This window comes from Qipengyuania gelatinilytica, from assembly GCF_019711315.1.
In the GTDB taxonomy this organism is placed as follows: Bacteria; Pseudomonadota; Alphaproteobacteria; order Sphingomonadales; family Sphingomonadaceae; genus Qipengyuania; species Qipengyuania gelatinilytica.
In genome coordinates this window covers 281942-339612 of sequence record NZ_CP081294.1, presented here as the reverse complement: position 1 = coordinate 339612, position 57671 = coordinate 281942, and the positions used below count along the sequence as shown (strand labels likewise).

At 62.3% G+C, this 57671-nt stretch carries 54 protein-coding genes and 1 tRNA gene (2 of these 55 running past the window's edge); 36 read left to right on the top strand and 19 right to left on the bottom strand.

What is annotated here, in order from left to right; all coding sequences use genetic code 11:
- Nucleotides 1–475, bottom strand: the 5' portion of a protein-coding gene (locus K3136_RS01680) for an AAA family ATPase (protein WP_221431204.1). The gene continues 392 nt to the left of window position 1, outside the view; 475 of the gene's 867 nt are visible here — the first part of the coding sequence; its start codon is at nt 473–475; the stop codon falls past the left edge of the window.
- Nucleotides 476–574: 99 nt separating this feature from the next.
- Between K3136_RS01680 and K3136_RS01675 the strand changes: the two genes are divergently transcribed.
- Nucleotides 575–1804, top strand: coding sequence for a bifunctional alpha/beta hydrolase/OsmC family protein (locus K3136_RS01675; RefSeq protein WP_221431203.1), 1230 nt, complete (start codon nt 575–577; stop codon nt 1802–1804).
- Here K3136_RS01675 and K3136_RS01670 read toward each other — a convergent pair.
- The 3 genes from K3136_RS01670 to K3136_RS01660 form a co-directional block, all read right to left on the bottom strand.
- Nucleotides 1801–2193 (bottom strand): hypothetical protein, encoded by a 393-nt coding sequence (locus tag K3136_RS01670; RefSeq protein ID WP_221431202.1) that lies wholly within the window; start codon nt 2191–2193, stop codon nt 1801–1803. The genes K3136_RS01675 and K3136_RS01670 overlap by 4 nt on opposite strands.
- Nucleotides 2186–4177: a DNA topoisomerase IV subunit B gene (parE, locus tag K3136_RS01665; RefSeq protein WP_221431201.1), complete on the bottom strand. Its 1992-nt coding sequence runs from the start codon at nt 4175–4177 to the stop codon at nt 2186–2188. Before parE ends, K3136_RS01670 begins: the two co-directional genes overlap by 8 nt.
- A gap of 61 nt (nt 4178–4238) precedes the next feature.
- A complete protein-coding gene (locus tag K3136_RS01660; RefSeq protein WP_221431200.1) occupies nt 4239–5384 on the bottom strand; it encodes a penicillin-binding protein activator in 1146 nt (381 codons plus the stop codon).
- Nucleotides 5385–5421: 37 nt separating this feature from the next.
- Between K3136_RS01660 and rsmI the strand changes: the two genes are divergently transcribed.
- From rsmI to gshB, 3 genes are read left to right on the top strand one after another with little or no spacing between them, the layout of a single operon-like run.
- Nucleotides 5422–6276, top strand: a complete 855-nt coding sequence (gene rsmI, locus K3136_RS01655; RefSeq protein WP_247711397.1) for a 16S rRNA (cytidine(1402)-2'-O)-methyltransferase — start codon at nt 5422–5424, stop codon at nt 6274–6276.
- A complete protein-coding gene (locus K3136_RS01650; RefSeq protein ID WP_221431198.1) occupies nt 6273–6623 on the top strand; it encodes a YraN family protein in 351 nt (116 codons plus the stop codon). Before rsmI ends, K3136_RS01650 begins: the two co-directional genes overlap by 4 nt.
- A 9-nt stretch (nt 6624–6632) precedes the next feature.
- The gene (gshB, locus tag K3136_RS01645; protein ID WP_221431197.1) at nt 6633–7601 is read left to right on the top strand and encodes a glutathione synthase; all 969 of its coding nucleotides are present in this window, start codon (nt 6633–6635) and stop codon (nt 7599–7601) included.
- On the opposite strand, the gene K3136_RS01640 is transcribed toward gshB, so the two are convergent.
- The 4 genes from K3136_RS01640 to rph form a co-directional block, all read right to left on the bottom strand.
- Nucleotides 7602–8501, bottom strand: coding sequence for a tyrosine recombinase XerC (locus tag K3136_RS01640; RefSeq protein WP_221431196.1), 900 nt, complete (start codon nt 8499–8501; stop codon nt 7602–7604).
- Nucleotides 8498–9652 carry a radical SAM family heme chaperone HemW gene (hemW, locus tag K3136_RS01635; RefSeq protein ID WP_221431195.1) on the bottom strand — a complete coding sequence of 385 codons (1155 nt, stop codon included), beginning with the start codon at nt 9650–9652 and terminating at the stop codon, nt 8498–8500. The genes K3136_RS01640 and hemW overlap by 4 nt, the downstream gene beginning before the upstream one ends.
- Nucleotides 9653–9716: 64 nt before the next feature.
- Complete coding sequence (gene rdgB / locus K3136_RS01630) at nt 9717–10346, bottom strand: RdgB/HAM1 family non-canonical purine NTP pyrophosphatase (RefSeq protein ID WP_221431194.1); 630 nt, start codon at nt 10344–10346, stop codon at nt 9717–9719.
- On the bottom strand, nt 10343–11059 hold the full coding sequence (rph, locus tag K3136_RS01625) for a ribonuclease PH (protein ID WP_221431193.1): 717 nt from the start codon (nt 11057–11059) through the stop codon (nt 10343–10345). The genes rdgB and rph overlap by 4 nt, the downstream gene beginning before the upstream one ends.
- Nucleotides 11060–11144: 85 nt before the next feature.
- Between rph and hrcA the strand changes: the two genes are divergently transcribed.
- Genes hrcA through K3136_RS01610 form a run of 3 tightly spaced genes read left to right on the top strand, consistent with a single transcriptional unit; the run spans nt 11145 to nt 14577 of the window.
- The gene (gene hrcA, locus K3136_RS01620) at nt 11145–12188 is read left to right on the top strand and encodes a heat-inducible transcriptional repressor HrcA (RefSeq protein WP_221431192.1); all 1044 of its coding nucleotides are present in this window, start codon (nt 11145–11147) and stop codon (nt 12186–12188) included.
- 12 nt (nt 12189–12200) lie between these two features.
- A complete protein-coding gene (gene grpE, locus K3136_RS01615; RefSeq protein WP_221431191.1) occupies nt 12201–12803 on the top strand; it encodes a nucleotide exchange factor GrpE in 603 nt (200 codons plus the stop codon).
- A gap of 22 nt (nt 12804–12825) precedes the next feature.
- Nucleotides 12826–14577 (top strand): DUF885 domain-containing protein, encoded by a 1752-nt coding sequence (locus tag K3136_RS01610; protein ID WP_221431190.1) that lies wholly within the window; start codon nt 12826–12828, stop codon nt 14575–14577.
- On the opposite strand, the gene K3136_RS01605 is transcribed toward K3136_RS01610, so the two are convergent.
- Together K3136_RS01605 and K3136_RS01600 are read right to left on the bottom strand one after the other, a co-directional pair.
- Nucleotides 14574–15050 (bottom strand): vgr related protein, encoded by a 477-nt coding sequence (locus tag K3136_RS01605; RefSeq protein WP_221431189.1) that lies wholly within the window; start codon nt 15048–15050, stop codon nt 14574–14576. The genes K3136_RS01610 and K3136_RS01605 overlap by 4 nt on opposite strands.
- 62 nt (nt 15051–15112) lie before the next feature.
- Nucleotides 15113–15598, bottom strand: a complete 486-nt coding sequence (locus K3136_RS01600; protein ID WP_221431188.1) for a copper chaperone PCu(A)C — start codon at nt 15596–15598, stop codon at nt 15113–15115.
- Between the two features lie 181 nt (nt 15599–15779).
- On the opposite strand from K3136_RS01600, the gene dnaK reads away from it, so the two are divergent.
- Together dnaK and dnaJ are read left to right on the top strand one after the other, a co-directional pair.
- Nucleotides 15780–17711: a molecular chaperone DnaK gene (dnaK, locus tag K3136_RS01595; RefSeq protein WP_221431187.1), complete on the top strand. Its 1932-nt coding sequence runs from the start codon at nt 15780–15782 to the stop codon at nt 17709–17711.
- Between the two features lie 75 nt (nt 17712–17786).
- The gene (gene dnaJ / locus K3136_RS01590) at nt 17787–18902 is read left to right on the top strand and encodes a molecular chaperone DnaJ (RefSeq protein ID WP_221431186.1); all 1116 of its coding nucleotides are present in this window, start codon (nt 17787–17789) and stop codon (nt 18900–18902) included.
- A 3-nt stretch (nt 18903–18905) separates the two neighbouring features.
- Here the strand turns inward: dnaJ and K3136_RS01585 are convergent, their stop codons facing one another.
- Nucleotides 18906–21221, bottom strand: coding sequence for a patatin-like protein (locus tag K3136_RS01585; protein WP_221431185.1), 2316 nt, complete (start codon nt 21219–21221; stop codon nt 18906–18908).
- Nucleotides 21222–21291: 70 nt separating this feature from the next.
- On the opposite strand from K3136_RS01585, the gene radA reads away from it, so the two are divergent.
- The 10 genes from radA (at nt 21292) to K3136_RS01535 (ending at nt 32897) form a co-directional block, all read left to right on the top strand.
- Nucleotides 21292–22656: a DNA repair protein RadA gene (gene radA, locus K3136_RS01580; protein ID WP_221431184.1), complete on the top strand. Its 1365-nt coding sequence runs from the start codon at nt 21292–21294 to the stop codon at nt 22654–22656.
- 34 nt (nt 22657–22690) lie between these two features.
- Nucleotides 22691–23224 (top strand): CvpA family protein, encoded by a 534-nt coding sequence (locus K3136_RS01575; protein WP_221431183.1) that lies wholly within the window; start codon nt 22691–22693, stop codon nt 23222–23224.
- Nucleotides 23221–23649, top strand: coding sequence for an iron-sulfur cluster assembly scaffold protein (locus tag K3136_RS01570; protein WP_221431182.1), 429 nt, complete (start codon nt 23221–23223; stop codon nt 23647–23649). The genes K3136_RS01575 and K3136_RS01570 overlap by 4 nt, the downstream gene beginning before the upstream one ends.
- Before the next feature lie 35 nt (nt 23650–23684).
- The gene (locus tag K3136_RS01565; protein WP_221431181.1) at nt 23685–25349 is read left to right on the top strand and encodes an MFS transporter; all 1665 of its coding nucleotides are present in this window, start codon (nt 23685–23687) and stop codon (nt 25347–25349) included.
- Nucleotides 25346–26383: an alanine racemase gene (alr, locus tag K3136_RS01560; protein WP_247711396.1), complete on the top strand. Its 1038-nt coding sequence runs from the start codon at nt 25346–25348 to the stop codon at nt 26381–26383. Before K3136_RS01565 ends, alr begins: the two co-directional genes overlap by 4 nt.
- A gap of 86 nt (nt 26384–26469) precedes the next feature.
- The gene (phaR, locus tag K3136_RS01555) at nt 26470–27021 is read left to right on the top strand and encodes a polyhydroxyalkanoate synthesis repressor PhaR (protein WP_221431179.1); all 552 of its coding nucleotides are present in this window, start codon (nt 26470–26472) and stop codon (nt 27019–27021) included.
- A 65-nt stretch (nt 27022–27086) separates the two neighbouring features.
- Nucleotides 27087–28628, top strand: coding sequence for a proline--tRNA ligase (proS, locus tag K3136_RS01550; protein ID WP_221431178.1), 1542 nt, complete (start codon nt 27087–27089; stop codon nt 28626–28628).
- 37 nt (nt 28629–28665) lie between these two features.
- Nucleotides 28666–29997, top strand: coding sequence for a M20/M25/M40 family metallo-hydrolase (locus K3136_RS01545; RefSeq protein WP_221431177.1), 1332 nt, complete (start codon nt 28666–28668; stop codon nt 29995–29997).
- A 27-nt stretch (nt 29998–30024) separates the two neighbouring features.
- Nucleotides 30025–32328: a ribonuclease R gene (gene rnr / locus K3136_RS01540; protein ID WP_221431176.1), complete on the top strand. Its 2304-nt coding sequence runs from the start codon at nt 30025–30027 to the stop codon at nt 32326–32328.
- A 53-nt stretch (nt 32329–32381) separates the two neighbouring features.
- Nucleotides 32382–32897, top strand: coding sequence for a peroxiredoxin-like family protein (locus K3136_RS01535; RefSeq protein WP_221431175.1), 516 nt, complete (start codon nt 32382–32384; stop codon nt 32895–32897).
- Between the two features lie 4 nt (nt 32898–32901).
- On the opposite strand, the gene K3136_RS01530 is transcribed toward K3136_RS01535, so the two are convergent.
- The gene (locus K3136_RS01530; protein ID WP_221431174.1) at nt 32902–33351 is read right to left on the bottom strand and encodes a universal stress protein; all 450 of its coding nucleotides are present in this window, start codon (nt 33349–33351) and stop codon (nt 32902–32904) included.
- 129 nt (nt 33352–33480) lie between these two features.
- On the opposite strand from K3136_RS01530, the gene K3136_RS01525 reads away from it, so the two are divergent.
- The 8 genes from K3136_RS01525 (at nt 33481) to K3136_RS01490 (ending at nt 41450) form a co-directional block, all read left to right on the top strand.
- Nucleotides 33481–34779, top strand: coding sequence for a pyruvate dehydrogenase complex dihydrolipoamide acetyltransferase (locus K3136_RS01525; RefSeq protein WP_221431173.1), 1299 nt, complete (start codon nt 33481–33483; stop codon nt 34777–34779).
- A gap of 449 nt (nt 34780–35228) precedes the next feature.
- Nucleotides 35229–35618 carry an acyl-CoA thioesterase gene (locus tag K3136_RS01520; RefSeq protein ID WP_221431172.1) on the top strand — a complete coding sequence of 130 codons (390 nt, stop codon included), beginning with the start codon at nt 35229–35231 and terminating at the stop codon, nt 35616–35618.
- An 8-nt stretch (nt 35619–35626) separates the two neighbouring features.
- The gene (gene lpdA / locus K3136_RS01515) at nt 35627–37042 is read left to right on the top strand and encodes a dihydrolipoyl dehydrogenase (protein WP_221431171.1); all 1416 of its coding nucleotides are present in this window, start codon (nt 35627–35629) and stop codon (nt 37040–37042) included.
- Between the two features lie 26 nt (nt 37043–37068).
- Nucleotides 37069–37674, top strand: coding sequence for a hypothetical protein (locus tag K3136_RS01510; protein WP_221431170.1), 606 nt, complete (start codon nt 37069–37071; stop codon nt 37672–37674).
- Nucleotides 37675–37677: 3 nt separating this feature from the next.
- Complete coding sequence (locus K3136_RS01505) at nt 37678–39537, top strand: cation:proton antiporter domain-containing protein (RefSeq protein WP_221431169.1); 1860 nt, start codon at nt 37678–37680, stop codon at nt 39535–39537.
- Nucleotides 39534–40460 (top strand): aminotransferase class IV, encoded by a 927-nt coding sequence (locus K3136_RS01500; protein WP_221431168.1) that lies wholly within the window; start codon nt 39534–39536, stop codon nt 40458–40460. Before K3136_RS01505 ends, K3136_RS01500 begins: the two co-directional genes overlap by 4 nt.
- The gene (locus tag K3136_RS01495; protein ID WP_247711395.1) at nt 40457–41185 is read left to right on the top strand and encodes a sulfotransferase; all 729 of its coding nucleotides are present in this window, start codon (nt 40457–40459) and stop codon (nt 41183–41185) included. The genes K3136_RS01500 and K3136_RS01495 overlap by 4 nt, the downstream gene beginning before the upstream one ends.
- An 85-nt stretch (nt 41186–41270) precedes the next feature.
- The gene (locus tag K3136_RS01490; protein ID WP_221431167.1) at nt 41271–41450 is read left to right on the top strand and encodes a hypothetical protein; all 180 of its coding nucleotides are present in this window, start codon (nt 41271–41273) and stop codon (nt 41448–41450) included.
- A gap of 16 nt (nt 41451–41466) precedes the next feature.
- Here the strand turns inward: K3136_RS01490 and K3136_RS01485 are convergent.
- Nucleotides 41467–41556: transfer RNA gene (locus K3136_RS01485), tRNA-Ser, on the bottom strand.
- Between the two features lie 142 nt (nt 41557–41698).
- Between K3136_RS01485 and K3136_RS01480 the strand changes: the two genes are divergently transcribed.
- The 9 genes from K3136_RS01480 to mazG all read left to right on the top strand — a co-directional run bounded on the left by K3136_RS01480 (nt 41699) and on the right by mazG (nt 49732).
- On the top strand, nt 41699–42718 hold the full coding sequence (locus K3136_RS01480; RefSeq protein WP_221431166.1) for a lytic murein transglycosylase: 1020 nt from the start codon (nt 41699–41701) through the stop codon (nt 42716–42718).
- A 165-nt stretch (nt 42719–42883) separates the two neighbouring features.
- Complete coding sequence (locus K3136_RS01475; protein ID WP_221432173.1) at nt 42884–43999, top strand: D-alanyl-D-alanine carboxypeptidase family protein; 1116 nt, start codon at nt 42884–42886, stop codon at nt 43997–43999.
- Nucleotides 43996–44637, top strand: coding sequence for a dTMP kinase (gene tmk, locus K3136_RS01470; RefSeq protein ID WP_221431165.1), 642 nt, complete (start codon nt 43996–43998; stop codon nt 44635–44637). Before K3136_RS01475 ends, tmk begins: the two co-directional genes overlap by 4 nt.
- The gene (locus K3136_RS01465; RefSeq protein WP_221431164.1) at nt 44634–45584 is read left to right on the top strand and encodes an AAA family ATPase; all 951 of its coding nucleotides are present in this window, start codon (nt 44634–44636) and stop codon (nt 45582–45584) included. Before tmk ends, K3136_RS01465 begins: the two co-directional genes overlap by 4 nt.
- Complete coding sequence (gene metG, locus K3136_RS01460; RefSeq protein WP_221431163.1) at nt 45577–47136, top strand: methionine--tRNA ligase; 1560 nt, start codon at nt 45577–45579, stop codon at nt 47134–47136. The genes K3136_RS01465 and metG overlap by 8 nt, the downstream gene beginning before the upstream one ends.
- The gene (locus K3136_RS01455; RefSeq protein WP_221431162.1) at nt 47136–47912 is read left to right on the top strand and encodes a TatD family hydrolase; all 777 of its coding nucleotides are present in this window, start codon (nt 47136–47138) and stop codon (nt 47910–47912) included. The genes metG and K3136_RS01455 overlap by 1 nt, the downstream gene beginning before the upstream one ends.
- The gene (locus K3136_RS01450; protein ID WP_221431161.1) at nt 47909–48676 is read left to right on the top strand and encodes an MBL fold metallo-hydrolase; all 768 of its coding nucleotides are present in this window, start codon (nt 47909–47911) and stop codon (nt 48674–48676) included. The genes K3136_RS01455 and K3136_RS01450 overlap by 4 nt, the downstream gene beginning before the upstream one ends.
- The gene (locus K3136_RS01445) at nt 48673–48858 is read left to right on the top strand and encodes a hypothetical protein (protein ID WP_221431160.1); all 186 of its coding nucleotides are present in this window, start codon (nt 48673–48675) and stop codon (nt 48856–48858) included. Before K3136_RS01450 ends, K3136_RS01445 begins: the two co-directional genes overlap by 4 nt.
- A gap of 106 nt (nt 48859–48964) precedes the next feature.
- A complete protein-coding gene (gene mazG, locus K3136_RS01440) occupies nt 48965–49732 on the top strand; it encodes a nucleoside triphosphate pyrophosphohydrolase (RefSeq protein WP_221431159.1) in 768 nt (255 codons plus the stop codon).
- Here mazG and hflX read toward each other — a convergent pair.
- From hflX to K3136_RS01410, 6 genes are all read right to left on the bottom strand, one after another.
- Nucleotides 49727–51028 carry a GTPase HflX gene (gene hflX, locus K3136_RS01435; RefSeq protein WP_221432172.1) on the bottom strand — a complete coding sequence of 434 codons (1302 nt, stop codon included), beginning with the start codon at nt 51026–51028 and terminating at the stop codon, nt 49727–49729. The genes mazG and hflX overlap by 6 nt on opposite strands.
- Before the next feature lie 17 nt (nt 51029–51045).
- Nucleotides 51046–51582, bottom strand: coding sequence for an RNA chaperone Hfq (gene hfq, locus K3136_RS01430; protein WP_221431158.1), 537 nt, complete (start codon nt 51580–51582; stop codon nt 51046–51048).
- 166 nt (nt 51583–51748) lie between these two features.
- Nucleotides 51749–53131, bottom strand: coding sequence for a nitrogen assimilation response regulator NtrX (ntrX, locus tag K3136_RS01425; protein WP_221431157.1), 1383 nt, complete (start codon nt 53129–53131; stop codon nt 51749–51751).
- Between the two features lie 2 nt (nt 53132–53133).
- Nucleotides 53134–55374 carry a sensor histidine kinase gene (locus K3136_RS01420; protein WP_221431156.1) on the bottom strand — a complete coding sequence of 747 codons (2241 nt, stop codon included), beginning with the start codon at nt 55372–55374 and terminating at the stop codon, nt 53134–53136.
- Between the two features lie 61 nt (nt 55375–55435).
- The gene (gene ntrC, locus K3136_RS01415; protein WP_221431155.1) at nt 55436–56854 is read right to left on the bottom strand and encodes a nitrogen regulation protein NR(I); all 1419 of its coding nucleotides are present in this window, start codon (nt 56852–56854) and stop codon (nt 55436–55438) included.
- A gap of 3 nt (nt 56855–56857) precedes the next feature.
- On the bottom strand, nt 56858–57671 hold the 3' portion of the coding sequence (locus tag K3136_RS01410) for a two-component system sensor histidine kinase NtrB (protein WP_221431154.1). 257 nt of this gene lie beyond the right edge of the window; the window shows 814 of its 1071 coding nt (coding positions 258–1071); its start codon lies off the right edge, out of view; it ends in the stop codon at nt 56858–56860.

The window sequence follows — 57671 nt, the reverse complement described above, 5'->3', positions numbered from 1 at the left end:
GCTCTTTCGCCTCGATGCGGGTGTGCGTCTCGTAGACGTCGAAGCTCATGCGATCGAGTTCCTGCAGGAGGTCGTTCGGAAACTCGATATCGGCCTTGTCGATCTCGTCGATCAGCAGGACCGGGAGCTGTTCGGAAGTGAAGGCTTCCCACAGCTTGCCCTTCTTGATGTAGTTCGAGATGTCATGGACGCGCTCGTCGCCGAGCTGGCCGTCGCGCAGGCGGGCCACCGCATCATATTCGTAGAGGCCCTGCTGCGCCTTGGTCGTCGACTTGACATTCCATTCGATCAGCGGGGCATCGAGTGCCTTGGAGATCTCATGCGCCAGCACGGTCTTGCCGGTGCCGGGCTCGCCCTTCACCAGCAGCGGGCGGCGCAAGAGCACTGCAGCGTTCACCGCGACCTTCAGGTCTTCGGTGGCGATATAGGATTGGGTGCCTTCGAAACGGGTCTGTTCGGCAGTAGTGTCGGACATCGGTTTTCCCTTGCAACTTGACGCAAGCGTTAGGGTGCGGGCACGCGAAGGGCAAGGGGGCGTTGTAACTCTGACAGCCGCCTTACCGAACGAGGGACCATGCCGACCGAAAACATCACCATCAGCACCGGCGCCGGACACGAACTGACCGGCTCGCTCGAACTTCCGACAGGTCTCGTGCGCGGCGCTGCGCTGTTCGCGCATTGCTTCACCTGTACGAAGAACAGCAAGGCGGCGGTTGCCGTGTCGCGGGCACTTGCGGCCGAAGGCATTGCGACCATGCGGTTCGACTTTACCGGCCTTGGTGGAAGCGGCGGAGATTTCGGGCGAGCCGGCTTTGCCGCCGATGTCTCGGACCTCGCTGCTGCCGCTGAGGACCTGATCCACCGCTTCGCGCAGCCGATCCTGCTGATCGGGCATAGCTTGGGCGGTGCTGCCGTCCTTGCCGCCGCGGATGACCTGGGATTCGACAGGATCGCAGCGATTGCGACCATCGGTACGCCCTCCGATGTGCCGCACGTGCTCGACAACATTGACGGCGATATCGAAACCATCCGCCAGCAGGGGGAGGGCGAGGTGCGCATCGGCGGCCGCCAATTCACGATTGGCCGCGAATTCATCGAAAAGGTCGAGAACACCGACCTGCTCGCCGAAGTAGGCCGTATCCGCAAGCCGCTCATGTTCCTTCACTCGCCGATCGACCAGATCGTCGGAATCGAGCACGCCAGCGCGCTGTTCCAGGCAGCGAAACACCCGAAAAGCTTCGTCAGCCTCGAAGGCGCCGATCACCTGCTGCTACGCGAGGAAGACGCACGGTTCGTCGCCAGCGTAATTGCAGGCTGGGCACACCGATACCTGCCGCTACGCGATGACTGGCCGATGCCCGAAGATGGCATTGTCGCCTGCACCGGGAACGGCAAGTTCGGAACCGAGGTCCATACCAAGAGCCACCGCTTCGTGGCCGACGAGCCCAAGAGCTATGGCGGAGATGACACGGGTCCGACGCCCTACGATCTGCTCAATGCAGCGCTAGGCACCTGCACGGCGATGACCATGAAGATGTATGCCGACCGCAAGAAATGGCCCCTCGAGGGTGTAAGCGTCGAGGTCACGCACGAGCGCGACCACAAGGACGAATGCGACCATGTGGAAGCGATGCAGCAAGGCAACCAGATGCAGGCGCTCAAGCGGGTGATCACGATCCGCGGCGACGATCTCGACGAGGATCAGCGCGCCCGGCTTATTGAAATCGCAGACAAATGCCCGGTGCACCGCACTCTGGAGGGTGAACTCCATGTGCACACCGCCCTCGGCGATGGCAGCGGCTAGTTCAGCAGGCTCATTGCGATAATCGCGAAGAAGAACGCCAGCATGAGGCCGGTCGCCCAGCGCCAAGGCGCTGACGCTTCGGACATTCCGCGCTCGTAGGTGAAGTGCCAGATCAGCCCGCTCGCGGCGAGGCAGATCGCAACCACGACCAGCGGCGGCAGGCCCAGAAAGCCATAGCCTATACCGAACAGCACCGGCTGCGCGATAACCTGCATGAGCAGGGCGCCGGCGAACCAGACGATCGGGATCGGGCGGTAATGCGTGTCCGAAACATACCAGTCGGGCAGGGCGGTGTCGGTGCGCGCGATCCTTCGGTCGCCTGCCATGACTTCGCCGTTGTCCTCGGGCGCACCTTCGGCATCGTCGGGCAAATCGCGCTCGTCAGGCATCGATCATGTCGCGGTCCATGTCGCCCGCATTGTTCTGGATGAAGTTGAAACGGTGTTCCGGATTGCGGCCCATCAGCTGGTCGACCAGTTCCTTCACCACCGCACGCTGCTCGAATTCCTGCGGCAGCGTGATGCGAACGAGGCTGCGGGTTTCCGGGTCCATCGTCGTCTCGCGGAGCTGCGCCGGGTTCATTTCGCCAAGGCCCTTGAAGCGACCCACGTCGACCTTCTTGCCTTTGAAGACAGTCTCTTCCAGTTCCTTGCGATGCTCGTCATCGCGGGCGTAGCGGCTCTCCTTGCCCGCGGTCAGGCGGTAGAGCGGGGGCTGGGCGAGGTAGAGATGCCCGCCGCGCACGATTTCTGGCATTTCCTGGAAGAAGAACGTCATCAGCAGCGTGGCGATATGCGCGCCGTCGACGTCTGCGTCGGTCATGATGATGATGCGGTCGTAACGAAGGTTTTCCGGATCGCATTCCTTGCGCGTTCCGCAGCCCATGGCGAGCGACAGATCGGCGATTTCGCTGTTGGCGCGGATCTTGTCGGCGGTGGCGGACGCGACGTTGAGGATCTTGCCGCGGATCGGCAGGATCGCCTGCGTCTTGCGGTTGCGCGCCTGCTTGGCGCTGCCGCCTGCCGAATCGCCTTCTACGATGAAGAGCTCGGTCTCGCCCTCGCCATCGCCCGAACAGTCGGTCAGCTTGCCGGGCAGGCGCAGCTTCTTGGCATTGGTCGCCGTCTTGCGCTTGATCTCGCGTTCCTGCTTGCGGCGCAGGCGCTCGTCCATCCGCTCCAAGACCTGGCCCAGCAGCGCCTTGCCGCGGTCCATGTTGTCGGAAAGGAAGTGGTCGAAGTGATCGCGCACCGCGTTCTCGACGAGGCGCGCGGCCTCGGGTGAGGTCAGGCGGTCCTTGGTCTGGCTCTGGAACTGCGGATCGCGGATGAAGACGCTGAGCATGACGTCGCCGCCGACCATAATGTCGTCGGCGGTCAGATCCTTGGCCTTCTTCGCACCTGTCAGTTCGCCGAAGGCACGCAGGCCTTTCGTGAGTGCGGCGCGCAGGCCCTGTTCGTGGGTGCCGCCATCGGGGGTAGGCACGGTGTTACAATACCAGCTGGTCGAACCGTCCGAATAGAGCGGCCAGGCGATCGCCCATTCGACGCTGCCCATTTCCTGCCCGGCGTCGTTGGCGGGAAATTCCTGCTTGCCGGCAAAGGGCTGCGCAGTGACGCATTCGCGGCCGTTCAACTGCTCGGCGAGGTGATCGGCAAGGCCGCCGGGGAATTTGAAGACAGCTTCTGCGGGCACGTCTTCCGACGCGAGACTTTCGGCGCATTTCCAGCGGATTTCCACGCCCGCGAACAGGTACGCCTTGGATCGAGCGAGTTTGAAGAGGCGCTTTGGATTAAACTTGCGATCGCCGAAAATCTCGGTGTCGGGCACGAAGGTGACGGTCGTGCCGCGCCGGTTGGGCGCTGCGCCGATTTCCTCGATCTTGCCGGTCGGCGCACCCTTGGAAAATTCCTGCGCATAGAGCGTCTTGTCGCGGGCTACCTCGACCCGCGTATAGTCCGACAGCGCGTTGACCACGCTGACGCCAACACCGTGAAGGCCACCGCTGGTGGCATAGGCCTTGCCCGAGAACTTGCCGCCCGAGTGCAGCGTGGTGAGGATTACCTCGAGCGTCGACTTGCCCGGATATTTCGGATGCTCAGCCACCGGCATCCCGCGACCGTTGTCGGCGATGGTGATCCGGTTGCCTTCTTCCAGCTTCACCTCGATCCGGCTCGCATGGCCGGCAACAGCCTCGTCCATCGAGTTGTCGAGGACTTCTGCGACGAGATGGTGCAGCGCGCGGTCATCGGTGCCGCCGATATACATGCCCGGGCGACGGCGCACGGGCTCGAGCCCCTCGAGGACCTCGATGGAAGAAGCGTCATAGTCGCCGGAAGAAGTCGGCGTGTTTTCGAACAGATCGTCGGACATGGGTTCAGGCTATATCGCCCACCCTGAAGGCTGCAAGAAGGCAGCCAAGGTTATCCGCCTGTCAAAAGCCGGTAGGAGCCGGGGAAACGATGGTCACATCGCCATTGCCGACCTTGCGGACTTCCATTGCCCGTTCCACCACGCCGTTGCGCTGGAAGCGGAAAGGACCGTCCATCCCGTCGAAGCCGCCTGCCTGGTAGAGCACGTTCACCGGGAATTCCCGGCCGACCCGCCAGTCGCGCGCCGCCCGCAGGGTCAGCAGGACGGCATCGTAGCCGAGCGTCGCGACACGGTAGGGCTGCGAACCGAACCGTTCTTCGTAGCTGGTGACGAAACCGCCATAGCGGCTGTCGATCACGGACGAAAAAATCGCACCGCGCAGGGCCGGGGAACGCAGCACATCGCTGTCTCCGCTCCAGCGCTCGGTACCGATGATTTGCAGGCCATCGGTCTTCACCGCAGCGGCGCCGCGGATCGAGTTGCTACCGCCATCGGCGATCAGGATGGAATCGAACCCGCCGCGCTGCTTCAGGCGTCCAGCCGCGCTCACGACCGAGGTGTTGGTGCGGGCATAGCGTTCACCCGTCACGTAGCGCCCGCCATATTCGGTCAACGCAGTCCGCAGTGCCGCCTCTGCCCGGTTGCCATAGTCACCGTCGGGAGCGAGGATGGCGAAGTCGCGCGCGCCCTTGGAACGGGCGTATTCGACGCTGCGCGCGATCGACTGTTCGGGGATGTGACCCATGACGAACACCCCGGGTCCGGCAATGCTCGTATCGTTCGAAAAACTGATGATGGGCACTGCCGAGCCTTCTGTCTCGGCACGGACCGAGGCGACATTGGTGCCGAGGAGGGGGCCGAGGATCAGGCGATTCCCATCCGCAAGAGCTTCACGCACCGCCGCCCGTGCGCCACCCGAGGTGTCGTAGGTGGTGATGCGGAGATTGTCGGCATTGGTGTCGAGGATCGCCATGGTTGTCGCATTGGCGATCGACTGGCCGACCTCGCCGTTCGAACCGGAAAGCGGGACGAGCAATGCGATGCGATGACGCTGTTCGTCGTCGGGGAGGGTGGTAGCGCTCGGTTCGGGCGTCGGTGTGCCGGTACCCGGCGTCTCGGCGGTCTTCGGAATGATCGAACAGCCCGACAGGAGAACGGCCCCTGCCGCCACCATCAGATTACGCCGGTTTACAAATGCGCGCTTCATCTTGCCGCGTCCCTCATTGGTAGTTCATGGAGGAAAGGTGAGCGACAACACACCTTCCGTTTCCGAGCGCCTTACACCCGGTCTTTATCTGGTTGCCACCCCTATCGGCAATCTGGGAGATATAACGCTTCGAGCTGTCGATATCCTGAAGCGCTGCGATGGTGTCGCTTGCGAGGATACGCGGGTGACGGGCAAGCTGATGAAACATCTCGGCATCTCCAAGCCCCTGTGGCGCTACGACGACCATAGCGAGCACCGGGACCGCGAAAGGCTCGTCGAGTCGATGCGCGAGCGGGCGGTTGCGCTTGTCACCGATGCCGGGACTCCGATGATTTCCGACCCGGGATACCGGCTTGTGAATGACTGCCGCCGCGAGGGAATTCCCGTGACCAGCCTTCCGGGAGCGTGCGCCGCAGTCGTTGGGCTGACGCTTTCGGGCCTGCCGAACGACCGCTTCCTTTTTGCCGGTTTCCTTCCAAGCAAGGAAAAGGCGCGAAAGGATACGCTCCAGGAGCTGGCCGCTATCGATGCGACGCTGGTGTTCTACGAAACCGGTCCGCGCCTGCTCAAATCGCTGGCTGCCCTGAAGGAGGTAATGCCCGAGCGGGAAATTGCCGTGGCGCGCGAGTTGACCAAGCTGCACGAGGAATGCCGCCGCGGGCTCGCTGACGGGCTGATGGCCTATTACGACGCCAATCCGCCGAAGGGCGAGATCGTGCTCCTCGTCGGGCCACCGGACGAAGAAGTGCCAAGCGATGCGGATGCCGACGCGATGCTTCGTGAAGCGCTCGAGACGATGAAGGCAAGCCAGGCGGCGGGGCATGTCGCCAAGGCAACCGGTCTCGACCGCAAGACGCTGTATGCGCGCGCAATGGAAATCCGGGCTGAATGAAGCGGCAGATCGCCGAACAGAGCGGCCGTGACGGCGAACGGCGCGCCGCCTTGTGGCTGCGTGCCAAGGGCTGGCAGATCCTCGACCATCGCGTGAAGACGCCCGCTGGAGAGATCGATCTTGTGGCCAAGCGCGGATCGCTGGTCGCCTTCGTCGAGGTGAAATGGCGCAAGCGCAAGGAAGAGCTCGATCACGCGATCGACCAGCACCGGCTTTCGCGGGTTGCGGCGGCAGCCGAAGCAGTGGCACATCGCTATGCTGCACAAGGCGAGGATTTCCGGATCGACGTGATCCTTCTTGCGCCCGGCGCGTTCCCTCGCCACATCGCCAACGCCTGGCAGCCATAAGGAATTCGCATGTCGCTCCGCGTCGCCGTACAGATGGACCCGCTCGAAAGCATCAATATCGCGGGCGACAGCAGCTTCGCGCTGATGCTGTCCGCACAGGAACGGGGCCACGAAGTCTGGCACTATGACGTCGAAAGCCTCGCCTGGGAGAGTGACGGATCTCCGATGGGCAAGATCACTGCCCATGCCGCACCCGTGACAGTGCAGCGCGTGGCAGGTGACCACTTCACCGCAGGCGAGCGACGCCGGATCGACCTTGCGCAGGATATCGACGTGGTCCTCATGCGGCAGGACCCACCCTTCCACCTCGGCTATATCAGTTCGGCGCTGCTGCTCGACCGGTTGAAGGGCACCACGCTGGTCATCAACGACCCGCGCGAGGTGGTGAACGCGCCGGAAAAGATGTTCGTGCTCGATTTTGCGCGTTTCATGCCGGCGACCATGATCGCGCGGCACCTAGACGACCTAAAGGCCTTCCAGCAGAAGCACGGCTCGGTGGTCATTAAGCCTCTCCACGGCAATGGCGGCAAGGCGATCTTCAGGCTGGACGAGAGCGGCACGAACCTGTCGGCGCTGAGCGAGGTTTTCGACCTGACCTGGCCCGAACCGCACATGATCCAGCCCTTCCTTCCCGAAGTGTCCGAAGGCGACAAGCGCATCGTCCTCGTCGATGGCGAATTCGCAGGCGCAATCAACCGCTTCCCGGGCGAAGGTGAGTTTCGTTCGAATCTTGCCCAGGGCGGCCATGCCGAAGCTACGGGCCTTACCGAGCGCGAGCAGGAGATCTGCGATGCGATGGGGCCGGAGCTCAAGCGGCGAGGCCTCGTTTTCGTCGGCATCGATGTCATCGGCGGCAAGTGGCTGACCGAAATCAACGTGACGTCGCCGACCGGGATCGTCGCGATCGACAAGTTCAACGGCACCGACACCCCGGGGCTGATCTGGGACGCGATCAAGCGCCGTCACGCGGCGATGTAATCAGTCGTCCCGTTCACGGGGATGCGCGCTGCGATAGGTGTCGAGCAGCGTCGCGGCGTCGACCTTCGTATATATCTGGGTAGAACCGAGGCTCGCATGGCCGAGCAATTCCTGCAGGCTGCGCAAGTCCACACCGGCACCAAGCAGGTGGGTGGCAAAGCTATGCCGCAAGGCGTGTGGCGTCGCAGTGTCGGGCAGGCCGAGCGCACGGCGTGCACGGGCGACGGCCTTTTGCACCACGCCTTGCGACAGGACGCCGCCTTTGACCCCGCGAAACAGCGGGTCGCCCTTGCCGAATGGCCATGGTGACTTGCGCACGTAATCGTCGATTGCTTCCCGGATGAGCGGGACGATCGGGACCACCCTTTGCTTGTTGCCTTTGCCGGTGACGGTGATCGTATCGCCCATCGGCAGGACCTCGCCAGTCAGCGACAGTGCTTCGGAAATGCGCATTCCCGCGCCATAGAGCAGGAGGAGAACCGCTCGGTCGCGCGCACCCGTCCAGTCCTCGGCAGACAGGGCCTCGACCGTCTCGGCCAGCCCCATGGCGTCATCGGGAGAGACAGGGCGTGGCAAGCCCTTCTTGAGCCTCGGCCCTCGCAGTCGCGGGGCATCGGTCACATCCATCCCGGCCTGCGCTCGGCAGTAGGACACGAAGCTCTTGAGCGCCGAAAGCTCGCGCGCGGCAGAGGCATTGGACAGTCCATCCGCGCGGCGCGCGGCCAGGTGAGTGCGCAACTTGCCTGCCGTCAGACCGGCGACCTGCTCGAAGCTTGAAAAATCGGTGCGCGTGAGAAGCCGTTCCGCCGCCTTGTGATAGGCGCGCACGGTATGCGGGGAACGGCGCAGTCCCAGCGCAAGATGGTCATGCCACGCCTTGAGGACATCCTGCCGGCTCAACTGCTCACCAGTTCTGCCGGGACCAGCTCGCCCAGAAGCGCATCGAGCAGCGGCATCCCTGCATCCGTGACGGCAAGATGGTCGCCTTTCCGAACGACGAGGCCAAGCCCGGAATAGAGATCGAGCTTGCCCTGATCGACCAATGCCGTTTCCGGAACCCCGAAGCGGTCGGACAGCGCGGCAAGGTCGACACCTTCGGAAAGGCGGAGGCCCATCAGCATGGCTTCGGAGGCCTGTTCACGCTGACCGAGCGAGCGCGCCTCTGCGATGCCGTGCTGCTCCCGCTCGACGGCCGCGAGGAAGTTTTCGGGCTTCTTGTGCCGCGTCGTTGCGACGCCGCCGCGCCGGCCATGCGCTCCCGGGCCGATGCCGTGATAATCCTGGTAACGCCAGTATGTGAGGTTGTGGCGGCTTTCCTCTCCCGGACGTGCGTGATTGCTGATCTCGTAAGCGGGCAGTCCGGCTGCTGCCGTCATGTCCCGTGTCAGCGCGAACAGGTCGGCCGCCGGATCGTCATCGAGCGGCGAGAACACTCCGCGCCTCACATCGGTGGCAAAGCGCGTCGTTGGCTCGATGGTCAGCTGGTACAGCGACAGGTGCGATGTGCCGAGCTTCAGCGCCTGCGACAGCTCTGCCTCCCACTCTTCGGGTTTCTGTCCGGGGCGGGCGTAGATCAGGTCTATGGATACGCGCCCGAAATGCTTCTGCGCGATCTGCAGTGCGTCGAGTGCTTCCTGCGCTCCATGCAGCCTGCCGAGGAATTTCAGGACGTCGTCGTGCACGCTCTGCACGCCAAGCGAGACACGGTTCACGCCGGCGCTGGCAAGGTCGGCAAAATTGGCGGCCTCGATCGAGGATGGATTGCCCTCCAGCGTGATCTCGATGGTATCGTCGAAACCCCAGAGCCTTTCTGCCTCGTCCAGCAGTGACGCCACGAGGGCAGGGGGCATGAGGGAGGGAGTTCCTCCACCAAAAAAGATACTTACGAGCGGCTCTTCACTTGTCTTCCGGGAATGCTCGTGACGCATATCTGCCAGCAGAGCCGCTTGCCACGCCGCCATATCGGTGCGTTCGCGGACATGGCTGTTGAAGTCGCAATAGGGGCACTTTGCGAGACAGAACGGCCAGTGGATGTAGAGCGAGCGCGCCAAGAATTGCCTTCAGGTCAGCGGTGAGGACAGGGCCTCTATAGCGGGGAGCCGGTGCGCGCCGCAATCAGGACGCGAATTGCTCCGCCACCAACTTTGCAAACGCATCGGCACGGTGGCTGATCGCGTGCTTTTCCTCCGGCGCGATTTCGGCAAAGGTCTGCTCGCGGCCTAGCGGGACGAAAACCGGATCGTAGCCGAAGCCCATCTCGCCGCGTGGCGGCCAGGTCAGCGTGCCGGGCGCAGTTCCTTCGTAAACGGCCTGCTCGCCATCCGGCCACGCGATCGCAAGCACGCAGTGGAAGGCGCAGGAACGATCGACGTCAGGGCCCTTCTCCTGAAGCATCCCCTCGACTTTACCCATAGCCATGTACCAGTCACGCCCCGGCTCGCCCTCGAAATGCTGACGCTCGGCCCAGTCGGCCGTGTAGACGCCGGGACGTCCATCGAGAGCATCGACCGAAAGGCCACTGTCGTCTGCCAGAGCGGGAAGCCCCGAGGCTTCCGCCGCAGCTCGCGCCTTGAGCAGAGCGTTCTGGACGAAGGTCGTCCCAGTTTCCGCCGGTTCGGGCAGGCCTAGCGAACCTGCGGAGATGCACTTCACCCCATGCGGAGCGAGGAGCGCGGAGATTTCCTTGAGCTTGCCCGCATTATGCGTGGCAATCACGAGGCTGCCCGAACCGATGCGACGTGTCATTTTGCCGTGGCCTCGCCCTGTGCCTTGAAGATGTCGGCACAGCCCATCTGGGCAAGGCGAAGGAGGCGGAGGAACGCTTCTTCGTCATAGGGCGCACCTTCGGCAGTTGCCTGCGCCTCGGCGATCTTGCCACCTTCGATCAGGACGAAATTGGCATCGGCATCGGCATTGCTGTCCTCGGGATAGTCGAGATCGAGCACCGGCGTGCCGTTGTAGATACCGCAAGAAATCGCGGCGACCTTTGCGGTGATCGGATCTTCGACGATGTCGCCCGACTTCATCAGCTCGTTCACGGCCAGTCGCAGGGCTACCCAAGCGCCGGAAATCGAGGCCGTGCGGGTGCCGCCATCTGCCTGGATGACGTCGCAATCGAGCGTGATCTGGCGCTCGCCCAGCTTCTTCATGTCCACCACGGCGCGCAAGCTACGGCCAATAAGGCGCTGGATTTCCTGCGTCCGTCCGCTCTGCTTGCCCTTGGCGGCTTCACGCTGGCCGCGGGTGTGCGTGGCGCGCGGGAGCATCGAATATTCGCCCGTGACCCAGCCTTCACCCTTGCCGCGAAGCCACGGCGGGATGCGTTCTTCGACCGATGCCGTGCACAGCACGCGGGTTTCGCCAAAGCTGATGAGGCAGCTGCCCTCGGCGTGTTTGGTGTATCCGGTCTCGATCGTAATGGCGCGCATTTCGTCGGGCGCGCGTCCTGAAGGTCGCATTTGTATCTCCAATGCAGTCGAATCTCTGGTGCGGGCTTTGGAGCAAGCCCCTTGAGGCCGCAAGGGGAGCAGCTAGATAGGGCACATGAACGCACCACCTCTCACCGATTTGTCCGACCGCGCCCGTGAGATCTTCCGTCTCGTGGTCGAAGGCTATCTGGAAAGCGGTTCTCCCGTCGGTTCGAAAGCGCTGGCGGGGGAGGGCGGTGTGAACCTCTCGCCTGCGTCGATCCGTTCTGTCCTGGCCGAGCTGGAGCAGCGCGGGCTCCTTGCAGCGCCGCATACAAGCGCCGGGCGAATGCCGACCGACAGCGGCTTGCGCCTGTTCGTGGATGCCATGATGCAGGTGGCGGAGCCTACGGCCGAGGAACGTGCGGCTATCGAACAACGGATCGCGCAGCCCGGGCCGATCGAACGGGCGCTGGAGCAGACAAGCGCACTGCTGTCGGACCTTTCGGGCGCAGCGGGTATGGTCATGGTGCCACGTCGCGAACCGCGCCTCTCGCAGGTTTCGCTCACCGCGCTCGACGCGAACCGCGTGCTGGCGGTACTCGTCGGAGAGGACGGCAATGTCGAGAACCGCATCCTGGCGCTGCCTGCGGAGGCACTGGGCACATCTCTCGAACAGGCCAGCAATTTCCTCACAGCCAAGGCGCAGGGACGCACGCTGGCCGAGGCCGCCAAGCTTATCGAACAGGAAATCGCCAGCGGACGCAGCGCTCTGGACGAAGCGAGCAGGGACCTCGTCGCGCGGGGCATTGCGACGTGGACCGAAGACGCATCGAGCCGCCCTGTCCTGATCGTGCGCGGGCAGGCCAACCTGCTCGACGAAAGCGCATTGTCCGATATCGAGCGCGTCCGCTCGCTTCTCGACGACCTCGAAAACAGGCAGTCGGTTTCGAGCCTCCTCGAATCCGCCCGCGAGGCGGAAGCCATGCGGATCTTCATCGGAAGCGAGAACCGGTTGTTCTCACTGTCCGGCTCTTCGGTGATTGCTTCGCCCTACCGTGACCGCGACGGAAAAGTGGTCGGTGTATTGGGTGTGATCGGCCCGACTCGGTTGAATTACGCTCGTGTTGTCCCCATGGTTGACTTCACGGCCCGATCATTGGGCAAGCGTATTGGATGACAGGGTTTCCAGGTGAACAACGAAAACACTAACGAACCGCAGGATAAAGCGGTCGACGAAGAAGTAGCGCGCGAGATGGAAGGCGTGCCCGAGCATTTGCGCGACGATGGCGGCGAAGATGAAGATACCGCTGCCGAGGCGCTGGACGAAGCTCTGGCAAGCCTTCGTGGCGACCTCGAGAATGCCAAGCAGGAAGTGCTCTACGCCCGCGCAGAAACGCAGAACGTGCGCCGCCGCATGGAAAAGGACGTGCAGGACGCGCGCAATTACGCCGCGACCGGTTTTGCCCGCGACATCCTGAGCGTTGCCGACAATCTTGCTCGCGCGCTCGACGCGATCCCGGCTGAACAACGCGAAGATGACAAGCTCAAGGGCTTCATCGCCGGTATCGAAGCCACGCAGCGAGAGCTGGAGAAGGTCTTCAACCAGAATGGCATCACGCGGATCGCCGCCAAGGGCATGCCGCTCGATCCCAACCAGCACCAGGCCATGATGGAAGTGCCCACCGACGAGGTCGAGCCGGGTACCATCGTGCAGGAAATGCAGGCCGGTTACATGATCAAGGATCGCCTGCTGCGCCCGGCCATGGTCGGGGTCGCGAAGAAGCCCGATTGATCCACGCTTTGGGAGAGAAGTGATGAGGACTGCCTTTTTCGGAGCGGCGGTCCTTGCCGCCTCTGCCTTTTCCATGCCGCTGGCCGCGCAGGAGACTGCAGACGAGCGGCTCGCCGAGCTGGCGGATGAGTACCAAGATTACCGCTTAGCCAGTTTCGGTTACGTGGAGAGCGAGAGCGGGGCCTCGCGGCAGGGCGATGCGCTGTGGTCGGTCACCCCGGAAGCCTGGCGCACCCGCGCTGCGCAATACCGGCAGTTCCTCGCGCGCCTCGACGCGCTCGAAGGCGAAGGCTTCAGCAGCGATGCGAAGACCGATGCTCTGGTCCTGCGGACGCTGCTCGAAACCGAGATCGGCGACGCGCAGTTCTCCGAGTGGGAAATGCCGTTCAACAGCGACAGCAATTTCTGGTCTTATCTCGCGCCCGGCGGGGGCTTCGGTTCGGTCGAGGACTATGAAGCCTATATCGGCCGGCTGAACGATCTGCCCCGATATTTCGCCGAGCACACTGCCAATGCGCGCGCCGGTCTGGAACGCGGGTTCTCGGTACCGCGTGTATCGCTCGAAGGACGTGACGTTTCGATTGCGGCCTATGTGGTCGAGGATCCTGAAGACAGTCCCTTCTGGCGGCCGTTTGCCGCTATGCCCTCGAGCTTTTTCGAGCAGGATCGCGAGCGTCTGCTGGCAGCGGGCCGGGCGGCTATCCGCGAAAGCGTGACACCTGCCTACGCCGACTGGCTGAACTTCTTCCGTGACGAATATCTCGCAAACACTCGCACCAGCCTCGGCGCGAGCGAGTTTCCCGATGGCGAGGCCTATTACGCGCAGCAGATCCGCGAATACACGACCCTCGACCTGAGCGCCGAGGAAATCCATCAGATCGGGCTGTCGGAAGTCGCGCGCATCACCGCGGCAATGGAAGTTGCCAAGGCCGATGCTGGTTTTGAGGGCACTCTTCAGGAGTTCATCACCTTCTTACGCACCGATCCGCAATTCGTTGCAGATACGCCGGATGAACTGATGGGCGTCGCCGCCTACACGGCCAAGCGCGTCGACGACAAGCTGGGCGAATATTTCGGCTTCCTCCCCCGGTATCGGCACGGCCTGCGACCGGTCGATCCGGCGATTGCTCCGTTCTACACGGCGGGCAGGGGCGGTCTGGAATTCTGCCAGATCAACACGCACGACCTGCCTTCGCGTCCGGTCTACAACATCCCCGCGCTCACCATGCACGAATGCGCGCCGGGCCATTCCTTCCAGGCAGCGATTGCACTCGAACGCGAGGATGCGCCGCGCTTCCGTCGGCAAACCTATTTCTCGGGCTTCGGCGAGGGCTGGGGTCTCTACACAGAGTATCTCGGCAACGAGATGGGCATCTATCGCACGCCTTATGAACGCTTCGGCCAGCTGTCCTACGAGATGTGGCGCGCTGCTCGGCTCGTGATCGATACCGGTATCCACCATTATGGCTGGAGCCGCGAGCAGGCGATCGATTATCTCTCCAGCCATACGGCTCTGTCGGACCGCGAAGTGGAAACGGAGATCGACCGCTATATCAGCTGGCCCGGTCAGGCGCTTGCCTACAAGCTCGGCGAAATGCGGATGCGGGCAGTGCGGGAGAAGGCGGAAGAAGCGCTGGGCGAAGACTTCGACATCCGCAAGTTCCACGATGTCGTCCTGTCGCTAGGTTCCGTGCCACTTCCTGCGCTCGAAGCGCGCATCGACCGGTTCATTGCCGAAGGCGGCGAGGGACTCCCGGGTGTGACATACGACTAGGCAGGCGTTGCCCCCGCAAACCTGACGAGCAGATCATATGCTTTGACATCTGCGGCGCCAGCCAGCTTGACGCCGTTCCGCAGCCAGAAGGCGTGCTTCACGATCTCCGCCTGTTGCTCGATCCCATAGCGTTCGAGCGGCCAGCCGGGCTTGAGGCTGTAGTCATACCGCGCCCATGGCATGCGGTGCGTCACGAGATACAAGCTGCCCCGCGTCTGGGTCTGCCAGACGTGGACGAGCTCGTGGATCAGCAGGCCCTGGCGGATGACGCTCTCTTTCGAGAAATCTTCGCAGTAGTTGGTCGACTTCGGGTGAAAATGCAGGTGACCGCGCGGGGCCATCGTTACCCGGGTCGGTTGGAACGGAAACCACTTGCGGCGCCTGATCGTGACCAGGCTGTAATCGATAGCGTCCCCGAAAACGGTCCGGGCTAGAGCAATTTCACCCGGGGTCAGGGGCCTTTGCCCGCCCACCGGACACGCCGGCGGGACAGGCTCGTCATGGCTTTCGACCCCGAGTGTATCGCGTGGTTCGATCAGCGATCATCCCCGGCGGCCTGTGCGGTCGCTTCGAACGAATGGCGGCGGCTTCCCGCGGCGATCAGGGTTACGGTCGTCGTGTCGCCTTCACCGAAGCCTTCTTCGAGATCGAATGCCATCACGTGCTTTCCGCCCGGCTCGAAGGCAACCGTGCTGCCCCTTTCCACCATCACCGGCGGCGCTTCGCCCATGACCATTTCGAAGTCCCATTCCATCATGTCGTGGATTTCGGCGTTACCGGCCTTTTCCACCTCGGCGTTGCGGAATGCGATGTTGCGGTCGCCATTGTTCTTCAGCGTGAAGTAGATCGCTGCCGGATTGCCCGCGACTGGCGGAAGCACGAGGCGCGCGTCGGTAACCTCGATCCCTTCGATCACGTCGGCCTGCTCTGCCGGCGCTGCTTCTTCCTGCTGTCCGCCGCAGGATGCCAGCCCGAGCGATGCTCCGGCAAGCAGGATCGCGGCGTAAAACGGCTTCTTCATCTAGAAATTCCCCCTCGTGTGTCAGGGTGCAAAAACTAGCGACGTGCATCCCTTGTGCCAAGGAAAACCGCACCTATATCGCCGGGGTAATACACCGTTTTTTTCGAGCTGCCGACCGGTTTCGCCTTGGATGGGAAATCAACTGAGCGGCGTCCAACGATTTGAAACAGATGGGGAAACCATGAGCAAAGTAATCGGTATCGACCTCGGCACCACCAACAGCTGCGTCGCCGTGATGGACGGCGGCAAGCCCAAGGTCATCGAAAATTCCGAAGGCGCGCGCACGACGCCCTCGATCGTTGCCTTCACCAAGGATAACGAGCGCCTTATCGGCCAGCCGGCCAAGCGTCAGGCAGTCACCAATCCCGACAACACGCTGTTCGCGATCAAGCGCCTCATTGGCCGCCGTTTCGACGATCCGATGACCAAGAAGGACATGGATCTCGTCCCCTATGACATCGTCAAGGGCAAGAATGGCGACGCATGGGTCGAAGCTGGTGGCGAAGAATACAGCCCGTCGCAGATCTCGGCCTTCATTCTCCAGAAGATGAAGGAAACCGCAGAAAGCTATCTCGGCGAAGACGTGAAGCAGGCGGTCATCACCGTTCCGGCTTACTTCAACGACGCCCAGCGCCAGGCGACCAAGGACGCCGGCCAGATCGCCGGTCTCGAAGTCCTGCGCATCATCAACGAGCCGACTGCGGCTGCGCTCGCCTATGGCCTCGACAAGGAAGACGGCAAGACCATCGCCGTTTACGACCTTGGCGGCGGTACCTTCGATATTTCGATCCTGGAAATCGGCGATGGCGTCTTCGAAGTGAAGTCGACCAATGGCGATACCTTCCTGGGCGGTGAAGACTTCGACAGCGCAATCGTCGAATGGCTCGCTGCGCAGTTCCAGAAGAAGGAAAACATGGACCTTAAGAGCGACAAGCTCGCTCTGCAGCGCCTCAAGGAAGCAGCCGAAAAGGCCAAGATCGAATTGAGCTCGGCGCAGACCACGGAAGTGAACCTGCCCTTCATCACCGCACGCATGGAAGGTGGTTCGTCCACCCCGCTGCATCTTGTCGAAACGATCAGCCGCGCAGACCTCGAAAAGATGGTTGGCGACCTGATCAAGCGCACGCTCGAGCCCTGCAAGAAGGCACTGGCCGACGCAGGCGTTTCGAAGGACGAGATCGACGAAGTGATCATGGTCGGCGGTATGACCCGCATGCCCAAGGTCCGCGAAACCGTGGAAGCTTTCTTCGGTTCGAAGCCGCACACCGGCGTTAACCCCGATGAAGTCGTGGCCATGGGTGCTGCCATCCAGGCCGGCGTCCTTCAGGGCGACGTCAAGGACGTGCTGCTGCTCGACGTGACCCCGCTTTCGCTGGGTATCGAAACGCTCGGCGGCATCATGACCAAGATGATCGATCGTAACACCACGATCCCGACCAAGAAGAGCCAGACCTACTCGACTGCCGAGGACAACCAGCAGGCGGTGACGATCCGCGTGTTCCAGGGCGAGCGCGAGATGGCTCAGGACAACAAGCTGCTCGGCCAGTTCGACCTGGTCGGTATCCCGCCAGCGCCGCGCGGCGTGCCGCAGATCGAAGTCACTTTCGACATCGACGCCAACGGCATCGTCAACGTGTCGGCAAAGGACAAGGGCACCGGTAAGGAGCAGCAGATCCGCATCCAGGCATCGGGTGGTTTGTCGGACGCCGACATCGACCAGATGGTGCAGGACGCGGAGAAGTTTGCCGACGAGGACAAGAAGCGCCGCGAAGGTGCCGAGGCCCGCAACCAGGCCGACAGCCTCGTCCACGCGACCGAAAAGCAGCTTGAAGAGCATGGCGACAAGATCGACGCTTCGTTGAAGAGCGAAGTCGAAGAGAAGGTCGCAGCGCTCAAGACCGCGCTGGAAGGCGATGATGCAGCAGACATCAACGCCAAGGCCCAGGAATTGTCGCAGAGCGCGATGAAGATGGGCCAGTCGATTTACGAGCAGGAGCAGGCGAATGCCGCTTCGGATGCTCCGGAAGGCGGCGACGCCGGTTCGGACAGCTCGTCGGATGAAGAGGTGGTCGACGCCGAATTCTCCGAAGTCGACGAAGACGCGAAGAACTGAGACGCCTGATGAAAACCATGCCCCCACCGGTGCAAATCCGCGCCGGTGGGGGTTAGGTTTTGGGCGGGGGACAGCATGTCAGCTACCGAAGTCGATTTTTACGAACTGCTTGGCGTGAGCCGCGATGCCGATGGGACGACGATCAAGAGTGCCTATCGCAAGCTCGCGATGAAGCATCATCCGGACAAGAACCCGGGCTGCACCGAGAGCGAGGCCAGGTTCAAGGCGATCAGTGTCGCCTATGACTGTCTGAAGGACCCGCAGAAGCGGGCGGCCTACGACCAGTATGGCCATGCGGCATTCCAGAATGGCGCTGGCGGGTCGCACGGCAATGCGGATTTCGGCGATATCGGAGATATCTTCGAGACCATTTTCGGTTCGGCCTTTGGCGGCGGCGGGCGCGCGCGTCCACGTCGCGGGGCCGACCTTCGCTATGACTTGGAAATCGGGCTGGAAGAGGCCTTCCACGGCAAGGCGACTGATATCGAGATCGAGGTCAGCAAGGCCTGCGATACCTGCCATGGTTCGGGCGCCACGCCCGGCACGCATGCGCGCACCTGCAACCTGTGTGGCGGACAGGGCAATGTCCGCGCGAAGCAGGGTTTCTTTGTGGTCGAACGGCCATGCCCGAACTGTCACGGGGCCGGCGAGATCATCACCAGCCCGTGCCGCGACTGCCGCGGGGAAGGGCGTGTCGATGTCCCGCAGAAGCTCGAAGTCGATATCCCGCCCGGTGTCGACACCGGCACGCGAATTCGCTTGTCGGGCAAGGGCGAGGCGGGACCGCGCGGCGCGCCTGCGGGCGATCTCTACATCTTCGTCCATGTTAAGCCGCACGAGATCTTCCAGCGCGAGGGCACGACGCTCGCCACGCGCGTCCCGATCAGCTTTACCAAGGCAGCGCTTGGCGGATCGATCGAGATCCCGGGCATCGATGGCGAGGAACTGACGCTCGAAATTCCGGCCGGCATCCAGTCGGGCAAGCAGCTGCGCCAACGCGGAGCGGGCATGCCCGTGCTCCAAGGCCGCGGCCGCGGGGACATGGTGGTCGAGATTTCGGTCGAGACGCCGACCAAGCTCAGCAAGGAACAGCGTGCGCTGCTCGAGCAGTTCCGCGAGACCGAAACCGGTGACGAGTGCCCCGAAAGCCGAGGTTTTTTCGACAAGATCAAGGGTGCGCTGGGGGGCTGACCCTCACCGCATCCTATCGAGGACCTCTGCCCGGATACCTTCGATAAGACCCTTGTCGCAGCGACCGGCGTCGACTTCCTCGTCGAGTATGGCGAGGAAGGCCGAACGCTTGAAGTTGCGACAGGCCTCATCGCCCAGCGGCTCCTCGGTGGTCGAGCAGACAAGGTCGATCATGCGTTCTGCGCCGTGCAGGCGGCCCCAGAGGTAATCGTTCTCGCGATAGGAACGGCTGAAGAACGCCCCGAAATTGTAAAATTCAACCCCGCGCAAGGTAGCCTGTGAGCCGCCTTCGCGGATGCTGCGCGCGTCGTCCGGACTGATCCGGTCGACCTTGACCGGGTCGAACTCGGTCAGGCCTTCGTTGCGAAGCAGTGGCAGGGTGGCGACATCGTAGAACGGGAAACCGAGATAGGCGAACAACATCCGCCGCTTCAGATTGGCGGGCATGGCGGCCAGCAACTCGGCGAGCATTTCCTCCGTACGATCGTCGGCATCGGGCAGCAGGCGCTTGGCTTCGATATGGTCGAGTAGGCTTCCCGGATCGGCAAGGACACTTTCGGCCTTCCCTGCGAAGTCGTCACCAAGCGAGGCAAGGCTTTCCTTCTCGAAATACAGCGCGAGGATCTTGTAGACCGCGTCCCGACCCGTTTCGAGCGCAGCGTCCGAAATGTCCGGGTCTGCCTCCCAGTCGCGGGCTAACCGCCGCGCGAGCAGGCGCAGCCGGCGGATCCGGAAACCGATGTCGTGTTCCCTGAAGAACCGGATCGCATCGGGCGTCGCCCCGGCGTTCTCGTGGCTGATCGGATCGATCCCGCGCCGGCGGAGCTCTTCGCGCAGCACCTCTTCGATAGGGGCCGGAGAGGCGAGGTGAAGTGACGGCGCGGCATCCCAGGCGAGCTTCGCGATGCGCGCGACGATGCCGCTGAGCTTCGCCTGGGCGTAGGAGTGGAATGCGTATCCTGCCTGCTCGGCGGCTGCCTGCTGCGCTTTCTGGCGCCAGGCCTTGAGCCGTTTCGGTGTCGGGCTGTCGAGAAAGAGGGTGAAGCCGAAAAGCTTTTCGACCGCACGTTCCACCTCTGGTCGTAGCGCTGCAACGATACGCGAAAGCCGCTCTGCCTCGCGGCTCTGCTCTTCGAGCTGTTCGAGGTTGTCGCGAATGGGTTGTTCGCGGGGGATCGCCGAAAGCGAACCGAAGATAGCGGAAAAGAAGCCGACGTCGCGCCTCCCGCGCGCCTCCCATTCACCGAAGCGGTCGGGGCGGGGATCGACATAGACGAAGCGTCGGTCGACCTCGCGCTGGGCAGGCCTTCCGCGCAGCGCCGCCATCGCACCGGAAAAAGGCTTGTTGACCAGCACCGAACCGTCGATCAGCGAGACGCTGTCGACACTGTCGCGCATGACGTGGACCGGCATGATGCGGTCGAGGAATTCCTCCCGCGACGCCCAGCCTTGCCCGGTCTCTTGCGCGAGGCGGTCGATTTCCTCGACCTTCAGCGGGGGGAAAGCCCCGGGGAAGCTCGCAGTGGCTCGGGCGGCGAAGACGAGTTCCATCGGGTCTGAAAGGTTCTGTCCGCCAGTCTCGGGCGTCTTTCGCCGGATAGCGATGGGCATGCGATGTTCGCTGTCCTCGACGACCGGGGGACTGTGAAGATGCAGCAGCTCCAAATAGCCGTGGAAGTCGGTTGCGGTGACATACAGGTCGAGCGGATGGTGCGGCGGCAGCAGCGGTGCCTCGGGCGTGGTCTCGGACATCGCCGCAAAGGCTCGGTGCAAGAGCTTGGAAAAACCCAGACCGGAGAAGGGCGGTTCGAACCAGCGTCCGCGAATGAGGTGGGAAACTTTGCGGCGGACCTCATCGCGGGTTTCCGGTGCGACCTGTTCCGAAAGCTCGTTCCCCGGTCGGCTCAAGAGCCAGCTCGCCAGCGGTTGCGCCCAGATCTTCCCGCCTGACCAGCGAAGTTTGGCATCGGGATCGGTGAGTTCGTCGACATCGGCGACTTCGAGCCACAGCTCGGTCAGCGGTTCCAGGCTCTGTCCCGAATAGATGGCCTGTGCGAGGAATACCGCGTTGATGCCGCCTGCGCTTGCACCGCTGGCGATGTCCGGGAGGACGCGCAGTCGAAGGCCCTGTTCTGTTTCGATATGTTCCAGAAGCTCGCGGTAGACGTCGTGGACGCCGCCGCGCGGGCCGGCACCCGAATGGTAATCCCGGCTTGCACGGGCAAGTTGCCACAGTTCCCTCGTGACCCCGTGCATATAGACTGCCAGGCTGACCCCGCCGTAGCAGATGAGCGCGATCCTGAGTTCCTTTTGCCGCATCGCCGCGGTTCTGCACAGACGCGCAGACAAAGGCAATTGCGTTCTGCAAATGTTCTGTTAGTGAATCCGCATGGCCAAGCCCAAGAAACGTTATGTCTGCCAGGCCTGTGGGTCGGTTTCCCACCGGTGGCAGGGTCAGTGCTCCGACTGTGCGGAATGGAACACGCTCGCAGAAGATGCGCCCGCGACGGTGTTCTCGCTGAAGCACGATCTGTCCAGTGGGGGCAGGGCGGTGGAATTCGTCGACCTCAACAAGCCGGGCGAACTGCCGGTCCGCCAGAAAACGGGTCTTGCGGAATTCGACCGTGCTCTGGGCGGCGGCCTCGTGCCGGGCAGCGCGATCCTGATGGGCGGTGATCCGGGTATCGGCAAATCGACGCTGCTGCTGCAGGCAGCGGCCAAGGTTGCGCGCGAAGGGCACGCTGTCGTCTATGTCAGCGGCGAGGAAGCAGCGGGGCAGGTTCGCATGCGCGCAGCCCGTCTTGGCCTGTCCGATGCGCCGGTGAAGCTGGCGGCGGCAACCGGTGTACGCGATATCCTGACGACCCTCGGTTCGATGGAAACGCCCAAATTCCTCGTGATCGATTCCATCCAGACGATGCATTCCGACACCATCGAAGGGGCGCCTGGGACGGTCAGCCAGGTGCGCGGATGCGCCTTCGAGCTGATCCGTTATGCCAAGGAGAACGGTGTTGCGCTCGTGCTGGTCGGGCACGTGACGAAGGACGGGAATATCGCCGGCCCGCGCGTGCTCGAACACATGGTCGATGTGGTTATGAGCTTCGAAGGCGAACGGAGCCACCAGTATCGGATCCTGCGTGCTCTCAAGAACCGCTTCGGCGCAGTCGATGAAATCGGCGTCTTCGCCATGGCAGGAGACGGGCTCGAGGAAGTCGAAAACCCGTCCATGCTGTTCCTGTCCGGGCGCGACCAACCCATGGCGGGAAGCTCGGTATTTCCGGCGATGGAGGGTACACGGCCTGTGCTCGTGGAAATCCAGGCTCTGATCGTAAGGCTCCAGTCCGGCGCCACGCCGCGCAGGGCGGTCGTGGGATGGGACAATGGCCGCCTCGCCATGCTGCTCGCCGTGCTGGAATCGCGCTGCGGCCTCTCGTTCAGTTCGGCCGAGGTCTATCTCAATGTCGCAGGCGGTTACCGCCTCTCCGATCCCGCAGCCGATCTCGCGGTTGCCGCAGCCCTGGTCAGTGCGCTGGCGGACAAGCCTCTGCCCGATCGAAGTGTCTGGCTCGGCGAAGTCAGTCTTGCCGGTGAAGTTCGGCCCGTAGCGCATGGCGGCGTAAGAATGCGCGAGGCTGCAAAGCTAGGTTTCATGCGCGGCTTCGGTCCGTCCGACCCAAAGAACGCCTCGCCCGACCTTGATTATTCGGGCTTGGGACAACTGGCAAACCTCGTTGACCGTGTGATGAGCAGTTAATAAACCGCAAAGCCCTAGGGATTAATGGGGTTTTATGACGGGTTTCGATCTTATCGTGCTGCTCATCGTTGGCGTGGCCGCCATCGGTGGTTTCATGCGCGGTTTCCTGCAGGAAGTTCTGTCGCTCGGGTCGTGGATCCTTGCGGCTTTCGCGATTCGCTATCTCCACACGCCGCTGACGCTGGTGATGCAGGATTTCATCGGCCCCAGCGTCGCCACGTCGGTCATGGCTTTCGTGCTGCTGCTCCTCATTCCCTATGCCGCGATGAAGGTCATTGCGAACAATGTGGGCGAGGCTTCGCGCAGTTCGGTGCTTGGCCCGATCGACCGCGTCCTCGGTTTCGGTTTCGGGACCCTCAAGGGCATGATCATCGTCGTGATCGGATTCTCACTGCTCGTGCTCGGTTATGACCGCGTGTGGGACTATCGCGGGCGCCCCGTATGGATCACCACCGCCAACAGCTACGAGCTGATCGACGGCGGTTCGCGGACATTGGTTGAAATCCTCGCCCAGCGGCGTGCCGAACTCCGCGGTGAAGAGGCTGAAACCGAAGAACCCGAGGCGTGACGGCGCCGCCCGGCGGCGCGCTCTATTCGCCCGCCCTGCTCGGGCTGGCGATCGAACTTGCCGGATATCCTTTCGACGAGAACGCATCGCTGATTGGCGAAGCGCGATCGCGCAGCTGTGGCAGCACGCTCGCTCTTTCGACTGAACCGGGTATCGGCAAGATCGGATTGAGAGTGACTGCCTGTGCGGTTGGACAGGCTTCCGCGGCAATCTTCGCCCGGCACGCAACCGCACGAGAGCCTGCGGAAATTGCCGATTTAGCTGCGTCGATCGACGAATGGGTGACCGCAGACGGCCCTCAGCCCGACTGGCCCGACCTTGAGATGCTGGACGCCGCGAGGGCCTATCCGGCACGCCACGGTGCGATACTCTTGCCGTGGAAGGCTGCGCTCGATGCGCTTTCCAAGGGCGCAGCGGAACGCTAGACGGCCCTGACAAAAGCCAGAGGGGATCGGAAGGAATGGCAAGCGGCAGCACAGCGACACAGCGCGAGCCGAGCGAGAACGAGATCAAGCTCGTCATCGGGGCAAGCAGCGCCGGGACCATCTTCGAATGGTACGATTTCTTCATCTACGGCACACTCGCCTACATCCTGAAAGACGCCTTCTACGACGTCGATAACGAGACGCTCGGCCTGCTTCTGGTGTGGTCGACCTTTGCGGTCGGGTTTGCGTTTCGCCCGATCGGCGCGATCCTGTTCGGCTTTCTCGGCGACCGCTTGGGGAGGAAATACACCTTCCTGGTCACGGTCACGCTCATGGGTATCGCGACGGCGGGTGTCGGCCTGATACCGACGGTTGCCACCATCGGCATCGCGGCCCCCATCATCGTCATTCTCCTGCGCGTGCTTCAGGGCCTCGCGCTCGGCGGTGAGTATGGCGGCGCGGCCATTTACGTCGCCGAGCATGCCCCGCCTGAAAAGCGCGGCTTCTACACCAGCTTCATTCAGGCCAGCGTCGCAGGCGGTTTTGTGCTGTCGATCGCTGTCGTGCTTGCCTGCCGATTCCTGATCCCGGAGGATGATTTCCAGGCCTGGGGCTGGCGCGTGCCTTTCCTGCTCTCGATCATCCTCCTCGGCATTTCGCTCTGGATGCGGTTGAAACTGTCCGAAAGCCCGGTTTTCCAGGCGATGAAGGAAGCCGGCGAAACTGCCGATAACCCCTTTGTCGAGAGCTTCACCTATCCCGGCAACAAGAAGCGAATCTTTGTCGCGCTGTTCGGTGTCACGGGTGTGCTCACCACTATCTGGTACACCGCATTCTTCAGCGGCATGAGCTTCCTGCGGGGGCCGATGCATGTCGACGATCTGACTGTCGAGCTGATCCTGTTCGTCTCCGGCATCATTGCGATGACCTTCTACGTCCTGATCGGGAAATGGTCCGACAGGGTAGGGCGCAAGAAGCCGATCATCATCGGGGCACTCGCTACTCTCGTCCTGCTGTTCCCGGCGTTCTGGACTTTGGGCAGTCTTGCCAATCCGGGTATCGCACAAGCGGCGGAGCGCACACCGATCACGGTGGCCGGCCCTGAATGTTCGACCGATCCCTTCGCTGACTTGTTCGATCGCGAGCAAACCGATTGCGGCAAGGTACTCGAAGTATTGACTGCTGCGGGCGTTCCTTACGAGCTCTATGGCGGGACGGAACTGCAACTTGCCGCTGGCGGGGAGCAGATCGCAATTGATCCTGCCTGGTTCGAGGATGGCGCAGCCCGCCGTGACGGGATCCGCGCGGCGCTCGGCGAATACGGCTTCGACTTCAGCAAGCAGCAGCCAGGTTTTGCGAACATCCTGGGGATCGTTGCAGTACTGCTTGGTCTGGGCATGCTTTCGGCATTGACCTACGGTTCGGTCGCCGCCCTTTTGTCAGAAATGTTCCCGGCGAAGATCCGCTACAGTTCGATGTCGATCCCCTATCACATCGGTGCTGGCTACCTCGGGGGCTTCCTGCCGCTGATCGCTGGCGTGATCGTAGCGAGTACGGGCAATATCTATTCGGGCCTCTGGTACACCTGGGTGGTGGTTGCCTTCGGTGTCGTCGTCGCATGGTGGGGCCTGCCCAGCGGCCCGCCGGCCGATTTCGAGGATTCGGGCGAAGCGCCGCCCGCATCGCCCGTCACCCCGTGAGCGAGGTTCCGCCGCCAACCCTCCGCCTGAAGATCGACCGCGACGCCCTTGCGTCCAACTGGTCGGCCCTTGACCGCATGTCGGGCAAGGCGCGGGCAGGGGCCGCAGTGAAAGCGGATTGCTACGGGTTGGGGGTGGAGAATTGCCTGCCCACCCTTATCGAGGCGGGAGCCCGCGATTTCTTCGTGGCGCATTGGAGCGAAGTTGCGCCCGTCCTCGAACATGCGGCGCCCGAACAGGTGGCCGTCCTTCATGGACCGTTGGACAGTTCGGAAGCGGCCTATGCACGCGCAACAGGCGTCCGGCCGGTTATCGATTCAGTCCGTCAGGCAAAACTCTGGACCGAGAGCGGTGGCGGCCCGTGTCACCTCATGGTCGATAGCGGGATCAACCGGCTCGGGATCCGGCCTGAAGAAATTTCCGATCCGCTGGTTCAATCGCTCGAGGTCGAGGTGCTGATGAGCCACCTCGCCTGTGCGGACGAAGACAGCACGATGAATGCACGGCAGCTGGCAGATTTCCGCGCGATCCTGCCGATGATCGATCATCAGGCGGAAAGCCTCGCGAACAGCGCGGGCATCGCACTTGGTAGCGACTACCACTTCGACCTGACCCGGCCGGGCCTTTCGCTTTATGGCGGCGTGCCGCGGCAGGAATTGGAGTCCTCTATCAGTCAGGTCGCCTATCCCGAAGCCGCGATCATCCAGACCCGCAACCTGCGTGCCGGCGAGACCGTCGGTTACAACGCGACCTTCACCGCAAAGCACGACATGCGCGTAGGCGTACTCTCGCTCGGCTATGCTGACGGGATCCTTAGAAGCTGGGGCGGGGCGGCGTTCGGGCATGAGGGACGCAGCCTCCCCATCCTGGGCAAGGTCTCGATGGACATGATCGTCATCGACCTCGATGCAGCACCCGAACTGGTCGAGGGTGACTGGGTTTCTTTGCCCTATTCGCTGCCCGATGCTGCGCGGCAAACCGCTCTATCGCAATATGAATTGCTTACCGTTTTAGGACACCGGTTCGATCGCTGAACCTGCCTTGTTGCACTGCACATTGTGCAAGTGCTAAGCATCCCCCGCACTGCACAAACCGGGCATGAGTGGGGAGAAGAAGCGACATGGCAAAGCGGACCGCCGAGGGCGAACCGATCATCATCAAGAAATACGCCAACCGGCGTCTCTACAACACCGATACCTCGAGCTACATCACGCTCGACGATCTGGCGAAGATGGTCCGCGAAAATGTCGACTTCCAGGTCCTCGACGCGAAATCGGGCGACGATATCACCCATACCATCCTCACCCAGATCATCGTCGAGGAAGAAAGCCACGGCACGCAGATGCTGCCGGTCAGCTTCCTGCGCGACCTGATCAGCATGTATGGCAACTCGATGCAGTCGATGATGCCGAGCTATCTTGAAGCGAGCATGGCGAACTTCCGCAAGAACCGCGAACAGCTGCAGTCGGCCTTCGCGAAGGGCATCGAGGGCAACCCGCTCGCCAAGATGGCGGAAGCCAACATCAAGATGATGCAGAACGCCGCAGAAGCCTTCATTCCTGTGACCCGCAAGGGAGCGGATGCGGCCAAGAAAGAAGCGGACGACGAGCTCGCCCAGATGCGCGAACAGATGGCCGCGATGCAGAAGAAGCTGGACGAGCTGAGCAAATAGTCGACCAGTTGCGCACGAGGCGCTAGGGGCGGGCGCGAAACCAATCAAAACGTGAGAATCGATCTGTGGCCAACATCCGCCATGCCTTGAACGCCCGCCGTGCCGACGATTTCGCAGCGTGGTACCAGGAAGTCATCTCAGCTGCCGAAATGGCCGAGGAATCGGGCGTCCGCGGCTGCATGGTCATCCGGCCGTGGGGCTATGGCATCTGGGAGCGCATGCAGCGTCTCCTCGACGATCGGATCAAGGCGACCGGTCATTCGAACGCCTATTTTCCGATCTTCATCCCGCTTTCCAACTTCGAGCGTGAGGCCGAACATGTCGAAGGCTTTGCCAAGGAAATGGCGGTCGTCACGCACCACCGCCTGATCGCTGGCCCCGACGGCGGCCTGATCCCCGATCCCGAAGCCAAGCTGGAAGAACCGCTTATCGTTCGTCCAACCTCGGAAACGATCATCGGCGATGCCATGGCGCGCTGGGTGCAAAGCTGGCGCGACCTGCCGCTGAAGCTCAACCAGTGGGCGAATGTGGTGCGCTGGGAAATGCGCACCCGCATGTTCCTGCGCACGAGCGAATTCCTCTGGCAGGAAGGCCACACGGCCCATGCCGACGAAGCCGAGGCGCAGGACCACACGCTCACCATGCTCGAAGTCTACCGCGCCTTCGCGGACGAAGACCTCGCCCTGGGCGTTGTCGCTGGTGAGAAGCCCGAGAACGAACGCTTCCCCGGCGCGGTGGAGACCTGGTCGATCGAGGCGATGATGCAGGACGGCAAGGCCTTGCAGGCCGGTACCAGCCATTATCTCGGCACCAATTTCTCCAAGGCTTCGGGCATCAAGTACCAGAACAAGGATGGCGGCGAGAGCCTGTGCCACACGACCAGCTGGGGCGTTTCGACCCGCATGGTCGGTGGTGTGATCATGACCCACGGTGATGACGACGGACTGCGCCTTCCGCCCAAGATCGCGCCTCAGCAGGTGGTGATCCTGCCGATGCTGCGCGACAAGCCCGAAGACGAACCGCTGATCGAATATTGCGAGGCGCTGCGCGCGACGCTCGCCAGCCAGAATGTGCTCGGCGAACCGCTCCGCGTCCTGCTCGACACGCGTCCGGGCAAGGCTGCTGCCAAGCGTTGGGATTATGTCCGTAAAGGTGCCCCGATCATCATCGAAGTCGGCGGCCGGGACATGGATAACGGCGTCGTCAGCCTGCTGCGCCGCGACCGCTTGTGGGATGAGGAAACCGGCAAGCCCGCCTTCCAGACGCCGACGCGCGAAGTCGCTGGACAGACCGTGCCCGATATCCTCGCCGACATGCAGGCTTCGCTGCTGACCGAGGCCGCCGAGCGCCGCGAAGCCAATATCACGCGCGGCGTGACGAGTTTCGATGAAGTCGAGAAGTTCTTCGCAGCCTCACGTTATCCGGGCTGGGTGGAAGTCCAGTGGTCGAAGCCCACCGGCGAAGCACTCGAAAAGGTCGTCGAGCGTCTGAAGGAGCACAAGCTCACGATCCGCAACGTGCCGATGGATGCCGCGCCGGTCGATGGGACCTGCATCTTCACCGGCGACAAGGCGGTCGAACGGGTCCTGCTGGCGAAAGCCTACTGACTTGATCTGAGGGCGGTTCTGCAACAGACAGGCGGGTATGAAAAAGCTCGCCCTGTTCGCCGCCCTCCTTGCAACACCGCTCGTCGCGCAGGAGGCCGATCCGGCTGCGGATGTCTCCGAAGAGCGCTTGCGTGCCGATATCGGCACGCTGGTAGGCTTCGGCACGCGCCATACGCTGTCCGAGCAGGACAATCCCACCCGCGGGATCGGCGCTGCCGTCGACTGGGGGCTGGCCGAGTTTGGTCGCATTTCAGAAGCGTGCGACAATTGCCTCGAAATCGTTGCACCCGAGCGGATCGAGGAGGGCAGGCGACTTCCGCGTCCCACGCGCATTCGCAATGCCGTCGCCATCCAGCGCGGGACCGAGCGCCCCAATGAGGTCGTGATCGTGCAAGCCCATATCGACAGCCGTGTAACCGATGCGATGGACTGGGAAAGCGATGCTCCCGGTGCGAATGACGATGGATCGGGCACGGTGCTGGTGCTCGAAGCGGCCCGCGCGCTGACCAAGCGCGAATACCCTGTCACCATCGTTTACGCCTTGCTCTCAGGTGAGGAGCAAGGCCTCTACGGTGGCCGCCTGATGGCCGATTATGCGGCAGAGCAGGACTGGCAGGTGAAAGCCGTCCTCAACAACGATGTCGTGGGCAACAGCTGCGGCAGCGACGGCTATTGCGATCCCGATCACGTCCGCGTCTTTTCCGAAGGCCCGCGCGCCGACCTGACCGACGCCATCCGCGCATCGCAGCGGCGCGAGGGCGGCGAGAACGACAGTCCGAGCCGCAACCTCTCGCGTTGGCTCGACAACCTTGCCGACGAAACCGAAGGCGGCCTCGACGTACGCCAGATCTGGCGCGTCGACCGCATGGGCCGTGGCGGCGACCAGATCCCCTTTATGGAGAAAGGCTATCCCGCGATCCGTATCGCGGTTGCGGTCGAGGATTACGAGCACCAGCACCAAGACCTGCGGGTCGAGGATGGGGTTACCTATGGCGATACGGCTGACGAGATGGATTTCGCCTATCTCGCCAAGGTGACGCAGTTCAACATCCGCGCGCTCGACAGGCTGGCAAGCACTCCTGCACCGCCAGCATCGACGGCCCGTGCAGCCGTCCAGACGTTCACCGACATTGCGTGGGAGGAAGTGCCTGGCGCAATCGGCTACACCGTCTGGCAGCGCCGCACCGACGAGCCTTATTGGCGCGATGAGCCCGTCATCGAGAACGTGGTCGCCACAAATGCCCGCCTCGAAGGGGTTCGCGGTGACGATTGGATTTTCGGCGTCAGCGCGACCGCTCCAGACGGCTCGCGCAGCCCGGTGTCCAGCGCCGTGCCCGCCGGACAATTCGCGCCCATTCCTGTGGAATAGGATGACAGCGAGTAAGCGCGTCCCCATATGGCGCGCATGAAAAAACATAACAGGACGGGGCGGCCGCAGGGGCTGCCCAGCAAAGAACAGATACTTGAATTCATCCAGAGCTCCGACCGTCCCGCAGGCAAGCGCGAAATCGCCAAGGCCTTCGGGATCAAGGGGCAGGAAAAGATCGCGCTGAAGAAGCGCCTCAAGGACATGGCCGAAGAAGGCCTGATCGACGGCAGGAAGACCGCCTTCCACAAGATGGGCGGCCTGCCGAAAGTGACCGTGCTCAAGGTCGTAGAGATCGAGGAGGGCGAACCGATCGCCGTGCCCGAGGCATGGTCTCCGGATGCCCCCGACAAGCCGCCGCGTGTCGTCGTCAAGGAGAGCAAGAAGGTTGCCGCTCTCAAGCGTGGCGACCGTTTCCTTGGTCGTACCGAGGAGCGCGGGAAGGGCTGGATCGCCCATCCGATGAAGAAACTGCCCGCGCGGACGGAAGGTCTGATGGGCGTTGTCGAGTTCGACGGAGGCGGCAAGCCCTGGCTCGCCCCGGTGGACAAGCGCGTGCGCAATTCCTCGCCGATCGGCGATCTGGGCGAAGCGAAGGAAGGCGAGCTCGTCCTCGCCGAGCCGATGGGAAAATCTCCGCGTGCCAAGGTCAAGGTGGTCGAGGTGATCGGCGATCCGCTCGCCCCCAAGAGCTTCAGCCTCATCGCCATTGCCAAGCACGGGATCCCGCACATCTTCCCCGACGAGGCGCTGGAAGAAGCGCAGCGCGTGGCAGAACTCCCGCTCAGCGAGGAGAAGCGCGAGGATTTGCGCGATGTCCCCATCGTCGCGATCGATCCCGCCGATGCGCGCGACCATGACGATGCGATCTGGACCGAACCCGATGGCGAGGGCGGATACAAGGCGATCATCGCGATTGCCGACGTCTCCTTTTACGTCCGCCCGGGCGGTGCCCTCGACAAGGAAGCCCGCAAGCGCGGCAACTCGGTCTATTTCCCCGACCGCGTCGTGCCGATGCTGCCGGAGATCCTTTCGGCAGACGTGTGCTCGCTGGTCGAGAACGAAGACCGCGCGGCGATGGCCTGCCACATCCGCATTTCGCCGGAGGGGAAGGTCACCAAGTGGCGCTTCACCCGCGCTATCGTGCGGCTGGCAGCCAATATCGCCTATGAAGACGCGCAGAAGGCCATCGACGATGGCAGCGCCGACGAGGTTCTCAAGAACCTGTGGGGCGCCTGGAAGCTGCTGTTCAAGGCGCGCGAGGCCCGCGATCCGCTCGATCTCGAACTGCCCGAGCGGCAGGTTCGCCTGAACGATGAAGGCATGATCGAGGAGATCGCCGTGCGCGAACGCCTCGATGCGCACCGCGTGGTCGAAGATTTCATGATCGCGGCCAATGTGGCGGCGGCCAAGGCGCTGGAAGAGAAGTCTGCACCGGTAGTCTATCGAATCCATGAGACGCCGAGCCGCGAAAAGCTGATGGCGTTCAAGGAATACCTTGCCAGCCAAGGCCGCAGCTTTGCCATGGGTCAGGTCATCACGCCGGGCCTGTTCAACCGCATGCTGAAGGACATCTCCGATCCGGCCGAAAAGGCGCTGATCATGGAGGCCGTCTTGCGCAGCCAGACGCAGGCCTATTACGGCCCTGCGAACTCGGGTCATTTCGGCCTGGCGCTGGGCAGCTATGCGCACTTCACCTCTCCCATCCGCCGCTATGCCGACCTTCTGGTCCACCGCGCGCTGGTGGATTCCTACAAGCTCGAGCAGCCTGCACCGAAGGGCAAGATCCCCGACGGCTCGGGACTTTCGGACCGTGACCGCACTGCCCTGAGCCAGATCACCGATGCGATCAGCCAGACCGAACGCCGCGCGATGGAGGCGGAGCGCGATACGATCGACCGCTATGTCGCGGCATGGCTTTCAGGCCGTGTGGGCGAAGTCTTCGACACGCGCATCACCGGCGTGCAGGGCTTCGGCTTCTTTGCCACGATCGAGAAGCTTGGTGGTGACGGGCTGGTCCCGGTCACGACGCTGGGCCGCGAATATTTCCGCTACGATGAAGGTGCGCGCGAACTGGTGGGAGAAAACACCGGCACGACCTTTGCGGTGGGTGACAGGCTCAAGCTGAGGCTGGCCGAATCCAATGCTCTGACAGGCGCGCTCAAGTTCGAGCTGCCCGACAGCGAGGGCGCTCCTATAGAGAAGCGCGGAAATCGTCCGCCCCCGAAGAAGAAACACTTCAAAAAGGGGCAGGGCGCACCGCGGCAGAAGCACCAGCAGGGCCAGCGCGGAAGGCCGGGCAATATCCGCCACCAGGGCCGGAAGAAGAAGTAGGCGGAACGCGAGGCGGGGGCTTTCCATTGAATTGGCAAAGGAGAAATCAACCTATGCTCATCCCCGGACAGAAAGTCCCCGACCTCGACCTGCCGCTGACCATCGATGCGCGCTTCGAACTGTCGAAGCAGTCGCCCGATGCCTTCACCATGCTGGTTTTCTATCGCGGCAAGCATTGCCCGATCTGCAAGAAATACACCGAGGAACTGGGCAGCAGGCTGTCCGACTTTACCGACAAGGGCATCAATGTTTTCGCCGTGTCGATGGACAGTCCCGAGCGCGCCCAGGTGAGCCATGAGGAATGGGCTACCGGTGACCTCCCGCTCGCCCATTCGATGAGCGAGGATAAGGCCCGCGAATGGGGGCTCTATGTCTCCGAAAAACGCGAGGGCAGCGAAGAGCCCGATGTTTTCAGCGAGCCCGGCCTCTTCCTCGTGAAGCCGGATGGCACCTTGCATTTTGCGGTAGTGCAGAACGCACCCTTCACTCGTCCCGACCTCGATGAGCTGCTGAAGGGCCTGACTTACACGCTGGAAAACGATTATCCCACACGAGGGACCCTGACCTGACGCCTCAGGCCAGTTCGTCCAGCTGTTCGCGCGAGAGATTGCCGGGCACCAGATAAAGCGGGCAGGGCAGATTCGCAGCATGCGCGGCAAAATGCGCAGCCAGCGGGTTCTTGCCTTCCTTCGCAGTGCCCAGCACCAGCGCGGCAATCGAACCGTGCTCTTCCAGATATTTGCTGATGACGTCGGCCGGAGAGCCCGGGCGCACGGTAATCACCGGCATCTTGCCCATCTCGCCGAAGATATTGCCGGCCGCGCTGTTGGCCATGACCTCGGCACGCTCGCGCGCCTCCTGTTCGATCGTGGCCTGCACCCCGCCAAAGGCGTTGAAGGTTTGTTGCGGGACGAGCGCGAGAATATGCACCGATCCGCCCGTCTTGCTGGCGCGTAGCGAGGCGAAGCGCAGGGCCTGTTTCGCCTCTTCGGTTTCATCCATGACGACAAGGTATATTCGCAAAGGTCCCGCTCCCGTGTTTGTGGCTGCGGTACCCGTTTATTCGTATTCTGCGCAAGGACCTTGCGGGCCACGCGCAAATTGGCCAGAGGACACTCGAAACCAATTCCCAGCGAGGACGTAACGTCAACAATGCCCACGCCGATCAAGATGCCCGCCCTGTCACCCACCATGGAAGAGGGCACACTCGCCAAATGGCTGGTGAAGCCGGGTGACACGGTTTCCGCCGGTGACATCATGGCCGAGATCGAAACCGACAAGGCGACGATGGAATTCGAAGCCGTCGACGAGGGCACGATTGCATCGATCGCGGTGGAAGAAGGCACCGAGGGTGTGAAGGTCGGCACGGTTATCGCCATGCTCGCCGAAGAGGGCGAGGATCTGGAGGAGGCTGCTGCTGCCGCTCCGTCGGGCGATGCCGCTCCTGCAGAAAAACCTGCCGAGGAAGCGCGCGAAGAAAAGGTCGAACAGGAAGAGAAGCGCACCGAACCTCCCGCTCCGGCTTCCGCACCTGCTGCCCCGAAAAGTGACGACGGCAACCGTATCAAGGCCAGCCCGCTTGCCCGCCGCATTGCAGAGCAGAAGGGTCTCGATCTTTCGGCCATCACCGGTTCGGGTCCGAATGGCCGGATCGTGAAGGCCGATGTCGAGGATGCGAAGCCGGGTGCTGCTCCGGCCAAGGAAGCCGCGGCTCCCGCACCCGCTCCGGCCAAGCCCGCGACGCAGGGCGGCGATCTCGACGCGCCCTACGAAGCGCAGAAGCTCAACAATGTCCGCAAGGTCATCGCGCGCCGCCTGACCGAAGCGAAGCAGACCATTCCGCACATCTACCTCACCGTGGACGTGCGCCTCGATGCGCTGCTCAAGCTGCGCAGCGAACTCAACAAGAGCCTCGAGGCGGACGGCATCAAGCTGTCGGTCAACGACCTCCTCATCAAGGCGCAGGCCCGCGCGCTGCAGCGTGTGCCGCTGTGCAATGTCAGCTTCCAGGGCGACGAGCTGTACCAGTACACGCGCGAGGATATCTCGGTTGCCGTGGCCGCGCCTTCTGGCCTGATCACGCCGATCATCCGCGATGCGGGCCGCAAGGGCCTCGCGCAGATATCCGCCGAGATGAAGGAGCTTGCGGGCAAGGCGCGCGACGGCAAGCTGCAGCCGCATGAATTCCAGGGCGGTACCGCCTCGCTCTCCAACCTCGGCATGTTCGGCACCAAGCAGTTCGACGCGGTGATCAACCCGCCGCAGGCGATGATCCTCGCGGTCGGCGCAGGCGAGCAGCGCCCTCACGTCATCGACGGCGCACTCGGCGTCGCCACCGTGATGAGCGCCACCGGCAGCTTCGACCACCGCGCCATCGACGGCGCAGACGGCGCACAGTTCATGCAGGCCTTCCAGCAGCTGGTCGAGAACCCGATGGGGCTGGTGGTTTGAGTGCGATAGCTTTGCTGATGCGGGGTGCCCTTGCGATCGCAATCACGGCAGTTCTGTCTTCAGGTTTCGTGGCACTTGCAGGGCTCGCTTTCCTGGCCCCTGTCGACAGGACGATGTCTGGAAACGTCGGGGTCGTGACTTTCACATGGTTCTTTGGCTCGTTCCTAGCTCTGCTCCCCGCGCTCATACTTGGCATTGTCGTAGAGTGGCCGAAGAGTATTTGGTTGGCCCGTCGGAGCGAGAAAAGCTTCGCCATTTCAATGGCCCTTAGTGTTTTGGCTGCTTTGATTGTTCTCGCTGCGATGTCCGTAATGTCCGGAGGATGGGACGGCAAAGAACGAGCTGACTTGTTGGGCGCGATCGCGATTTTCTCAGTGGGCGGTGCCGTCTCGGCACTGGTTTGGTGGATGTTCGTAATCACACCCCTTCGGACGCAGCGAATTTAACCGATGGCTGACCGCTCCCCACAAATCCGCGCGACGGCCATGCCGACCGACCTCAACCCCTATGGCGGAGTGTTCGGCGGGTGGCTGATGAGCCAGATGGCGCTGGGCGCAGGCTCGCTCGCCAGTCGGCATGGCAAGGGCAAGGCGGTGGTCGTCTCGGCCACGGATTTCGCCTTTCCCGGCGCGATGCAGGTGGGGGACGAGTTGTCCGTCTATTGCGACATCGCCGCCACCGGCAACACCTCCTTCACCATCACCGCCGAAGCCATCGCGCGCGAGCGCAATGGCGAGGCGGAGACCAGGGTGGCGCAAGGAACCTTCAAATTCGTCCTGCTGGATGAGGATAACAGGCCGCGCGCGGTGAACGCTGCCGCGCTTTCGGCAAACGATTAAAGGGACTTATGGCTGACACCAATTACGACGTCATCGTTCTCGGCTCCGGACCCGGCGGCTATGTCGCGGCGATCCGCTGCGCGCAGCTGGGCCTGAAGACCGCCATCGTCGAGCGCGAACTGCTCGGCGGAATCTGTTTAAACTGGGGCTGCATCCCGACCAAGGCTCTGCTGCGTTCGGCCGAGATCCTGCACTATGCCCAGCATGCGAGCGACTATGGCCTGAAGATCGCAGGCAAGATCGAGGCGGACCTCGAAGCAGTCGTGAAGCGCAGCCGCGGCGTCGCCAAGCAGCTCAACCAGGGCGTCACGCACCTGATGAAGAAGAACAAGATCACGGTGCATATGGGCACGGGCACGCTGACCGGCCCGACCAGCCTCACCGTGAAGGGCGAGAAGGGCGAAGAGAAGCTCACCGCCAAGCACGTGATCGTCGCGACTGGCGCGCGCGCCCGCGACCTTCCGTTCGCTCCGGCTGACGGCAAGCGCGTGTGGACCTATCGCCATGCGATGACGCCGCCCGAAATGCCGAAGAAGCTGCTGGTGATCGGATCGGGCGCGATCGGGATCGAGTTTGCCAGCTTCTACAACGACATGGGCTGCGACGTGACCGTGGTCGAAATGCTCGACCGCATCGTGCCGGTGGAGGACAAGGACGTCTCCGCCTTCCTCGAGAAGAGCCTGACCAAGCAGGGCATGACGATCATGACCGGCGCGGGCGTCGAGGCGCTCGACGTCTCGGACAAGGGCGTGAAGGCCAAGATCAAGGCCAAGGACGGCAAGGTCTCGGAAACCGAGTTCACCCACTGCATCACTGCTATCGGCATCGTCCCGAACACCGAGAATGTGGGTCTCGAAAAGCTGGCCGAAATGGATCGTGGCTTCATCCAGATCGACGATTATGGCCGCACCAAGTCGAAGGGCCTTTGGGCCATCGGCGACTGCACGCCCGGACCGTGGCTGGCCCACAAGGCGAGCCATGAAGGTGTCACCACCGCCGAGGCAATTGCCAAGGAACTGGGCAACAAGGACGTCCATCCGCACCCGCTCGACCGGGACAACATCCCGGGCTGCACCTATTGCCACCCGCAGATCGCCAGCGTCGGCATGACCGAAGCCAAGGCGAAGGAAGCGGGCTACGAAGTGAAGGCGGGCACCTTCCCCTTCATCGGCAACGGCAAAGCCATCGCGCTGGGCGAGGCCGAAGGCTTCGTGAAGACCGTGTTCGATGCGAAGACCGGCGAATTGCTGGGCGCGCACATGGTCGGGGCGGAAGTCACCGAGATGATCCAAGGCTTCGTCGTCGGCAAGACGCTGGAGACCACCGAGGCGGAGCTGATGAACACCGTCTTCCCGCACCCGACGATCAGCGAAAGCATGCACGAGAGCGTACTTGCGAGCTACGGCAGGGCACTGCATATCTGAAAAATTGCAGCGGAGGGAGAACGGCGATGAAGGAACTGGAAGTGTCGTTGCCGGGCCCCTGCGGCGAGAATTGGGATTTGATGAGCCCGAGGGGATGCAATCGTCATTGCGCCGCATGCGACACGGTGATCCACGACCTGTCGGAAATGACGTTGGAAGAGGCCGAGCGACTGATTTCGGCATCCGAAAACGCATGCGTGCGCGCCCGCATCGCGCCAGATGGCACGGTAGCCGTTAAGCACGGTCAATCCACCCGGCGCATAAAAGCTGTCGTGGGCGGTTCGCTGGCCCTTGCGGTCGCGGCTTGCCAGACGACGTCGGTCACTCCGCTCTATGAAATCACTGGTGCGGTCTCGTACGGCACAAGAGTAGATTTGCTCGATCATCGGGGCGTCGTGAAGTCGACGAAGGCAAGCTATGGTGGTGAATTCCGTTTCGACAACCTGCATGCGGGCACTTACACGCTGCGCACATACAATGGATGTTCGGATGATCCGGAGAATCGGGTCGAAGGCATCGCGTTAGGTCCCGATGACGGTCATCTGGGAGATCTGGACGAGCTTCGGGACAAGTGCCCCGTGATTTATGTCGGATTAATGGTTCCAATGAGGTCTTCCGGAAACAACGGCTAAGCGATGACCGGTTTCCTCATCCTCGCTTTCCTGATCCTTGTCGCTGGAGTAGTCGCGGTCCCGCTGGCAAGCCGGTTCGGGCTCGGTTCGGTGCTCGGTTACCTGCTCGCCGGCATGGCGATTAGCCCGGTACTCGCCGGGCTTAATGTCGATGTCGACGCGCTTCAGGTTTTCGCCGAATTCGGTGTGGTGATGATGCTCTTCATCATCGGCCTCGAGATGGAACCCAAGCGCCTCTGGGCCATGCGCGGCAAGCTGCTGGGCCTTGGGGGAGGGCAGGTCCTCCTCACCACGCTGGCGATCACCGGAATAGCGCTGCTCGATAGCAATCCGTGGCACACGGCGCTCGCCATCGGCATGGTGCTGGCGCTCTCCTCGACCGCCATCATCGTCCAGACCCTGACCGAAAAGAACCTGATGAAAAGCGAGGGCGGGGAGGCGAGCTTCTCGGTCCTCCTCGTGCAGGATGTCGCGGTCATCCCGATCCTCGCACTGCTGCCGCTACTCGCGATGCCCGAACTCTATGCCGGTGCAGGTGGCGAAGCGGCAAGCCACGGCCACGGCGGTATCGACCTCACGGCAAACATGCCGGTCTGGCTTGCCGCGCTATCGCGTGTCGCAGCAGTCGCTGGCGTTATCGCTATCGGCATTTATGCGATCCGGCCGCTGTTCCGCTATATCGCCGCTGCCAATCTGCGCGAACTGTTCACTGCGGCCGCGCTGGGCGTGGTGATCGGTATTGCCCTGCTCATGTCCCTGGTCGGTCTTTCGCCGGCGCTGGGCGCATTCGTCGCAGGCGTGGTGTTGGCAACCAGCGAATACCGACACGAACTCGAAAGCGACATCAATCCCTTCAAGGGACTGCTGCTCGGCCTGTTCTTCATCACCGTCGGGGCGGGTGTAGACTTCGTGCTGGCAAGCGAGATGTGGCAGGACGTCGTCTTCTGGGCCGCGGTAACCATCGCTGCGAAGTTCCTCGTGCTGCTGGTGGTCGGCTGGCTCTATGGTCTTCGCAAGCAAGCGCTCTGGCTGTTCTGCCTCAGCCTGCCGCAGGCAGGCGAATTCGCCTTTGTCCTGATTGCTTTCGCAGTTGCCAACTCAGTGTTGCCGGAGGCCTTGGCGGACCTTCTCCTCCTGATCGTTGCGCTAACCATGCTGGTCACCCCGCTGTTGTTCATCCTCTACGACAAGGTCATCGCGCACGCCTACTGCACCGATGGCGAAGCGCGCGAGGCGGATGCGATCGAGGAGGAGAACGAAATCATCATCGCCGGGCGAGGCCGGATGGGCGGGATTATCGACCGTATGCTGCAATCGGCAGGCTACTCGACCACGGTCATCGATTACGACAGCAAGCAACTCGAAATCGTTCGCAAGTTCGGATACCGCACCTATTTCGGAGACGCGACACGGCCCGACCTCCTCCATTCGGCGGGTATCGAAAAGGCGAAACTGCTGGTGGTCGCGCTGGACGAGCGCGAGCAAATCGACCGGATCGTGCAGCATGTCGTGAAGAACTATCCGCAGGTGCACGTCACCGCGCGCGCCATCGACCGGAACCATGTCTACGAACTGTGGGCCTATGGCTGCCGAGACGTCATCCGCGAGACCTATGACAGCAGCCTGCGCATGGGCCGTTCGGCTTACGAGGCGCTGGGCATGGATCGCCAGCAGGCGACGGCGGCCATGGACGCGTGGGAGGAAATGGACCGCAAGTCCATGCCGGAAGTCGCCAGCCTCTACCGGCTCGACATTCCCTATCACGAGAACGAACCCCTGATGAGGCGTGTGAAGGAGCTCCGCGCCGAGTGGGACCCGGTCCTCCGCGAACAGATGGACGAAATCCTGAAGAGAGGATCATGACGCAGGGAACCCACCACTACGTTGCCGACGAGCGTAACGAGAATGTCCTGATCGACATCAATGGCGAACACTTCGCGCGGCCCGATGCAAAAATCAGCGTCTTCGACAGCGGCTTCATGCTCGGTGATGGCGTATGGGAAGGGATCCGCCTGCACGCCGGCAAGCTCGCCTTCCTCGACCGTCACCTCGACAGGTTGTGGCGCGGGGCCAAGGCGATCCACATGGACCTCGGTATCTCGCGCGCGGAGACCGTGCGGCGCATGTATGCGGTCCTCGAAGCGAACGGGATGGATGGAGACGGGGTGCATATCCGGCTCATGGTGACCCGCGGCATTCGCTCTACACCCTATCAGGATCCGCGCGTCGTCGTGACGCCCGCAACCATCGTGATCATTCCGGAGTGGAAGGAACCTGCTCCTGAAACCGCCACCCGGATGCTGAAACTGGCGACGGTCCACGTGCGACGGGGCTACCCCGACGTGCAGGACCCGATGTTGAATTCGCACAGCAAGCTCAACTGCATCACCGCCTGTATCCAGGCTGCGCAAGCCAGCGCGGACGAGGGCCTGATGCTCGACCCGCACGGCTTTGTCGCAACCTGCAATTCCACCCACTTCTTCATCGCGAAGGACGGTGAAATCTGGACGTCGAGCGGGGACTACTGCCTCGATGGAATTACGCGGGCCATCGTGATCGAGATCGCGCGCGAGGCGGGTATCACCGTCCGCGAGCGCAATTTTTCCCTCACTCATGTCTACGGTGCGGATGAAGCCTTCACCACGGGGACGTTTGCGGGCGTGGCTCCGGTGGGTTCGGTCGACGGACGGATACTGGGCGAGAGCAGGGGACCAATGGTCGAACGCCTCCAGGGGCTCTATCTCGACCGCCTGGCCCGCGACACGGCTGGTGGAGACCACTCGTGACGATCAGGATCGCGATGTGGTCCGGGCCCCGAAACATCTCGACCGCCATGATGCGCAGCTTCGGTGCGCGTCCGGACTGCGCAGTATCCGACGAACCCTTTTACGGCGCATTCCTCAAGGCGAGCGGCGAACCGCACCCGATGGCCCGCGAAACGATCGAGAGCATGGATTGCAACTGGCATTCCGTGCTCGAAAGCCTGTCGGGCGAGGCACCGGGCGGAGAACCGATCTGGTATCAGAAGCACATGCCGCATCACATGACCGGCCCGGTCGCCCTGGCTGCATTCACGAGCCATCGGCACGCCTTCCTCATCCGTGATCCCGATCGGGTCGTCGCAAGCTATCGCAAGAAGAACGAGCTCCGCCGTCCTGAGATGCTCGGATTTGGGCAGATGAGGCGGTATTTCGAGTTCGAGGCAGAACGGACGGGGACCGTCCCGCCGGTCGTGGATTCAGATGACATTCTGACCGATCCCGCCGGGGTTCTCGGCAAGCTTTGCATAGCTCTCGGGATCGAGTGGGACACGGCCATGCTGCACTGGGAGAAAGGCCCGCACCCCGAAGACGGTATCTGGGGAGAGCATTGGTACGACAAGGTCAATAGCTCCACCGGCTTTGGCAAGGCGCCAGGTGAATTGCCGGTGCTCGATGGCGAGTATCGCGAGACCGCGGATGCCTGCCGGGACGATTACGAGGAACTCGCCCGCTATCGCATAAAGGCCTGACATTCCGGCGCAGTTTCAAGGCGTCTGGCCGCAACTAGCGACGCTTTTTCCTCATTCCGGCGTTTGACGGGTGAGGAGCGAAGACATGGAATATGAAATCGACGACGATCCGCAAGGTCTCGAGGAAACCGACGAAGCTGCCCGTGACGGCGGTATTGTCGAGGACCATATCGCGCTCAAGAACCAGTCGAGTGTGACGCCCGAGGATTATCCGGCGTCTTACCGGCGCGAGACATCGCTGGTGAACCCGACCCAGCTATCCTGAATTGGGGCGAAGGTGCTGGCGGACAGGGTGGGATTCGAACCCACGAAGGGCTTGCACCCTTGCCGGTTTTCAAGACCGGTGCATTCAACCGCTCTGCCACCTGTCCGCGAGCAATTGGCCCGCTAGCGCGCTCTCGCTGACTTGTCACGCCGCAAACTCTTATCGAGACGCAAGGAAACGCTTTCGAATCCGGCGCGTATGGCAAACATGCCATTTACCGTTCAGCTTTCCCGTGCGAGTGTCGTCGCATGAAGTTTACTCGCATTGCAGCCACCGCCGCAGCTCTTCTCCTTGCCATGCCGGTCGCACCGGCCTCAGCGCAGGACATGTCGTTCGATGCCTATCTGCAGCTGTTGATCGCCCGGGCTCGTGCAGAGGGCGTGAGTGAGGCAACGTTGCAGCGCATGACCGCCGATCTCTCCCCGAACATGCGCGTTATCGAACTGGACCGTGACCAGCCCGGAACGCCGACGACGTCCGGCTACCCGCCACTCGCTCCCTATATCGCGCGCCACGTAGACCGGGCCCGGATCAGCGGTGGGCAGCGGGAATTCGCAAACTACCGCGGCGCGCTGTCCCGTATCGAGCGTGAATATGGGGTGCCAGCGGAAATCGTCGTAGCGATCTGGGGACACGAAACGGCCTATGGCCGCGTGAAGGGCGGTTTCGATCTTTCGCAGTCGCTGGCAACCCTTGCCTGGGAAGGACGCAGGCGTGAGCTGTTCTCGTCCGAATTCGTTGCTCTGATGCAAGTGGCAGACAAGGGATACAGCCGCAGCGAGCTGAAGGGCAGCTGGGCCGGCGCTTTCGGCAATCCGCAGTTCCTGCCCAGCGTCTACCTGCGCCTGGCAGCTGACGGCAACGGCGATGGCCGTGCGGACATCATGAATTCGCCGGTGGACGCGCTCGCGTCGATTGCGAACTATTTCCGCGATGCCGGATGGCGTGAGGGACTGCCCTGGGGTGTGCGCGCCTATGTCCCGGGCGGCTTCGACGTCGATGCATACCGTACCAAGATCGTCGCACCGACCTGTTCGCGGGTTCACGAACGCCACAGTGTCTACAAGACGGTTGCCGAGTGGAGGGCGTTGGGTATCCAACCGCAGATCCCGCTTGCGCAGGAAACCCTCGTGACATTGTTCCAGCCTGACGGTCCGGGTACTCCGGCCTACCTCCTTACCAGCAATTACCGTGTTATCCTCGAATATAACTGCTCGAACTATTACGCGATGAGTGTCGGCTTGCTGGCTGACGAGATTGCCCGCTAATCCTTCGGTGGATAGGGCGGGGTGACGCTCGCAAATGCCGTGGCGGATGGTTATAGCTTGGACCAATCCATTCCACACAGGGAGACGCCGGAAAACTCCGGCGCATTGACCGGCTTGCGAAGATTTTTCCGAACTGCCCTTGCTTCCACCGCCGCCTTTGCCGTGATGGGCGCAACCCCGCTGAAGGAGCAGTCGGGCGATCCGGCTCCTCCAGGTGCGGATGCAGCGCCCATTGCCTACCTCTACGACGTGACCAGCGGGCAGGTTCTCTTCGAACGCGAAGCGGGGCGGCGCTTCATGCCTGCCTCGATCACCAAGGTGATGACCAGTTTCCTTGCCTTCGAATGGCTGGAAGAGGGCAGGATTGCTCCGCAACAAAGCTTCACGCCACCCGACGACCTCTGGCGTAAATGGAAAAATGTCGGATCGACGATGTTCCTTGCGGCAAACGAGCCGGTGACTGTCGACGAGCTCATCCATGGTGTGACCACGGTATCCGCAAACGACGGCGCGGCCCTCCTTGCCCATGGTTCAGCCGGTTCGGTGGAGGAATGGGTCGCTGCGATGAACGCCAAGGCAGCGGAAATCGGCATGCGCGACAGTCATTTCGGAACCCCCAATGGCTGGATGGACGAGGGCCGGACCTTCGTCACGGCGCGGGATCTCGGCACGCTCGCCACCGCGATGCTGCGGCGCCATCCTGCCAAATACCGGCATTTCGTCGGCAAACCGTCTTTCAGCTACAATGGTATCAGCCAGCCCAATCATGATCCGATCAGCGGGGTGGTTCGCGGGGCTGACGGTATCAAGACCGGTTTCACCAACCAGGCCGGTTACGGTTTTCTCGGATCGGCTTACCGCGATGGACGCCGTCTCGTCCTGGTGGTCGCAGGCAGCCCGCGTTCTCGCGTTCGCGACCAGGCCGCGCGTGACCTGCTCGAATGGGGTTTCGCGGAGTTCGATCAGACGGCCCTGTTCGGAGCAGGAGCCCAGGTAGCAAAAGCAAGGGTTCAGGGCGGTTCGCAAGGCTCAGTCGGCCTTGTCGCTCCAGACGGCGTTTTTATCGACTTGCCGAAAGGCGATCCGCGCAAGGTGGAAGTTCGCCTGCAATACGAGGGCCCCTTGAGAGCGCCGATCACGAAGGGCGAACTGGTCGCGCGGTTCCTCGTGTCGATCGAAGGCATGCCGGACTATGAAGTGCCCCTGGTTGCCGAAGAGGATGTCGACACCGCCAATGCCTTCGAGCGCGCCATAAATGGCCTGAGGAGCTGGGTGTCGTGACGAAGGGCAAATTCATCGCCCTTGAAGGCGGCGAGGGCATGGGCAAATCCACGCAGGGTCGGCTCCTCGCCGAAGCTCTCCGGGAGAAGGGCCTCGAAGTCGAGCTGACGCGCGAACCGGGCGGTACGTCCGGAGCCGAAGCGATACGGTCGCTCTTGCTCAATCCGCCGGGCGAGGGCTGGGGGCCGCAAGCCGAAGCCCTGTTGTTCGCGGCGGCACGATCGGACCATGTCGCCCGGCTGATCGTTCCTGCAATCGAGCGCGGGGCATGGGTCGTGTGCGATCGTTTCCTGGACTCGAGCAGGGCTTATCAGGGCGCAGCGGGGGAATTGGGCGATGATCAGATCCGCCAGCTCCACACGGTTGGTAGCGGCGGCCTCCTGCCCGACCTCACCCTTGTGATCGATGCGCATCCCGAAGAAGTAGGGCAGCGCCTTCGCCAGCGTGACGGGGAGACTTCCGACGCGATCGGCGGCAGGAGCGATGACTATCATGCGGCGGTCAACCGGGCCTTCCTCGACTTCGCCAGCGATGAACCCGGCCGCTTTGCCGTCGTCGACGGCAGCGGAACGGTCGAAGAGGTCCACTCGCGGGTCATGGCGGCTATCGAACCACTGCTTGGCAGGCAACCCGGATGAACCTCGTCGGACATGATGAGGCATGGGCTGAATGGCGCTCCGCTCTTACCGGAGAGCGGATGCATCACGGCTGGCTGCTTGCAGGCAAGAAGGGGGTGGGCAAGGCCAGCTTTGCTCAGGCTGCGGCACGAGAATTCCTCGGTGTGGGTCCACAAGATGGCGCCCATCCCGATATCATCACGCTTACCTACGGCCCGAAGAACAAGGACGAGGCAAAGAAGCGCGATGAGGGCAAGCCCTTCGAACTCGCGCGCGGCATCAAGGTGGAGCAGGTTCGCGAGATACAACGCCGCCTGAACACGCGCCCGACAATGGGTGCCCATCGCGTCGTCATCATCGATCCCGCCGATGATATGGAAGTGTCCGCCTCGAACGCCCTTCTCAAGAGCCTGGAGGAGCCGCCTGCCGGTACCTTCTTCATGCTCGTTGCACATAGCCCGGCCCGGTTGCTGCCGACGATCCGCTCGCGCTGCCGGACCGTTCGCTTTCCCACCGTGGGCAGGGAGCGGATGGACGAGCTGCTGCGCGATCTGGCTCCGGAAGCAGACATCGCCACGCGCGATGCAGCCATTGCGGCCGCTTCAGGATCGCCGGGTGCCGCCCTTTCCTTCGTTAACCTCGATCTCGGAAAGGTCGCTCAACTCATGCGCCGCATAGTCGAGGAGGGCGACCGGGATTTCTCGCTCCGAGGCCAGCTTGCAGGTGCAATCGGGTCCAAGCAGGACATTCCGCGCCTGCAGGCGGTTCTCGACCTTGCCCGCGCAATCCTGGCCGAAAGGATCGAGGACGCAGGCCCGGATCCTCGCAAACTTGTCAGCACACATGCCCAGCTTGTCCGGCTGACCGGCGAACAGCCGACCTATAATTTCGACCCGGGATTGCTCGGAATGGAAATCGGAACCTTGCTCGCGCAGGCAGGCGAGGCTAGCGAGCGCGGCAATGGCTGATCCTTTCTACATTACCACCGCGATCCACTATCCCAACGGCAAGCCGCATATCGGCCACGCCTATGAAACGATCGCTGCCGACGTCATTGCGCGCTTCCAGCGCCTGATGGGGCGTGACGTCCGGTTCCAGACCGGCACGGACGAGCATGGTCTCAAGATGGCGCAGAAAGCGCGCGATCTGGGCAAGACCCCGCGTGAGCTGGCTGACGAGATGTCGGGTGCCTTCAAGGACCTCTTCGACCGCCTCGACATCACATACGACCGGTTCATCCGCACGACCGACGAGGATCACCACAAGGCGAGCCGCGCGATCTGGGAAGCGATGGAAGCCAAGGGCGACCTCTATCTCGATCGTTATGAAGGTTGGTATTCGGTCCGCGACGAGGCCTATTACGACGAAAAGGAACTCAAAGAGGGACCGAATGGCGAGAAACTCTCGCCCCAGGATACCCCGGTGGAATGGACCGAGGAAGAGACCTGGTTCTTCCGCCTTTCGAACTATGCCGAGCCGCTGCTCGAGCTGCTGAACAAGCCGGGCTTCCTCGAGCCGGCGAGCCGCCGCAACGAGATGATCGCCTTCGTCGAGGGTGGCTTGAAGGACCTTTCGGTCAGCCGCACGAGTTTCGACTGGGGCGTGAAGGTTCCCGGCCACGACAACCACGTCATGTATGTCTGGGTCGATGCGCTGACCAACTACATCACCGGTGTCGGCTTTCCCGATGGCGGCGAGATGTGGGACAAGTACTGGCCCGCCAGCCTACACCTGATCGGCAAGGACATTGTCCGCTTCCACACGATCTACTGGCCGGCCTTCCTGATGAGCGCGGATATTCCGGTGCCGCAGCAGGTCTTCGGCCACGGTTTCCTGCTCAATCGCGGCGTCAAGGAATCGAAGTCGGCAGGCAATGTCACCGATCCGAACGAGCTGGTCGACCTCTTCGGTGTGGACTCGTTGCGCTACTTCCTGATGGCCGAAGTCGTGTTCGGGAAGGATGGCAGCTATTCCGCCGAAGCGCTTGTAAACAAGGTAAATGCCGAACTAGCGAACAGCTTCGGCAACCTTGCGCAGCGCACCCTGTCGATGATTCACAAGAACATGGACGGCAGGCTGGAAGACTTCACGCCGAACGGCGATGACAAGACCCTGCTCACGACCGTGCAGGACGCCTGCCGCGATGTCCTGCCGCGCGAGTTCGAGGCGCTCAATTTCAGCGTGGGCATCGAGGCCTGGCTCAAGGCGGTCTTCGCCTGCAACGCCTATGTCGACGAGCAGGCGCCGTGGGGACTCAAGAAGACCGATCCCGAGCGCATGAAGGCCGTGCTCCAGACGCTCTTCATCGCCATTCGCGACCTCGCGATCGCCATCCAGCCCGTCGTGCCGACCAAGTCGGCCGCGGTTCTCGACCAGCTTGGCGTCAAGGCTGATCGGCGAACCTATGCGGATCTGTCTGACGAAGGCTGGTTCAACGAGCTGGTTGCCGCGGGTCATATCGTCGACAAACCCACGCCGGCATTTCCGCGCCTCGAAATGCCGGAAGGAGAGGCTGCCTGATGCTGGTCGATAGTCACTGCCACCTTGAATACGAAGGGCTGGTCGAAAACCAGTCCGACGTGCTCGACCGCGCACGCGGGGCAGGGGTGGGGGCCTTCCTCAATATCTCGACCAAGCGAGCCGAGTGGGCCCGGGTCGTCGGCACGGCCAATGCCAGGCCCGATGTCTGGGCCAGCGTCGGCATCCATCCACACAACGCCGACGCGCATCCCGACCTCACGCGTGAAGAACTGCTCGAGGCGACCCGGGACCCGCGCGTCATCGGCATCGGCGAAACGGGCCTCGATTACTATTACGACAAGTCGGACCGCGCCGAGCAGCAGCGGCTGTTCCGCATCCACATCGATGTCGCGCGCGAGACCGGCCTTCCGGTCATCATCCACACGCGCGATGCCGAGGACGACACGATCGCTATCCTCGCCGACGAAATGGGGAAGGGGGCCTTCCCCGCGCTCATCCATTGCTTCACGGCCTCGGCACAGTTCGGCGACAAAGTGCTCGATCTGGGCCTCTCGATCTCCATTTCGGGCATCGTGACTTTCAAGAACGCCAAGGACTTGCAGGAGGTCGCCAAAAGCGTGCCTCAGGAGCGCCTGCTGGTCGAAACCGACAGCCCCTTTCTTGCGCCGGTCCCGCATCGGGGCAAACCGTGCGAGCCGGGGTTCGTGCGCGACACCGCCAGCTTCATCGCCGAATTGCGCGGCGAAACGCTCGCAGAGCTGGCCGAATACACCACACGCAATTTCTACACGCTCTTCAGCAAGGCGGCTTCGTGAAGCTGATCATGCTCGGCTCTGGCACGTCGACGGGCGTCCCGCGCGTGGGCAATGACTGGGGCAGCTGCGATCCGAACGAGCCGAAGAACCGTCGCACGCGCGTCTCGATCATCGTCGAAAACGACGCGGGTCAGCGCATCCTGGTGGATACGTCGACGGACTTGCGGGCCCAGCTCCTCGCCAATGGGATCGACAAGGTAGATGCCGTCTTCTGGACGCATGACCATGCGGATCATTGCCACGGCATCGATGACCTGCGGGTCATGCGCTACGACCGGAGCAATCCCTTGCCCGGTTATGCCGGACGCGTGACGTGCGAACGCTTGCGCCGCAGGTTCGACTATGTTTTCGAAGGCCAGTTCGGTTACCCGACGATCGTCGAGCTCAAGGAGCTGGAACAAGCGCACCTTGTTGCAGGATTTTCCTTCGACCATGTGAGAATGCCGCACGGACCCGCGAAGAGCACGGGATTCCGGTTCGAGGCCGACGGCAAGTGTCTGGTCTATGCGACTGATTTCAGTGAGATTACACCGGCGATGGTCAAATGTTTCAAGGGTTGCGATCTCCTGGTCGTGGATTGCCTTAGGGAACGTCCGCATCCCACGCATGCTCATCTCGAAATGTCGTTGGATCTGGCGCGCAAGATCAAGGCCAAACGCACCGTATTGACGCATCTGGACAAGTCGATGGACTACAAGACTCTCAGCGCGAAGGTGCCAGCAGGTGTTAGCGTCGGGTTCGACGGGATGGAGGTGAAGGTATGAACATGGACGGCGGAACGATTGCCTGGGCTGCGATGGCAAGCGCTCTGGTGGTCGCTTACCTTATGGGGATGCGACGAGATCCCAGTCTCTCCGGCAACCGGATGCTCAAGATCGCCTTGATCTGGGTGCTGATCATCGGCGGAGGTTTCCTGCTGGTGAGGGCTTTGACCGGCATGAATTGACGGATCGATTCCGGCCCCTATTTAACATAATATATATTATCATTCCCACATTAGGGTTTAGCGAAGCAGGTTCCCTACTCCCGACAGACGAAAACGGCAGACACGAATGTCCGAACAGCTAGACCGCTTGCTCCGCATCATGGCGCGCCTTCGTGATCCGGTCTCGGGATGTGAATGGGACACTGCCCAAAGTTTCGAAACCATCGCTCCCTATACGATCGAGGAAGCGTATGAAGTCGCTGACGCCATCGAACGATCGGACATGTCGGACCTGCGCGGAGAGCTCGGCGATCTCTTGTTTCAGGTCGTGTTTCACGCTCGGATGGCTGAAGAAGCGGGACAGTTTGCATTCAACGACGTCGCGAAGTCCATTGCGGACAAGATGGAAGCAAGGCATCCGCATATCTTCGGCGATGAAGGCGGCGTGATGGAAGACAAGCGCTGGGAGGACATCAAGGCAGCTGAACGCTCAGCGGCCGGTGCGACCAGCGCTCTTGAAGGTGTCGCGCTGGCATTGCCGGCCCTCATGCGGGCTCAGAAGCTGCAGAAGCGCGCTGCACGTCATGGTTTTGATTGGCCCGACACAGAAGGACCGCGCGAAAAGGTTTTCGAGGAAATCGAAGAAATTAAATCCGCTTCTGGATCTGAAATCGAGGAAGAAGCCGGGGACTTCCTATTCGCGGCTGTCAATCTCGTCCGCGCTTATGGGATCGATGCAGAAGGTGCATTACGAGCTGCGAACAAGAAGTTCGAAAGACGCTTTCGGGCGATGGAAGAAATCGCGGGCGGCGACTTCGCGGAGAGAAACCTGACAGAGCAAGAGGCTCTTTGGCAGGAGGTCAAGCGCCGCGAGAAGGCCGACATCCCCTCATAGCGTTTCGAACTGGCCGAGTTCCTTGGGATTCAACCTCACCAGGAACCTCCGCATCGGCCCGCCTTCGCCCTCGCCGGCATCTTCTTCCGACAGAATTTCGCCGTGGGCATGAAGCCATGCAATCCGTCGGCCGTCACTGACCGGCAGCTTGAATTCCTGAACCGAAGCCTTGGCAGTCAGCATATCACCCAGGCGTTCGAGCAAGTCCGGAACGCCTTCCCCGGTCAACGCCGAGGTAAGAACGATATCCTCGCTGGTCTCGACCTGTGGTTGCAGGTCCGCTGCTCGTTCTTCGTCCAGCAAGTCCCACTTGTTCCAGACTTCGAGGATCGGAATGCTTGATGCGCCATCTTCGCCGTCGATGACGTCCAGGTCTTTCAGCACCCGCAGGACCTGAAGCTTTTGTGCCTCTGCCGAGGGATTGGAAATATCCCTGACGTGGCAGATGACGTCGGCAGCCGTCACCTCTTCAAGCGTAGCGCGAAAAGCAGCGACGAGCTGGGTCGGCAAATCCGAGATAAAGCCGACTGTATCCGACAAGATGGCTTTCTCGACGCCGGGCAGCGAAATGGCCCGCATCGTCGGATCGAGCGTTGCGAACAGCAGGTCCTCGGCCATGACTTCGGCGCCGGTCAGCCGGTTGAACAGGGTCGACTTGCCGGCATTCGTATAACCGACCAAGGCGACAACCGGCCACGGTGCCCGCTCGCGCCGTTCACGATGCAGCCCGCGCGTCTTGCGTACTTGTTCGAGTTCCTTGCGCAGCCTGCCCATGCGCTGCCGGATCATCCGGCGGTCGGCCTCGATCTGCGTCTCACCCGGCCCGCCAAGGAAGCCGAAGCCGCCGCGCTGACGCTCGAGGTGGGTCCAGCTACGGACAAGCCGGCTCTGCTGATAATCCAGATGGGCGAGTTCGACCTGCAGGCGACCTTCTGCGGTCGCCGCACGTTCCCCGAAGATTTCCAGAATCAGGCCCGTCCGGTCGATGACCTTACGTGAAAGTTTCTCTTCCAGATTGCGTTGCTGGATCGGACTGAGCGCACCGTCGACAACTACGAGCTCAGCCTCGTGCTGTTCGCACGCAATCCGGATATTCTCGACCTGGCCGGCGCCGAACAAGAGGTTCGGTTTCACATCGCGAACCGGCAGCACGAAGCTGTCCTCGATCTCGATACCGATGGCGAGCGCAAGCCCCTCGGCCTCGCTCAGACGGCTGTCTGCATCGAGATCATAGGTTTGCCCGCGGATGTCGGGGCAAATGACGAGGGCCCGCGCACCGCGCGAGACTTCGCCCAGAAGGTCGTCGTCGAAACTCAGTTGTCGTCCTCGTCCCAGTCTTCGCTCAGGTCGACCGGCGTTGCAGGCTGGATCGTCGATACAGCGTGCTTGTAAGCGAGCTGCACGTAACCATCGCGTTCGAGCAGCATGCAGAAGAGATCATAGGCAGCAATCTTGCCTTGCAGCATGACGCCATTGACCAGGAACATCGTGACCTGCGCCTCTGCCTGACGGACCCGGCCAAGGAAAACATCCTGCAGCAGCCGTTGCTTCGCGTTCGAGCCCTGGCTTTCAAATTGGCCGGCATCGATCGGCTGACCGGGCATTATCGTACTGACGGCATGCTTGTAGACCAGCTGCGACTGTCCATCGCGGCGCAGCAGGATCGAGAAATTATCGAACCAGGTGACGATACCCTGGAGCTTTACGCCCTTCACAAGAAACACCGTTACCGGCGCCTTCTCCTTGCGCAGCAAGTTGAGGAATGCGTCCTGCAGGCTGGGCGCCTTGCCCTTGGGGGCTGCTTCTTTCGCTGGACGCGGGCGTGCCGAGAGAGTGCGTTCGCCAGACATCGTTGTGTCTCCTGTTGTTGGCCGCCCCGTTCGAGGACGACGATCTGGACGCCACCACCGCGTCCGGGCACCAGATTTCCATCCGGATTTGAAACGCAATGTGCCGTGTAAGACACTTGTTAGCAATAAAATAAATCTGACAGGCCTGTGGCCTATGCTTGTCGCGTTACTTGCGCTCGCTGCCTTTTCGTTCGGCCATTCCGAGTAGTTTGAGCTTCCGGTGCAGCGCCGAACGCTCCATTCCGATGAAGCTCGCCGTCTTGGAGATATTGCCGGAAAAGCGGCGGATCTGGATCGCGAGGTATTCGCGTTCGAAGCTCTCGCGCGCTTCCCGCAAGGGGGCCCCCATCAATGCCGCCATGCCCCCGGTACCGGACACCTTGCCGCCAGTAACCTCTTCGGAAAGCATCTCGGCTTCGACCGTGTCCAGCTGGTCGCGCGGGGTCAGGATGATCGTCCGCTCGACGACATTCCTGAGCTGGCGCACATTGCCGGGCCAGTCATAGGCCTGGAGTGCAGCCATGGCTTCTTCGCTGATCTTCGGCGGTCGCAAGCCCTGCTCCGTTGCATAGCGAGCAAAGAAATATTCGGCCAGGGCCGGTATGTCGTCGCGCCTCTCGGCAAGCGACGGGATCTCGACCGGCACGACGTTGAGGCGGTAGAACAAGTCCTCGCGGAAATTCTTCTCCTCCATCTCCTTGGCAAGGTCGCGGGCCGTTGAAGAGATCACGCGGACATCGACCCCAACCTGACGATTGCCCCCTACCCTCACGAAGCTTTGTTCGGTGAGGACACGCAGGATACGAGCCTGCGTCGACATCGGCATGTCGGCTACTTCGTCGAGATAGAGCGTGCCGCCGTCGGCGGTTTCCAGGAGGCCCGGCCGGACCAACTTGCCATCCGCCTCTTCACCGAAGAGCTCTTCTTCGAAGCGTTCCGGGGTGATCCGGGCCGAATTGACGGTGACGAAGGGCTTGTCGCCGCGTGTCGACCAGCTGTGCAGCAGGCGTGCGGCGACTTCCTTGCCGGACCCCGCAGGGCCGGAGATCAAGACGCGGCTACCGGTCGATGCCACGCGCTTCAACGTCGCGCGGACATTGTTGATGGCAGCCGAATTGCCGGTGAACTCGCCGCTCTCATTGGTTCTCTCGCGCAAGCGCGAGTTCTCGCGGCGCAGGCTTTCCGTTTCGGTCGCGCGTTCCACCAGGTGCAGCAAGCGCTCCGCCTCGAACGGCTTCTCGATGAAATCCATTGCACCGCGGCTGACGGCGGAGACGGCCGTGTCGATATTGCCGTGACCCGAGAAGATGATGACGGGCAGTTCCGGCTCGCGCAATTTGATCGCATCGAGGACTTCGAGCCCATCCATCGGGCTGCCGTGCAGCCAGACGTCGAGCAGTACGAGGCTCGGCCGCTTCTCGTCCACTGCATCGAGCGCGGACACACTGTCGGCTGCCGTCCGGCATTCGTAGCCCTCGTCGCTCAAGACCCCGGCTACCAGTTCGCGAATGTCGCGTTCGTCGTCGACGATGAGGATATCCAGAGCCATGTTCAGCTTCCCGTTCTTTCTGCGGCGTTCTGTTCGGTATTTTCAGGCGACTTGCCATGAGGGTCCCTGGCAAAGCGCAGGATCACCCGGGTTCCGCCACCCTCGACGGCGGAAAAGCTCATTTCCCCGCCGTGTTCTTCAACGATCTTGTTCACGATTGCGAGGCCAAGCCCGGTGCCTTTCTCGCGGGTCGTAACATAGGGTTCCATGATCCGCTCACGATCCTGCGGCAGGCCAATGCCGTTATCCGTGACGGCGACCATTATGGCATGTTCGTCTTCCGTTACCTCGACGGCGATCCCCCCGCGGTAATCGGCTTCCGCCTGTGCGGCGCGCGCTTCGATAGCTTCGGCGGCGTTCTTGAGAATGTTCGTGACTGCCTGACCGAGCTGGTGGCGGTCGGCCTGAATTTTGAGCGGACCTTCGATCTCGGTGGTCAGGCCGTAGTTGATCTCGGGATTGGCAACTTCCTGCAGGAAGAGCGACTGCCGGATCAGGTCTAGCGCGTCTTCCGGCCGGAACACGGGCTTGGGTAATCTTGCGAAGCTGGAGAATTCATCCACCATCTTTCTCAGGTCGCCGACCTGCCGCACGATGGTATTGGTCAATTCGTCGAACAACTCGCCATCCTGCTCGATCTGCTTGCGATAGCGCCGCTTGAGCCTTTCGGTCGCAAGCTGGATCGGGGTCAGCGGGTTCTTGATTTCATGCGCGATCCGCCGCGCCACGTCCGACCACGCGGCCTGTCGCTGGTCGAGCAGCTGCCGGGTGATGTCCTCGAAAGTGATCACGTACCCGTCGCCTTCGGGCACCAGCTTCACTGCGAGAGTCATCAATTCCCCGCGGCGCGAATGGCTGACCACCCCGCGCTCGAGTCCGGCCTCGACCATGACCGCGATCTGAGGCGCCATCTCGTCGAGTGTTTCGGGGTGCTTCGCCCCCTCCCCTCCTTCAAGAAGAGTCGATTGCGCAGGCGCATTCATCAACAGCACGCGGCGCTGCCCATCGATGGTGATGACACCGGCACTGACCGATTCCAGCACGGCTTCGATAAAGCTGCGGCGGTCTTCGAGTTCGCTGTTGGCAGAGACAAGAGCGTCGGTCTGCTTCTCGATCTGCGCCGTCATCCGGTTGAACGCGCGGTTGAGAAGGCCGATCTCATCGGCGCCGGTACGTCCCTCAACCCGGAGTGCGAAATTGCCCGCGCCTACCTTGCGCGCCGCCGCAACCAGATCGGTAAGCGGTTCCACCTGCCTGTCTGCAAAACGCAGGGCAAACCAGACCGCTATCCCCACGAGCGCGAGGCTGACAAAGAACAAGGCCAGATTGAAGCGCAGCTGCAGTGCGCGCGCACGCTTGGTCAGTTCATCATAAGCGGTCGAGATCGAACGCGCACTTTCCCAGCTTCGGAAACTCACCGCCTCCGCATTTCGGGCCGTATACAGATAGATCCCGGCCGTCCGGTCGATAGGAGCAATTGCCTCGATCCGTTCAGGGCTGCCACGCACGGCAACCTGCTCTCCGCGGCGAAGGCCATTGAGGCTCTCTTCGGTGAACCCGACCGGATCGCTTTCCTCCGTAATCCCGTAAACAACCGCGGTGCGGGCGCTACCATCTGGAAGCACCTGAATGATCGCACTCTCGAAAACGTCTCTTGGCTGCGCCTGGTACTCGTAAACCAAAGGGAAGTCCGGATCGGTGACCGACACCTGCTGCAGCAGAAGCCGCATGTCCATTGCCATCGAGATGGTCTCTTGGGCGAGGTCCAGCTGGTTCTCCTCGTAATACCTTTCCGCAAGCTGGTTTGCGTTCTCCATCAGTCCACGCGAATTGTCGGAGAACCAGAAATCTACACCAGACTGGAAGAGCACGGCAGCGAAAGCCGATACGAGCAGCGTCGGCACTGCGGCAATCATCGAAAAGAAGAAAACCAGTCGGACGTGCAAACGCGCCGTGCTGCCAGCTGCCCTCCTCAATGCCAGGCGACGACCAGCAAGGACGAGCAGCGCCATCGCCGGGATCAGCGTGCCGATCAGCAGGACCGCAACCTGCCTGCTCGGCAGCAATTGGCCGGTAGGCGGCGCCGTCGTGAATGCAGCCCAAGTGGCCCCGACCATCGTCAGGAAGGCGACCGCCGCCATGATCTCCACGACAGTGAAGAAGTTCGCCCGGCGCGAGGCGACAATGAACTTGCGCCACCAACGTGGTGTGCGTCTTGCCTGAGGAGCTGCCTGCGTCGCCATCGTGGCGGCCTTACATCGTTACTGTTGCATTTTTGCAAGCATAAAATCGACGAGCCGCCTGTCAGCGACGCCGGGCAAACCGTTCCGGCTCGATTTCGAGGTCGCTCAACCGCTTCCTGAGGGTATTTCGATTGATCCCGAGAAGCTGCGCTGCCCGCAGCTGGTTACCATCGGTTTCCCGCAAGGCGTGTTCGAAAAGGGGCTTCTCGAACGCAGCAAGCGCACCGTGATAGAGCGTGCCGGCGGAAGGGCGTTCGTGATCGAGCCAGTCGGACAGGGCGGCTTCGAAACCATCCCGACCATCATCGTTTGCGTTGCCAGCATTCGAAGGAAGCACGTCGGCCACCGTTTGCGCATCGATCTGGCTGTCGCGGGCAAGCAGGGCGAGCCGGAACACCACATTGCGCAATTCGCGCACGTTGCCGCGCCAGACATGGCTCTCGAGCGCGAGGGCTGCCTCATCGCTAAGGGTGTGTCGAGGAAGGCCCTCATCCACTGCCTGCGAGAGGAAATGCCTCGAAAGGTCGCCGATGTCCTGGCTGCGTTCGCGCAGCGGCGGCAGGTGGATGGGGACAACATTGAGACGATAATACAGGTCTTCGCGGAACCTTCCGTCCGCGATCATTGGCTCGAGATTGCGGTTGGTCGCAGCCACGATCCGGACGTCTACCGCAATCTCCTGCCTGCCACCCACCCGCCGGATCCGTCCGGACTGGAGGGCGCGAAGAAGCCTTGTCTGCGCCTCTGCCGGCATGTCGCCGATCTCGTCGAGGAACAAGGTGCCGCCATTGGCCTGTTCGAACTTACCGATCTGTTGGGCGTGAGCGCCCGTAAATGCGCCGCGTTCGTGACCGAAGAGCTCGCTTTCCAGGAGGTCGTGGGGGATTGCTGCCATATTGACCGCGACAAATGGTCCGGTGCGGCGTGAGCCCAGCTGGTGAATCGCTTCTGCGACCAGCTCCTTGCCCGTGCCGCTTTCACCGGTAACAAGTACGGTCAGGTCGTTGCGCAGCACGCGGGTTATCATGCGATAGACGTCTTGCATGGCCCTGCTGCGCCCGATCAGCGGCAGCTGGCCGCCCTCAACCTCATCTTGCGTTTCCGCCTTGCGAGGAGACCGTGCCGCGGCTTGCCGAACAGCTTGCGAAAGTTCGTCGAGGTCAAATGGCTTGGGGAAGTACTCGAAGGCTTCGCTGTCGCTGGCGCGGACGGCAGTGTCGAGCGTGTTCTGAGCCGAAAGCACGATAATCGGCATATCCGGGGCCGCCGCACGGACTGTCTCGATCGCATCGAGGCCGTCACCGTCTTCCAGCATGACATCGGTCAGCATGACATCAAAGCTGCGTTCCGAAAGGAGCCTGTCGCGCTCGCTCACCCTGCTGCAGGAGGTGACCTCATAGCCTTCCTCGCGCAGTGCCTCGGTAATCACGGTCGCGATACCGCGATCGTCTTCCACCAGCAGGACGGAATGGGTCGTCATGGCTCAGTTCGCCCCTTGTGCGACGGGAAGGTTGATGCGGAAATGGGTCAGTCGTGCCGCCTGATTGCGTTCGTGCGCGATACGGCCGCCCATGTCGCGCAGCAGTTTGCGGACCAGCGCAAGGCCGAGGCCCTGGCCGTGCGGCTTGCCGGATACGAAAGGTTCGAAGACGTGGTCGCTCAATTCGGGAGGCAGGCCAGGTCCGGGATCGATCACGGTGATCTCGATCGGGAGGCGCGTGGCCTTGCCGAGCCGGATCGCCGTAAAACTCAGGCCGCTGACGAAGCGTGTCCGAACGACGACCTTGGCGCCTTCCTGCCCGCTACAGGCATCGCAAGCATTGGCGAGCAAGTTGATGAGCACCTGCTCGAGCGCGCCCTGATCCGCTTCTACCGGTGGGAGCGAGGGATCGAATTCCTCCGCGAGTTCGCACCCATCCTCGCGGCCAGCGCGAACGGTTGCCATGGCATTACGGATCGCCTCGTGCAGGTTGCATGGACCGGTGACCACTTCCTTCCGGCTGCCGAGTTGCTGCATCCGGTCGATCAGCTGCGCGATGCGATCGACTTCGCCCTCGATCATCGTCGCTAGCGGACGATCCTTTTCCGAGGCTCGGCGGGCGAGAAGCTGGCTGGCCCCGCGGATGGCAGACAAAGGGTTCTTTATTTCGTGGGCGAGAACGGCGGGCGCGCGCAGTTCGACGCGCTCCTCGTCATCGGAGTGGTTGTCGTCCTGCCCGACTTCCGAAAGAGTGACCACGCGCCATCCCGGATGGCTGTGCATCGGAGAACTGGTGATGTTCACCCGCCTCACGCCA

Coding starts and splice junctions, on each gene's coding strand:
- K3136_RS01505 (WP_221431169.1), top strand. CDS start 37,678: ATGACCGGTTTCCTCATCCTCGCTTTCCTGATCCTTGTCGCTGGAGTA.
- K3136_RS01500 (WP_221431168.1), top strand. CDS start 39,534: ATGACGCAGGGAACCCACCACTACGTTGCCGACGAGCGTAACGAGAAT.
- hrcA (WP_221431192.1), top strand. CDS start 11,145: ATGAACGCACCACCTCTCACCGATTTGTCCGACCGCGCCCGTGAGATC.
- K3136_RS01445 (WP_221431160.1), top strand. CDS start 48,673: ATGAACATGGACGGCGGAACGATTGCCTGGGCTGCGATGGCAAGCGCT.
- ntrC (WP_221431155.1), bottom strand. CDS start 56,854: ATGACGACCCATTCCGTCCTGCTGGTGGAAGACGATCGCGGTATCGCG.
- lpdA (WP_221431171.1), top strand. CDS start 35,627: ATGGCTGACACCAATTACGACGTCATCGTTCTCGGCTCCGGACCCGGC.
- radA (WP_221431184.1), top strand. CDS start 21,292: ATGGCCAAGCCCAAGAAACGTTATGTCTGCCAGGCCTGTGGGTCGGTT.
- K3136_RS01575 (WP_221431183.1), top strand. CDS start 22,691: ATGACGGGTTTCGATCTTATCGTGCTGCTCATCGTTGGCGTGGCCGCC.
- rdgB (WP_221431194.1), bottom strand. CDS start 10,346: ATGACACGTCGCATCGGTTCGGGCAGCCTCGTGATTGCCACGCATAAT.
- K3136_RS01600 (WP_221431188.1), bottom strand. CDS start 15,598: ATGAAGAAGCCGTTTTACGCCGCGATCCTGCTTGCCGGAGCATCGCTC.
- K3136_RS01455 (WP_221431162.1), top strand. CDS start 47,136: ATGCTGGTCGATAGTCACTGCCACCTTGAATACGAAGGGCTGGTCGAA.
- K3136_RS01670 (WP_221431202.1), bottom strand. CDS start 2,193: ATGCCTGACGAGCGCGATTTGCCCGACGATGCCGAAGGTGCGCCCGAG.
- K3136_RS01475 (WP_221432173.1), top strand. CDS start 42,884: ATGGGCGCAACCCCGCTGAAGGAGCAGTCGGGCGATCCGGCTCCTCCA.
- K3136_RS01545 (WP_221431177.1), top strand. CDS start 28,666: ATGAAAAAGCTCGCCCTGTTCGCCGCCCTCCTTGCAACACCGCTCGTC.
- K3136_RS01525 (WP_221431173.1), top strand. CDS start 33,481: ATGCCCACGCCGATCAAGATGCCCGCCCTGTCACCCACCATGGAAGAG.
- K3136_RS01510 (WP_221431170.1), top strand. CDS start 37,069: ATGAAGGAACTGGAAGTGTCGTTGCCGGGCCCCTGCGGCGAGAATTGG.
- K3136_RS01490 (WP_221431167.1), top strand. CDS start 41,271: ATGGAATATGAAATCGACGACGATCCGCAAGGTCTCGAGGAAACCGAC.
- gshB (WP_221431197.1), top strand. CDS start 6,633: ATGTCGCTCCGCGTCGCCGTACAGATGGACCCGCTCGAAAGCATCAAT.
- K3136_RS01520 (WP_221431172.1), top strand. CDS start 35,229: ATGGCTGACCGCTCCCCACAAATCCGCGCGACGGCCATGCCGACCGAC.
- mazG (WP_221431159.1), top strand. CDS start 48,965: ATGTCCGAACAGCTAGACCGCTTGCTCCGCATCATGGCGCGCCTTCGT.
- K3136_RS01465 (WP_221431164.1), top strand. CDS start 44,634: ATGAACCTCGTCGGACATGATGAGGCATGGGCTGAATGGCGCTCCGCT.
- dnaJ (WP_221431186.1), top strand. CDS start 17,787: ATGTCAGCTACCGAAGTCGATTTTTACGAACTGCTTGGCGTGAGCCGC.
- K3136_RS01420 (WP_221431156.1), bottom strand. CDS start 55,374: ATGGCGACGCAGGCAGCTCCTCAGGCAAGACGCACACCACGTTGGTGG.
- phaR (WP_221431179.1), top strand. CDS start 26,470: ATGGCAAAGCGGACCGCCGAGGGCGAACCGATCATCATCAAGAAATAC.
- dnaK (WP_221431187.1), top strand. CDS start 15,780: ATGAGCAAAGTAATCGGTATCGACCTCGGCACCACCAACAGCTGCGTC.
- K3136_RS01565 (WP_221431181.1), top strand. CDS start 23,685: ATGGCAAGCGGCAGCACAGCGACACAGCGCGAGCCGAGCGAGAACGAG.
- parE (WP_221431201.1), bottom strand. CDS start 4,177: ATGTCCGACGATCTGTTCGAAAACACGCCGACTTCTTCCGGCGACTAT.
- rph (WP_221431193.1), bottom strand. CDS start 11,059: ATGCGACCTTCAGGACGCGCGCCCGACGAAATGCGCGCCATTACGATC.
- K3136_RS01675 (WP_221431203.1), top strand. CDS start 575: ATGCCGACCGAAAACATCACCATCAGCACCGGCGCCGGACACGAACTG.
- ntrX (WP_221431157.1), bottom strand. CDS start 53,131: ATGGCTCTGGATATCCTCATCGTCGACGACGAACGCGACATTCGCGAA.
- K3136_RS01535 (WP_221431175.1), top strand. CDS start 32,382: ATGCTCATCCCCGGACAGAAAGTCCCCGACCTCGACCTGCCGCTGACC.
- K3136_RS01480 (WP_221431166.1), top strand. CDS start 41,699: ATGAAGTTTACTCGCATTGCAGCCACCGCCGCAGCTCTTCTCCTTGCC.
- K3136_RS01660 (WP_221431200.1), bottom strand. CDS start 5,384: ATGAAGCGCGCATTTGTAAACCGGCGTAATCTGATGGTGGCGGCAGGG.
- hfq (WP_221431158.1), bottom strand. CDS start 51,582: ATGTCTGGCGAACGCACTCTCTCGGCACGCCCGCGTCCAGCGAAAGAA.
- rnr (WP_221431176.1), top strand. CDS start 30,025: ATGGCGCGCATGAAAAAACATAACAGGACGGGGCGGCCGCAGGGGCTG.
- K3136_RS01585 (WP_221431185.1), bottom strand. CDS start 21,221: ATGCGGCAAAAGGAACTCAGGATCGCGCTCATCTGCTACGGCGGGGTC.
- metG (WP_221431163.1), top strand. CDS start 45,577: ATGGCTGATCCTTTCTACATTACCACCGCGATCCACTATCCCAACGGC.
- K3136_RS01650 (WP_221431198.1), top strand. CDS start 6,273: ATGAAGCGGCAGATCGCCGAACAGAGCGGCCGTGACGGCGAACGGCGC.
- K3136_RS01610 (WP_221431190.1), top strand. CDS start 12,826: ATGAGGACTGCCTTTTTCGGAGCGGCGGTCCTTGCCGCCTCTGCCTTT.